Origin of the sequence: Paenibacillus sacheonensis (assembly GCF_009909195.1) — a bacterium.
GTDB classification, from domain to species: Bacteria; Bacillota; Bacilli; order Paenibacillales; family Paenibacillaceae; genus Paenibacillus_Z; species Paenibacillus_Z sacheonensis.
Window position 1 is genome coordinate 346,029 of record NZ_JAAAMU010000003.1, and the last position, 57,671, is coordinate 403,699.

Annotated in this window: 42 protein-coding genes (2 of these 42 cut by a window edge); 32 read left to right on the top strand and 10 right to left on the bottom strand. The window is 57.6% G+C overall.

Going from position 1 to position 57,671, the window contains the following annotated elements:
• The 14 genes from GT003_RS07045 to GT003_RS07110 all read left to right on the top strand — a co-directional run.
• Positions 1 to 1,028, top strand: partial view of an ABC transporter substrate-binding protein gene (locus GT003_RS07045; RefSeq protein WP_161695858.1) — the 3' portion only. It extends 322 nt beyond the left edge of the window; only the last 1,028 of its 1,350 coding nucleotides appear in the window; the start codon falls outside the window, past its left edge; the stop codon is at positions 1,026 to 1,028.
• A 98-nt stretch (positions 1,029 to 1,126) separates the two neighbouring features.
• Positions 1,127 to 2,011 (top strand): carbohydrate ABC transporter permease, encoded by an 885-nt coding sequence (locus GT003_RS07050; protein WP_161695860.1) that lies wholly within the window; start codon positions 1,127 to 1,129, stop codon positions 2,009 to 2,011.
• A 3-nt stretch (positions 2,012 to 2,014) separates the two neighbouring features.
• Positions 2,015 to 2,845, top strand: coding sequence for a carbohydrate ABC transporter permease (locus GT003_RS07055; protein ID WP_161695862.1), 831 nt, complete (start codon positions 2,015 to 2,017; stop codon positions 2,843 to 2,845).
• A 157-nt stretch (positions 2,846 to 3,002) separates the two neighbouring features.
• Positions 3,003 to 3,761 (top strand): response regulator transcription factor, encoded by a 759-nt coding sequence (locus GT003_RS07060; protein ID WP_161695864.1) that lies wholly within the window; start codon positions 3,003 to 3,005, stop codon positions 3,759 to 3,761.
• A gap of 396 nt (positions 3,762 to 4,157) precedes the next feature.
• Complete coding sequence (locus GT003_RS07065) at positions 4,158 to 5,228, top strand: Gfo/Idh/MocA family protein (RefSeq protein WP_161695866.1); 1,071 nt, start codon at positions 4,158 to 4,160, stop codon at positions 5,226 to 5,228.
• Between the two features lie 12 nt (positions 5,229 to 5,240).
• On the top strand, positions 5,241 to 6,386 hold the full coding sequence (locus tag GT003_RS07070) for an SGNH/GDSL hydrolase family protein (protein ID WP_161695868.1): 1,146 nt from the start codon (positions 5,241 to 5,243) through the stop codon (positions 6,384 to 6,386).
• Positions 6,383 to 8,845, top strand: coding sequence for a hypothetical protein (locus GT003_RS07075; RefSeq protein ID WP_161695870.1), 2,463 nt, complete (start codon positions 6,383 to 6,385; stop codon positions 8,843 to 8,845). The genes GT003_RS07070 and GT003_RS07075 overlap by 4 nt, the downstream gene beginning before the upstream one ends.
• A gap of 20 nt (positions 8,846 to 8,865) precedes the next feature.
• Positions 8,866 to 9,639 carry a sugar phosphate isomerase/epimerase family protein gene (locus GT003_RS07080; protein WP_161695872.1) on the top strand — a complete coding sequence of 258 codons (774 nt, stop codon included), beginning with the start codon at positions 8,866 to 8,868 and terminating at the stop codon, positions 9,637 to 9,639.
• A gap of 72 nt (positions 9,640 to 9,711) precedes the next feature.
• Entirely contained in the window at positions 9,712 to 12,048 is a 2,337-nt protein-coding gene (locus GT003_RS07085; protein WP_161695874.1) for a helix-turn-helix domain-containing protein, read from the top strand.
• 188 nt (positions 12,049 to 12,236) lie between these two features.
• The gene (locus tag GT003_RS07090) at positions 12,237 to 13,139 is read left to right on the top strand and encodes an ABC transporter permease (protein ID WP_161695876.1); all 903 of its coding nucleotides are present in this window, start codon (positions 12,237 to 12,239) and stop codon (positions 13,137 to 13,139) included.
• Positions 13,140 to 13,150: 11 nt separating this feature from the next.
• A complete protein-coding gene (locus GT003_RS07095) occupies positions 13,151 to 14,059 on the top strand; it encodes a carbohydrate ABC transporter permease (RefSeq protein WP_161695878.1) in 909 nt (302 codons plus the stop codon).
• Between the two features lie 76 nt (positions 14,060 to 14,135).
• Complete coding sequence (locus tag GT003_RS33005; RefSeq protein ID WP_161695880.1) at positions 14,136 to 15,755, top strand: DUF3502 domain-containing protein; 1,620 nt, start codon at positions 14,136 to 14,138, stop codon at positions 15,753 to 15,755.
• A gap of 96 nt (positions 15,756 to 15,851) precedes the next feature.
• Complete coding sequence (locus GT003_RS07105) at positions 15,852 to 21,959, top strand: Ig-like domain-containing protein (RefSeq protein WP_161695882.1); 6,108 nt, start codon at positions 15,852 to 15,854, stop codon at positions 21,957 to 21,959.
• A gap of 53 nt (positions 21,960 to 22,012) precedes the next feature.
• Positions 22,013 to 23,458 (top strand): L-fucose/L-arabinose isomerase family protein, encoded by a 1,446-nt coding sequence (locus GT003_RS07110; RefSeq protein ID WP_161695884.1) that lies wholly within the window; start codon positions 22,013 to 22,015, stop codon positions 23,456 to 23,458.
• A gap of 287 nt (positions 23,459 to 23,745) precedes the next feature.
• On the opposite strand, the gene GT003_RS07115 is transcribed toward GT003_RS07110, so the two are convergent.
• A complete protein-coding gene (locus tag GT003_RS07115; RefSeq protein ID WP_161695886.1) occupies positions 23,746 to 24,624 on the bottom strand; it encodes a helix-turn-helix domain-containing protein in 879 nt (292 codons plus the stop codon).
• A gap of 134 nt (positions 24,625 to 24,758) precedes the next feature.
• Between GT003_RS07115 and GT003_RS07120 the strand changes: the two genes are divergently transcribed.
• The 6 genes from GT003_RS07120 to lacZ all read left to right on the top strand — a co-directional run bounded on the left by GT003_RS07120 (position 24,759) and on the right by lacZ (position 34,011).
• Entirely contained in the window at positions 24,759 to 25,532 is a 774-nt protein-coding gene (locus tag GT003_RS07120; RefSeq protein WP_161695888.1) for a phytanoyl-CoA dioxygenase family protein, read from the top strand.
• Between the two features lie 973 nt (positions 25,533 to 26,505).
• A complete protein-coding gene (locus GT003_RS07125; RefSeq protein ID WP_161695890.1) occupies positions 26,506 to 27,309 on the top strand; it encodes a hypothetical protein in 804 nt (267 codons plus the stop codon).
• Positions 27,306 to 28,769: an efflux RND transporter periplasmic adaptor subunit gene (locus GT003_RS07130; RefSeq protein WP_161695892.1), complete on the top strand. Its 1,464-nt coding sequence runs from the start codon at positions 27,306 to 27,308 to the stop codon at positions 28,767 to 28,769. Before GT003_RS07125 ends, GT003_RS07130 begins: the two co-directional genes overlap by 4 nt.
• Complete coding sequence (locus GT003_RS07135; protein ID WP_161695894.1) at positions 28,769 to 29,500, top strand: ABC transporter ATP-binding protein; 732 nt, start codon at positions 28,769 to 28,771, stop codon at positions 29,498 to 29,500. Before GT003_RS07130 ends, GT003_RS07135 begins: the two co-directional genes overlap by 1 nt.
• Complete coding sequence (locus GT003_RS07140) at positions 29,466 to 30,638, top strand: ABC transporter permease (protein WP_161695896.1); 1,173 nt, start codon at positions 29,466 to 29,468, stop codon at positions 30,636 to 30,638. Before GT003_RS07135 ends, GT003_RS07140 begins: the two co-directional genes overlap by 35 nt.
• Positions 30,639 to 30,885: 247 nt before the next feature.
• Positions 30,886 to 34,011 carry a beta-galactosidase, LacZ type gene (gene lacZ, locus GT003_RS07145; protein WP_204798908.1) on the top strand — a complete coding sequence of 1,042 codons (3,126 nt, stop codon included), beginning with the start codon at positions 30,886 to 30,888 and terminating at the stop codon, positions 34,009 to 34,011.
• Positions 34,012 to 35,039: 1,028 nt separating this feature from the next.
• On the opposite strand, the gene GT003_RS07150 is transcribed toward lacZ, so the two are convergent.
• The 5 genes from GT003_RS07150 to GT003_RS07170 form a co-directional block, all read right to left on the bottom strand.
• Positions 35,040 to 36,086: an efflux RND transporter periplasmic adaptor subunit gene (locus tag GT003_RS07150; protein ID WP_161695898.1), complete on the bottom strand. Its 1,047-nt coding sequence runs from the start codon at positions 36,084 to 36,086 to the stop codon at positions 35,040 to 35,042.
• A gap of 234 nt (positions 36,087 to 36,320) precedes the next feature.
• The gene (locus GT003_RS07155; protein ID WP_161695900.1) at positions 36,321 to 37,859 is read right to left on the bottom strand and encodes an ABC transporter substrate-binding protein; all 1,539 of its coding nucleotides are present in this window, start codon (positions 37,857 to 37,859) and stop codon (positions 36,321 to 36,323) included.
• Positions 37,860 to 38,001: 142 nt separating this feature from the next.
• On the bottom strand, positions 38,002 to 38,889 hold the full coding sequence (locus tag GT003_RS07160; protein WP_161695902.1) for a carbohydrate ABC transporter permease: 888 nt from the start codon (positions 38,887 to 38,889) through the stop codon (positions 38,002 to 38,004).
• Between the two features lie 23 nt (positions 38,890 to 38,912).
• Positions 38,913 to 39,839 carry an ABC transporter permease gene (locus GT003_RS07165; protein ID WP_161695904.1) on the bottom strand — a complete coding sequence of 309 codons (927 nt, stop codon included), beginning with the start codon at positions 39,837 to 39,839 and terminating at the stop codon, positions 38,913 to 38,915.
• A 187-nt stretch (positions 39,840 to 40,026) separates the two neighbouring features.
• A complete protein-coding gene (locus GT003_RS07170; RefSeq protein WP_161695906.1) occupies positions 40,027 to 42,393 on the bottom strand; it encodes a helix-turn-helix domain-containing protein in 2,367 nt (788 codons plus the stop codon).
• Positions 42,394 to 42,649: 256 nt separating this feature from the next.
• Here GT003_RS07170 and GT003_RS07175 point away from each other — a divergent pair, with 256 nt between their 5' ends.
• The 5 genes from GT003_RS07175 (at position 42,650) to GT003_RS07195 (ending at position 48,064) form a co-directional block, all read left to right on the top strand.
• The gene (locus tag GT003_RS07175; RefSeq protein WP_161695908.1) at positions 42,650 to 43,870 is read left to right on the top strand and encodes an MFS transporter; all 1,221 of its coding nucleotides are present in this window, start codon (positions 42,650 to 42,652) and stop codon (positions 43,868 to 43,870) included.
• Between the two features lie 668 nt (positions 43,871 to 44,538).
• Positions 44,539 to 45,234, top strand: a complete 696-nt coding sequence (locus GT003_RS07180; protein ID WP_161695910.1) for a response regulator transcription factor — start codon at positions 44,539 to 44,541, stop codon at positions 45,232 to 45,234.
• Between the two features lie 80 nt (positions 45,235 to 45,314).
• A complete protein-coding gene (locus GT003_RS07185; RefSeq protein WP_161695912.1) occupies positions 45,315 to 46,238 on the top strand; it encodes an ATP-binding cassette domain-containing protein in 924 nt (307 codons plus the stop codon).
• Positions 46,231 to 47,001 carry a DUF2705 family protein gene (locus GT003_RS07190; protein WP_161695914.1) on the top strand — a complete coding sequence of 257 codons (771 nt, stop codon included), beginning with the start codon at positions 46,231 to 46,233 and terminating at the stop codon, positions 46,999 to 47,001. Before GT003_RS07185 ends, GT003_RS07190 begins: the two co-directional genes overlap by 8 nt.
• Before the next feature lie 136 nt (positions 47,002 to 47,137).
• Positions 47,138 to 48,064, top strand: coding sequence for a histidine kinase dimerization/phospho-acceptor domain-containing protein (locus GT003_RS07195; protein ID WP_161695916.1), 927 nt, complete (start codon positions 47,138 to 47,140; stop codon positions 48,062 to 48,064).
• Between the two features lie 6 nt (positions 48,065 to 48,070).
• Here GT003_RS07195 and GT003_RS07200 read toward each other — a convergent pair whose 3' ends face one another.
• From GT003_RS07200 to GT003_RS07210, 3 genes are all read right to left on the bottom strand, one after another.
• Positions 48,071 to 48,238 (bottom strand): hypothetical protein, encoded by a 168-nt coding sequence (locus tag GT003_RS07200; RefSeq protein WP_161695918.1) that lies wholly within the window; start codon positions 48,236 to 48,238, stop codon positions 48,071 to 48,073.
• A gap of 55 nt (positions 48,239 to 48,293) precedes the next feature.
• Positions 48,294 to 49,208 carry a helix-turn-helix transcriptional regulator gene (locus tag GT003_RS07205; protein WP_161696214.1) on the bottom strand — a complete coding sequence of 305 codons (915 nt, stop codon included), beginning with the start codon at positions 49,206 to 49,208 and terminating at the stop codon, positions 48,294 to 48,296.
• A 152-nt stretch (positions 49,209 to 49,360) separates the two neighbouring features.
• Positions 49,361 to 50,548 (bottom strand): extracellular solute-binding protein, encoded by a 1,188-nt coding sequence (locus tag GT003_RS07210; RefSeq protein WP_161695920.1) that lies wholly within the window; start codon positions 50,546 to 50,548, stop codon positions 49,361 to 49,363.
• A 232-nt stretch (positions 50,549 to 50,780) separates the two neighbouring features.
• On the opposite strand from GT003_RS07210, the gene GT003_RS07215 reads away from it, so the two are divergent.
• From GT003_RS07215 to GT003_RS07225, 3 genes are all read left to right on the top strand, one after another.
• Positions 50,781 to 51,560, top strand: coding sequence for a VOC family protein (locus tag GT003_RS07215; protein ID WP_239565853.1), 780 nt, complete (start codon positions 50,781 to 50,783; stop codon positions 51,558 to 51,560).
• A gap of 20 nt (positions 51,561 to 51,580) precedes the next feature.
• Positions 51,581 to 53,068, top strand: a complete 1,488-nt coding sequence (locus GT003_RS07220; RefSeq protein ID WP_161695924.1) for an effector binding domain-containing protein — start codon at positions 51,581 to 51,583, stop codon at positions 53,066 to 53,068.
• Between the two features lie 311 nt (positions 53,069 to 53,379).
• Complete coding sequence (locus tag GT003_RS07225; RefSeq protein ID WP_161695926.1) at positions 53,380 to 53,565, top strand: hypothetical protein; 186 nt, start codon at positions 53,380 to 53,382, stop codon at positions 53,563 to 53,565.
• Positions 53,566 to 53,669: 104 nt separating this feature from the next.
• Here the strand turns inward: GT003_RS07225 and GT003_RS07230 are convergent, their stop codons facing one another.
• Positions 53,670 to 54,197 (bottom strand): hypothetical protein, encoded by a 528-nt coding sequence (locus GT003_RS07230; RefSeq protein WP_161695927.1) that lies wholly within the window; start codon positions 54,195 to 54,197, stop codon positions 53,670 to 53,672.
• 196 nt (positions 54,198 to 54,393) lie between these two features.
• Between GT003_RS07230 and GT003_RS07235 the strand changes: the two genes are divergently transcribed.
• From GT003_RS07235 to GT003_RS07250, 4 genes are all read left to right on the top strand, one after another.
• Positions 54,394 to 54,903 (top strand): GIY-YIG nuclease family protein, encoded by a 510-nt coding sequence (locus tag GT003_RS07235; RefSeq protein WP_161695929.1) that lies wholly within the window; start codon positions 54,394 to 54,396, stop codon positions 54,901 to 54,903.
• A 234-nt stretch (positions 54,904 to 55,137) separates the two neighbouring features.
• Positions 55,138 to 55,938: an SDR family oxidoreductase gene (locus GT003_RS07240; protein ID WP_161695931.1), complete on the top strand. Its 801-nt coding sequence runs from the start codon at positions 55,138 to 55,140 to the stop codon at positions 55,936 to 55,938.
• A gap of 83 nt (positions 55,939 to 56,021) precedes the next feature.
• Complete coding sequence (locus tag GT003_RS07245) at positions 56,022 to 56,993, top strand: TauD/TfdA dioxygenase family protein (protein WP_161695933.1); 972 nt, start codon at positions 56,022 to 56,024, stop codon at positions 56,991 to 56,993.
• Positions 56,994 to 57,213: 220 nt separating this feature from the next.
• Positions 57,214 to 57,671, top strand: partial view of an RNA polymerase sigma factor gene (locus GT003_RS07250; protein ID WP_338045943.1) — the 5' portion only. 118 nt of this gene lie beyond the right edge of the window; only the first 458 of its 576 coding nucleotides appear in the window; it begins with the start codon at positions 57,214 to 57,216; its stop codon lies off the right edge, out of view.

A 57,671-nucleotide genomic window follows, 5' to 3' on the forward strand; every position in this document is an offset into this window, starting at 1 on the left:
ACTACGACAAGAACGAGAAGATCCGCATCGCATCCGGCAGCTTCCCGGACGTCGTCCTGCTCAGCACGCTCATTCCGAACGCCGAGTTCCCGAAATATTTCGAGCCGCTTGACGACATCACGTTCGAAGGCGACATCTACTTCAAGGATTTCAAGTCGTTCGAAGGCAAATCGTACGGCATCTCCTCCGGCAACAGCACCGTAGGCATCGTCTACAACAAGAAGGCGTTCGAGAAAGCCGGCATCACGGCCATTCCGAAGACGTATGACGAATTCCTGGCTGCCGCCCAGAAGCTGAAAGACGCCGGCATCGTGCCGCTGGCTTCCAACTTCAAGGACAAATGGCCGCTCGGCGCTTGGTACAACGACGTGCCGGCGATCATCAGCGGCAAAGCCGACACGGCAAACAACCGCAAAGACACCGATACGCCGTTCACGCTCGACAACACGTACGGCAAATCGTTCAGCATCATCAAAGAGCTGTACGCCAAGGGCTTCCTGGAGAAAGACGTCAACTCGACGAACTGGGAACAATCCAAGAAAGACGTCGCGCAAGGCAAGTTCGGCATGTACCTGCTCGGCAACTGGGTCATCAATCAAGTCGTGGACGCAGGCGCCAAAACCGAAGACGTAGGCTTCTTCCCGTTCCCGGCCGACAATTCCGGTCAAGCTAAAGCGCCTCTGAACCCGGACTGGTTCTACGGCGTGAACAAGGACGGCAACGTTCCGGCGGCCAAAGCCTTCATCAAATGGATGATCGAAGAATCCGGCTACGACGACTTCGCGGGCTTCATTCCGACGCTGAAGAGCAAAGAGCCGAAGCTGGCGCAATTGACGGAGTTCAACGGCTACAAACCGACCTTCGTCGAGGCATTGCCGACGGACGACACGGCGCTGAGCATCCAAAACAAAGCGCAAATCGACATGGACGGCCTCGTGCAAGAGTTCGTGCTTGCCAAGGATCCGCAAAAAGTGCTCGATAAAGTAAACGGCCAATGGGCGAAAGCGAGAAAAGAAATCGTTAAATAATCCAGCCACTCTCGTCCGATGACGGGTGACGAGCGCTCCTGCCGATCGCACGGCGGGGGCGCTCGCATCAATCAGGCGCCCGAAAGGAATGATGCACCATGCTCAACAATCTCTCGTTCAAGAAGCAGCGTCTTCTCATTATTCTCGGATTCACGATCGTTCCGCTGCTCCTGCTGCTCACGTTCTCGTATTACCCGACATTGGAATTGATTCACCTGAGCTTCACGAATTGGGACGGCCTTAGTCCGGATAAAAGCTGGATCGGCTGGGACAACTATAAAGAAGTGTTCTCGAACTCCGAGCTCTTCGGGGTATTCACGCACAACTTCGCTTATTTCGCGGTGGGGATCGTTCAGAACATCGCGGCCATTTACTTTGCCATCGTCTTGAACGGCAAGCTGCGGGGAAAGCTATTCTTCCGGTTGCTGCTCTTTTTACCATACATCCTTAACGGCGTCGCGGTTTCCTACTTGTTCGGCTACGTCTTCGACACGACGCAGGGCTCGCTTAACCTGCTGCTGCATGCGATCGGCTTGAACGGCGACACGAGCTGGCTCGGCAACGAGACCTTCGTCAACTATACCCTCGCTTCCATCGGCTTCTGGAAGTTCATGGGCTTTAACATGGTCATTTACTTAGCGGCGCTGCAATCGATTCCGGCCGACCTGTACGAGGCGGCCAGCATCGACGGCGCGACGGGCTGGAAGCAATTCCTGTACATCACGCTGCCGAACATCTACAAGATCATCGAGCTGAACTTCTTCCTGACGGTGACCGGGGCGCTCGAGGTATTCGACCTCCCGTTCGTCTTGACCAACGGCGGACCGGCGGGATCCAGCGAAACCTACGTCATGAAAATTCTCGAAACGGCGTTCCAGTTCAACAACTACGGTCTTGCATCGGCCATGAGCGTCGTGCTGCTCCTGTTCGTCGTTGTCGTGCTGTCCATTCAACGGCTTATCTTCAGCAGAAAGGGGGAATAAAGCATGGTCGCGCGAAATCCGGTATGGAATACGGTGAAATATCTATCGCTGCTGGTCGCTTCGTTCCTTGTCGTATTCCCGCCTTATATCATCATCGTCAACGCCTTCAAGACGAAGGACGAATTCGATACGAAGTCGACGATGTCTCTGCCCGATTCGTTCTTCCATCTCTCCAACTTCGGGCATGCGTTCGAGCAGGCCAACATGAGCCGCGCGTTCGGCAACACGCTGCTCATCGTGGGGATTACGCTGATTTTCAATATTTTGCTGGGCTCGGCGTTCTGTTATGCGGTCGGCCGGTTTCATTTCAAAGGCAAAGGCCTCCTGGTCGGCCTGTTCTTGATGGCGACGGTCATTCCATCCATCACGACGCAGGTCGTCAACTACAAGACGATCCAGCATCTGCACTTGACGAACACGCTCGGAGGTCCCATCCTCTTATACATCGGGGCGGATATTCTGCAAATCTACATCTATCTGCAATTCATTCGCAATATCCCCTACGATCTCGATGAATGCGCGATGATCGAGGGCGCGTCGCTGTTCCGCATCTACTGGCAGGTCATCTTCCCGCTGCTCGCTCCGGCGACGGCGACGATCGTCATCCTGAAGACGATCAGCATTTACAACGATATGTATACGCCGTTCCTGTACATGCCGAAGCCGGAATTGGTCGTCGTGTCCACGTCCTTGATGCGCTTCTTCGGCGTCAACAGCGGCGATTGGCAGAGCGTGTCGGCGGCCATCATCATGATTATGATACCCACGTCGATTATTTATTTGTTCCTGCAGAAATATATTTTCGCCGGCGTGACGAGCGGAGCGGTCAAATAGGGAATCACGGAGCGGTTAAATAGGGAATTACGTGGCGGTCAAATAGGGAATCACGGAACCGTCAAACAGGGAACCATTTGAACATCGAGCGAGGGCATCGATTGCCTACAATGAACAGTATCTCCTCTAGCGGGATGCGGCCGGGCGGTGAAGCAGCATGAAAATCATGATCGTCGACGACGAGCAGTTTATTCGGCTGGGTCTCGAGAAAATCATTACGAAGATGGATCCGTCGCTTCGCGTGCTCGGTTCGTTCGGCAACGGGCAGGAGGCGCTTGCTTTCCTGACCAAGCACGAGAGCCAGAAGCCGGACGTGCTCATCACGGATATCAAGATGCCGATGATGGACGGGCTGAAGCTGATCGAGATCGTGCAGGAGAAGCATAAGGACATCTCCATCGTCGTCCTCAGCGGCTTCAGCGATTTTGAATACGCGCGGATGGCAATGCGGGGCGGGGTCAGGGATTATCTGCTCAAGCCGGTCGACAAGAGCGCGCTCTTCGAGCTGTTGAACAAGCTCCGCCATGAGCGGGGACTGGAAGAGGCACAGGTCGCGGAGCCTTCGGAAGACGGGGAACCCGTGCCGGAGCACGAGCATTACATCATCGATGAGGTCAAAGATATTCTGGACCGGGAGTTCGACAAGAACTTCGAGCTGGAGCGGCTCGCCGAGACGGTCGGCATGAATGCCAGCTACCTCAGCCGGCTGTTCAAGAGCAAGACGTCGATGACGATTACCGATTATCTTATCCAGACGCGGATCGATAAAGCGAAGCAGTTTCTGACGGACCATCCGCATTTGAAAAACTATGAGATCTCGCATCTGGTCGGCTACAGCGATCCCGTCTATTTCAATAAGCTCTTCAAGAAAATCGTCGGCGTGACGCCGAAGGATTATAAGGAGAAGCGCGGGTAAGCTGCTGGGCGGCTGGTTGGCGAAAGGCGAAGAGAGAGGGGGCCGGCGGCTTCCTCTCTCTTTTCTTTAAGTCAATCGCTCGCCATTCGCATCGTATTCGCCGCCGCAACCCAATGAGCCGCTGCAGCTCGTGCGCTTTCCCCAGCGGAATCGAATACGAATGTAAATGATAAATCCAGCCAAGCCATTCCGCTCTTTTCAGGGCAGAGTGGTTTTTTGCATTTATTGGATGGATTGCGAATCTTAAAGCCGGTATTTGGAGAAATCGACGTAATTTGAAGTGTACACTGCCGGACGCAGAAGCTAGATTTAAGTTGCCGAGGGCGGAATCCGGTCGGTTCGCTATAGGGATCAACCCGCCGTACTCGAAGGAAACCGATTAAAGGGGATCGAGCAATGACGAAGTTGAAGGTCGGTATTATCGGCGTGGGAGAGGTCGCCCAGATCATTCATTTGCCTATTCTGGAATCGTTGCCGGAGCTATACGAGATGGTGGCGTTGTGCGATATTTCGCCGAAACTGCTCGCGAAGATGGGAGAGAAGTATTCGGTCGGGAACTTGTATTCGAACGCCGAGGAGATGCTCAATCACGCCGAGATGGACGCGGTATTCATCCTGAACAATATGGAATACCATACCGAATGCACCGTGGCCGCGCTGCGAAGGAACATTCACGTCTTCGTGGAGAAGCCGATGTGCGTGACCGAAGCGGAAGCCGAGGCGATTATCCGGGCGAGGAATGCTTCCACCGCTCAAGTCATGGTCGGCTACATGAGGCGCTTCGCTCCGGCTTACCTTCGGGCACTGGAAGAAGTCCGGACGCTGGGTCCGATCAATTTCGCTCGCGTCAGGGATATCATAGGACCGAACGCTTTCTTCACCGGCCAGTCGGGCACGCACGTCTACCGATTCGACGATATCCCGGCCGAAGCCGCGCAAGACCGCAAGGCGAGGAATGCCCGTCTGATGAGCGAAGCGATCGGCGAGCAATCACCCGAGACCTATGCGGCATACGGCCTATTGCTTGGATTGAACAGCCATGACATCTCCGCCATGCGGGAGCTGCTCGGCGTACCTCTAAGCGTGAGGGCGGTCACCTCGTCGCGCGGCGGCAGATTCAAAACCGCCATTCTGGCGTTCGAGGGTTATGATGCCGTGTTCGAGACCGGCGTAGACCAGCAAGGGCGTTTCGATGCCCACATCGAGGTTTTCGGAGAGAGCAAGTCGCTGCTTATTCAATACGATACGCCGTATTTAAGGCAGCTGCCGACGACACTGCGGATCCGAGAGACGATCGGCGACTCGCTGGAAGAGACGGTCATCCGGCCGACGTACAAGGATGCTTACACGTGCGAGCTCGAGTATTTTCATCAAGTTGCAGCCACGGGCATGCCTCCCAAGACGACGCCGGAGGACTACGTCCAGGATCTCCGTATATTCGCAATGATGATGGATGCCATCAAGTAAGGAAGTGACGGGATGAGCGGGGCAAATAACGGTAAAGCAGCCAAGTATGATCACGAGGATCGCCATTTAAGGATTGGCGGTCATGGTTCGACGGACTTGAAATGGCTGTCGGCGCTCGAAGCGCCGCTGCGCGTTACGGGGTTGCCATGGCTGGAGCGAGACGGCGTATTTCGCAGGTTGCCGGTGAACCCCAGCCATTCGATTCGGCCGGAAGTGGATCGCTTAGCGAATTGTACGACCGGCGTGCAGGTCCGTTTCCGGACGGATTCGCCGAAATTGTTCGTCAGGGTGAAGCTGGCTGCTCCGTATAGCATGTATCAGATGACGGCTACGGGTCAGTGCGGCGTGGATTGTTATATCGGAGCGATCGGGGATCAGCGGTATATCAACACATCGCGTTTCGACTTTACGCAAGCGGAATACGAATCCGTGCTATTCGATTCCCTCCCGAGGCAGATGCGCGATATCACGCTGAATCTCCCTTTATATCAAGGCGTAACGGACCTGCGCGTCGGCATCGAGCCTTCATCGGCTATCGCGGCGTTTCCGGGATTTCCCGTAGGCAAAAAGGTGCTTCTCTACGGAACGTCGATTACGCACGGCGCGTGCGCGACCCGGCCGGGCATGGCGTACCCCAATATTCTCAGCCGCTTGTTCCCGCTCGAATTCGTGAATCTAGGCTTCTCGGGCAATGCACAAGGGGAACCCGAGCTCGCGCATATTATCAGCCAGATCGAGGAGCCGGGTCTGCTCATACTGGATTACGAAGCCAATACGCCAAACACCGAGCGGCTCCGGGAGTCTCTGCCGGAATTTATCCGAATCTATCGCCGGCGCCACCCGGAGGTTCCGATTCTCGTGATCTCGCAAATTCGATTGGCAAGGGAAGCATTCGACGAAGAGCAAGCTTCGCGTAGGGAAGCGCGCAAGCGGATCCAGCGGGAAGAGGTCGGGCGGCAGCGCTCCGCGGGGGACCGCAACGTGCATTTCTTCGACGGGACGCTGCTGCTGGGCGATGATCCCCAGGATTGCACGACGGACGGGATACATCCCTCCGATCTGGGATACGATCGCATCGCCAAGGCGCTTCGGCCGGTCATCTCGAACCTGCTGCAAACCGTCATCGAACACGCAACGGGAAGGGACGAAGGGAAATGAGCCAAGTACGATCGAACGCGCGATTGCACCGAGTCACGTTGGAAATGAGCTTAAAGCCTTTTACGAGCATGGATCCTTTCGCCATCGAAGCGAAATGCGAAGAAGCGATTCGGCAGTGGCTGCCGTTGATCGGCATGGCGGATAGCTGTTCGATGCTCCTATGGGTTGCGGACGGCAGCGAGATTCTGACTTGGGACGGCAGCTGGGAGCGCGAGCTCGAGTGGGGGCGCTATATCGGCTTCGCGAACGAGGACAAATTCGGCCATGCGCCGAACGACCCCCGTACCGCCAAGCTTTACCGGCCCGATGCCTGCGCGATCACTTACGCCGATCTTCGGTTCATCGTAGGGGCATTCAAGCGAATCGCCGCCGAGAACTTCGGCATTCGGATGGAAGTCGGCGCCACGTTCGACGCCGGACCCGAATTCGCCTATTCGGAGTTCAAATATAACCTTCATCCGGAGATCAATCATGCCGAGCTCGGGGGCAAAGAGATCGCGCTGAAGGCGGATTACAACGTGATCTGCACGTGGTCGAAGCTGCGCGAGGATCGGAACGCCTATGCCGCTTATCCGGAAGGCATACCCGAAGGAACGCCGTTCGGCGAATATCTCGGAAGGCAATGCGCAAGCTTTCTTCCGGAGCTCGGCTTCGATTATATCTGGTTCTCGAACGGCTTCGGCTTTTCTTTCTTCCCGTGGACGTACCTGGGAGCGAATTACGACGGGACGGTGCTGCCGCTGGCGGATTACGATGAACTGACGGGCAGAACGCTGTCGTTCTGGGAGCACTTCAAGCGGGAATGCCCGGATATCCGCACGGAGGTGCGCGGCACCAACTTCGGGACGGGGATGGATCTGGCGAAAGACTTCATACCGCTGGCCGAGCTGTACAGGAGAAAATATATCGCGTACCCGCCGCCCAATTCGCCGTGGGGAGCGCTTAATTTCGACTTCGGTCTGGAGATCGCGTCGCACATGTCCAGAATCGCGGTTCTGCCGGGCGAGACGTATCCATACCGTTTCTACCCGAACGATCCTTGGTTTTGGCAAAATCCCTGGCAGGATCTCTACGACCGGGAGCCGCACGACATCTATTGTCCATTGACGGTCGCCCGCATGAATAGCGAAGGCGACCTGCAGAATCCGGGCATTATCGAGCTTCTAACGATCGATACGGAGAAGGGGGAATTGAACGCGGATTGTCCTGCGGAAGTCATTCCGCATCTTCGGCGGGCGATCCAAGACTTCCCCGATCGGGCCGGCATTCTGACCTGGCTCTATCCGTTCGCGGAATACCATGCGGCGGTGGAGGAATCGGCTAACGAATCCAAGACGGTCTTCTTCGAAGAGTGGTTCGTGCGCAATGCGGTCAATCAGGGATTGCCTCTCAATACCGTGCTCAGCACGGATGAATTCGCGGCGATGACGGCCGGAGCGACGACCAAGCTGCGGGATACGATCGTCTTCGCTCCGGCTTCCGGGTTAACGGGCGAGAACGGCCGACTGCTGGCCGCGTTCGTCCGGGAAGGGGGCAAGGCGCTCGTCTACGGGGCGGTAACCGACCCGCGATGGCTGGAGCTGCTCAACATCCGGCAGGATCGCGGCCTCGAAGGCGAGCTTACGATGAATCATACGATGCAGCCCGACACGTTACTGGACGAAGAAGCTTCGACATCGAAACGATTCAAGCACGATCCCCTGATCGGGGGAGGCGCGCTTAACGAGGTTCTGAACGACGGGGACGATCGGGCCACGAAAGTATGCGCGACGGCGACATCCGCCCTGGAAGACGAGGTCCGAATCCTCGCCTTGACCCGGGAGCTGCCGGAGTGGAACGGCGGCAAAGTCGGTTGGGTACGGGGTTCCCTGCCGTTCGTGGGAGGAACCGTTACGCAGCTTCCCGTCCGGCAAGCCGAAGCTTACGCGGACCTTTCGATTCTCGCCCGGCAGATCCTCGCGGAATTCGGATACGATCTACGGCAGACGAAGCCGGAAGAGGCGAGCAAGCCCGCGCTCTTGTTCGTCTCGCGCCGCGACAACGGGTTCATCTTCACGGGCTGCCGGCAGGATACTTCGGTATCGCTCCGCATGCGCTTCCCGGACGGAGTTCCGGTCGTTACGGGCCAGACGATCCGGGCCGGACAAGGCGACGCCGCTTATTCGTTCGATCGTACGTTCCACGACGAGTGCCGCATCTTCGTCGATCAGCAAGAGACGACGACCGTCTTCTGCCGGGAATACATGCCGATTCCTACGCCGAGGAAGAATTCGGTTCGCTTCATCCACGTCACGGGCTTGCGAGAGGCTGCGGTGACGATATACCCGCCGCTAGCACGTCTGGCCGCGGGAAGCGTCGAGGTGAAGGCCGATAACGTCTACTTGGAACTTCAGGGCTGCGTATTCGGCAATAAATTGGTGATCCCGAATGTAAGCGGGGAGATGGAAGTGACTTGGTGATCCGAGGAGGAGGAAACGAATTGAGGCGCAAATTCGCCGTTCAATTATACACGCTGCGCAAGGAGTGCGAGCAGGACTTCCCCGCTACGCTGAGAACATTAGGCGAGATGGGCTGGGCCGGAGTGGAGACCGCCGGGCTTCACGGGCATTCGGCCGAGGAGATCGCGGGGGTGCTGGAGGAATCCGGGCTGAAGACGGCCGGCATGCACGTCTCCGTGGAACAATTGCGATCGAACGCGCGGCATGTGATGGCGGAGGCGAGAATTCTGGGCACGAATCGCTTGATCTGCCCGTCCGTGCCTCACGAATGGCGGAACGAAGAAGGGTACGTGAGGCTAAGGGAAGAGCTTAACGCGGCGGCAGCAGAGGCGGATGTCGAAGGCTTCACGGTCAGCTTCCACAATCATGCCTTCGAGTTCGATACGAACGTCGATGGCCTGGACGCGCTGAGTTACCTAATCGAGCCGTCGGCTAATAATGCCGTGTTGGCGGAAATTGATGTATACTGGTTGACGAAAGCCGGCTATGAACCGGCTGCGTTCATCGAGCGTTATGGCGGCCGAATGCCGACGATGCACCTGAAGGATATGACGGGCGACGAGCGCCGAACCTATGCCGAGATCGGTAACGGGATCATCGACTTCGAGCCTCTGCTGCTGTGGGGGGAGCTAAACGGCGTGGAATGGTACGTCGTCGAACAGGATCTATGCGAGGGCAAAGCGCTGGACAGCGTTAGAATAAGCCTCGGCAACCTGCACGCGCTCTCCGATCGGCTGCAGGCAAGACATCCATAGAATAAGATTGCGAGAGGGACTGGCGGAGGCCAGTCTCTTCGGCATTGTTCATGTTAAGGGGAGGACGATCGCATGAAGCGATTCGGGGTCAAGATGTATTACTTCAAAATGTTACTTTGGATCAGCATCGCCATCCTGCTCGTTGTCGTCTTGCTGTCGGCGGTCGTCGGCATCAACACCCGGAAGCTGCTCGTGAAGAACGAGTACGTCTCCAACCAGAAGATCCTGTACCAGGTGAAATACAATATGGCGTTCATGGACGACGCGATCGCCAGCCTATGCAAGTCCCTGTATCTAAACAGCGACGTGGACGCGGTGATGTACGCGAAGCAAGAGGATATGGTCGACGTGGCCAATCGCCTGAATAAAGTGACCAGCTCCATCACGTCGACCAACGCGTACATTCATTCCCTGACGATCTACAATCGCCACTTAAACCAGACGTACAACGCGGGTAGTCCTTTGTTCTTCGAAGACCAGATGATAGACGCGCTCAACCGTTCGGAGCAGCTGCCTCCGAAGATGGAACCGATCTTCCGCGACATCCGGAAGCTGGTGAACGGCGAGTCCCGTCCCGAGCGCGTCTTCTCGTACTTCATGTACGAGACCTCCCCGGAAGATCTGAAGCCGGAGGGCGTTATCGTCATCAACGTCAGAGCGGAGTGGCTCTTGGACAACATCCGGCAGATCAACATGATCGACAAGCGGAAGGGCGACACGATCTTCCTGTTGGACCAATCCGGAGAGTATCTAGCCGAAGGATCCGGCGATAACGGAATCATGCAGGCGTTGAAGACCGACTTCGTCGATTATCAAGCCGACCATCCGAACGGCGATCCGGACGGCTTCTTCCAGAGCAAACACGGCGGAACCGAGTACCTGGTAACGTACTCGACCATCGAGAGCGCGGGAATGACCCTGCTGAAGGCGCAACCGGTCGAAGAAGTCTATCGGTCGATCGCGAGCCTGCGCGCAAGCCTTATTCTCATCACGCTCCTTACGCTGCTGCTCGCTCTCGTTCTCTCGATCGTGATCTCCCGCCGAATCTACCGGCCGCTCGGCAACCTCGTGAACGCGGTCAAGCGAGATCGGCTGCGCGGGACGGGAGAGGACGAAGCCGTCGACGAAATCTCGTATCTGAACGCCGTCTACCGGCAGTCGATGGAAGAGCTGGATTTGTTCTACAAGGAGAAACACGATAACAAGGATTTAATGAAACATTACTGGCTGCGGCGATTGCTCGACGAACGCCTCGCGATTTCGCGTGAGGAACTCGCGTCCTTATTCAAGGAGATGAGGATTTCCTTGTCGCCGGCAGGCACGCATGCCGTCTGTTTGTTAAAGATCGATAACTACAAGGAGTTCCAACAGGCCTTCAATGCCAGGGACAAAGAGATGTTCCGGTTCGCCATACTCAATATCGCATCCGAGACGGTGGCGCAATCGTTCCCTAACGAAGGAATCGATATGAAGGAAGACCACGTGCTGCTGCTCGTGAGCGTTCCGGATCGGGACGGGGCTTATGCCGCCGAACTGGCCAGGCTGCTCGCCGAAGCGCAGGATCATTTCTCCCGGTTTTTCAAGGTCACCTTCACGGCATCGATCAGCGGCCATACCGACGAGATAAGCGGCTTGCATGCGCTGTACAACCAGACGTTGGATCTGTCCATGTACCGGCTGCACCTCGGTCACGGATCCCTCATTACGCATTCGCGCGTTCGCAGGAACGTCGAGAACAAGAAGGCCGGCTACCCCAAGGAATTGGAAGAATGGTTCGCGGAGACGATCAAGTCGGGCAATGTGGCCGGGATGAAGGAGGTGCTGGCGAACCTGTTCGGAGAGATGGAGACGCTTAACTACCACAATGCCTTGGTCTCGATCATCAGACTGTTCGATACGGCGGTCGAGGCGTTGGACGAAGCGAGTATAAGCCCGGCTCCTTCGCTGCAGATCGCCTCGTTCGGCAGGCATGTCATGGAGAAGGAGACGATGGCCGAGATCCATCGGATCCTCCAGGGAGGCTTGTTGGATTCCATCAATAAGGAGACGGCCGAGAATACGGATACGCTGAACGATTTCGTCGTGGACGCGGTCACGGAATATATTCATAACCATTATCGCGACTTGTCCCTGAGCCTGCCCTCGATCGCGGCCATGATGAAGATCTCCTCCCGCACCTTGAGCAGGATCTACAAGCAGGCGACGAATCTGTCCATCGCGGACATGATTAACGACGTGAGGCTAAGCCGGGCGGCGGAGCTTCTGCTGCAAGAAGATTTAAGCGTGAACGAGGTCGTGCAGAGAGTGGGCTTAACGAACGAAACGTACTTCTTTAGCCTGTTCAAGAAGAAGTACAAGGTGACGCCGAAGGAATACGCGCTGCAAAGGAACTTGAACAAAATCAATTAGCCGCCAACGGAGCACGAGCGAGAAATCGCCGTGCTCCGTTTTGGCGTTTTTGCTCCGAACGGAGCCCGTTGCGGCCCCTTGCAGCGCGTTTTTGAAGGAAAATGCCGGATTTATAATATACAGCGGCGCCGGCCGCGCCTAAAGTTGGGGTAGGACGACAAGCAACGAGAAAAGGAGGTGCGGGACGCATGATCAGGATGGTCAGGAAATCCGCCGGATTGTCGCTGCTGGCTCTGCCGGGATTTCTGCTTATTATTATTTTCAACTACGTGCCGCTTTACGGGCTGCTGCTGCCCTTCAAGACGTACCGCTACAACCTCGGGATATGGAACAGTCCTTGGGTGGGGCTGGACAACTTCGGCTATCTGTTCAACGGGGACGCGCTGTACCGGGTACTGAGGAATACGATTCTCTACAATATGACGTTCATCGTGCTCGGCACGACGCTCTCGGTCATCATCGCCCTGCTTCTATACGAGTTGAGCCGCCGATTCGTGAAGACGTACCAGACGATTCTCTTCATCCCTTACTTCATCTCCTGGGTGGTGGCCGGATTCGCGTTCCGCTCGTTATTCGACATGGAATACGGTGTCGTTAACCGACTCCTGGTCTCCCTGGGCGAAGAACCGATCATGTGGTACAGCGATCCGAAGTATTGGCCTTATATCATCGTGATCGCGGCGGTGTGGAAGGGGCTGGGGTACAGCTCGGTCATCTATTACGCCGCGCTGATGGGCATCGATTCGGAATATTACGATGCCGCCAAGATCGACGGGGCGAGCAAGATCCGCCGGGCGATCTCGATCTCGGTGCCGATGATCAAGCCGATCATCATCATGCTCGTCATTCTGCAGATCGGCAGCATCTGCTACAGCGACTTCGGCCTGTTCTATAACGTGACGCTGAACTCTTCCCTGCTTTACGAGACGACGGACGTCATCGATACGTTCGTTTATCGGTCGCTGATCGACCTGGGCGATATCGGAATGGCTTCGGCGGCGGGGTTTTTCCAATCGATCGTAGGCTTCTGCCTGGTCCTCGTCACGAACGCCATCGTCAAAAAAATCAATCCGGAAAACTCTCTCTTCTAAGGGGCGAAACCATGAAAGCGTACGTGAAGACGCTTGCAAGACGACCGCTGCCTGCCGGCAAGGCGATCATCCATCTGATCTTCCTCTTGCTCTGCGCAGCCTGCCTATTCCCGTTCCTGGTCATTATAGGGACCTCCGTGCAAAGCGAGAACGATATCGTCAAATTCGGCTATGCCATCCTTCCGAAGCACTTTACCTGGGACGCCTATCGCGTCATTCTGCACGATCCCAAGGCGCTATTCCAATCGTACTTCGTGACGATCGCGACGACGGTCATCGGTTCGGTCGTCGGCATGTGGGTGACGACCTCCTACGCGTACGCCATCTCGCGCAAGGATTATCGCTTCCGTTCCTTCCTCGCCTTCTTCGTGTTCTTCACGATGCTGTTCCACGGCGGGATGGTTCCTTCCTATATTCTGATGGTCAAGTGGCTGGGCTTGAAGAACACGATGCTGGCGCTTATTCTGCCTTACTTGATCAGCGGCTGGTTCGTCATGCTGATGAAAGGGTTCTTGCAGACGATTCCGGAAGCGATCATCGAGTCGGCCAAAATCGACGGAGCGGGCGAGCTGAGAATATTCGCGCAAATCGTTCTTCCGATTTCCAAGCCGGCGCTGGCGACCTTGAGTTTATTCTTTGCCCTGCAATACTGGAACGATTGGTGGCTGACCTTGCTCTACGTCGATCACGACAACCTGATGAAGCTGCAATACTTGCTTATCCGCGTGTTGAAGAACATGGAGTACTTGAATTCGGCGGAAGCGATCGAATACGGTTTGGTCAAGCCGGGTATGCTCGTGCCTTCCTTAAGCGCGCGGATGGCGATGTGCATTCTGGCCGCGGGACCCATGCTGCTCGTATTCCCGCTCTTCCAGAAATATTTCGTGCAAGGCTTGACCGTGGGGTCCGTTAAAGGTTGATAATTATCGCTATGAGACTTCGAGCTTATAGTCGCTGATTATAGAAGACATGCAAATGACAGGGGAGGCAATCCAAGTGAGTCGTGTAACAAGCGAAGCATCAAAGAAACGGATATTGTCGGGAACGGTCTTCATGCTTGCCGCAATGGTTATCGTAAGCGGTTGTAATTCGAATTCGAGCTCGAATTCGAATGGGAAATCGATTGAAAACGCGTCTGCCGGCCCTAACGGCAGCCAAGAAGCCTCGGGGTCCGCATCCCAAGACTCGGAGGCCGCTTCTCCCGAAGATACCGGCGGCGAGACGAAGGACTTCGTCAAGCTCAGCTGGTACATGCCGAAGCCGATCGACAACATGAAGGATCAGGAAGCCGTCGAGGCGGAAGCGAACAAGATCATCAAGGAGCGATTGAACGCCGAGCTGCACCTTAACCTCATCGACAATGCCGGCTGGGAAGACAAGATGAAGCTGATCTCGGCGGCGGGCGAGCCTTACGATATCGTCTTCTCGACCTACTCGTCCAATCGGATCAGCGATAACGTGCAGAAGGGCGCGCTCCTGCCGCTCGACGATCTGCTTCAGAAGTACGGGAAGAACATCTTGGCCAAGGTCGACCCCCGCGCTTGGAAAGCGGTGACCTACAACGGAAAGATCATGGCGATTCCGGCGCAAACGCCATACGCTCCGGCCGGCGCCCACGTCTTCAAGAAGGACTTGGTCGAGAAGTATAACTTCGATTACAAGAGCGTCAAGAGCATTCAGGAGTTGGAGCCGTTCCTGGCGGAGATCAAGAAGAACGAGCCCGACATGATTCCGCTTCTGGCCACGGCCAACGGAACGGCTTCGGGGGTTACCTTGTACGACTACACGACGATCAGCCCGGGGATCTCGTATAGCGAGAAGGACGGCACGATCGTCAAGATTCTGGACGTTCCGCAGAACAAGGCCAACTACCAAACGATCAACGACTTCTACAAGAAGGGGTACATCGCGAAGGATGCCGCCATCAAGACGGATTACCTGGCCGAAGCCAAATCGGGCAAATACGCCGTCATGCGCGATTCCGGCGGCTATACCGAAGATGGCTCGAAGTCGACGGCGACCTATGGCTTCCCGACGGTGGAGACGCTGTCCGGCTACCCGACCATCTCGACGAACTCGATGACCTCGGCCGCGACGGCCATCAGCGCCACGTCCAAAAACCCGGAAAGAGCGATGATGCTGCTGAACCTAATCTGGGGCGACAAGTACTTGTTGAACACGCTGGCGTATGGCGTCGAAGGCAAGAATTATACGGTGAAGTCCGGGACGGTCAAGGACGACGCGCCGACGATCGAAGCGACGAGCGGCTCCGAGCAAACGTGGGCGATCTGGCACAACTGGCTCGGACCACTGTGGGATCAATGGGATTCGAACTGGAATTCCACGGCCGCGCTGGAAGCGATGAAGAAGAGCAACGACAACGGCAAAGCTTCCGGCATTCTCGGCTTTATCTTCAATCCGGAGCCGGTGAAGAACGAGATCGCGCAAGTGAGCGCCATTCAGAAGGAATCGAATCCGATCCTGACGACGGGCTCCATGCCGGACTTCGAGAAGTATTACACGGATCTTCAGAAGCGGTTGGACGAAGCGGGCATGGACAAAATTCTGGCCGAAGCCCAGAAGCAGTTCGACGCCTGGAAAGCTTCCAACAGCTGATTGGACGGAAGAGGGGTCGGCGACTCTGCTACGCGGTAGTAGGGTCGCCGATTTTGCTTCATGCTTCTATTAACGATGCAAAGGGGAATCCATTTTATGATGTTTAAACCCAGGTTTGGATGGACCGCTTTAAGCATTGCCATGGCCTTATGTTCGCTGCTGATCGTCGGGTACTCCCGAACGGCCGTCGCCGAGGGCGCCGAAGCGCCGACAGGTGCGACGTATCTCGTCGACGAGAACTTCACGTTCCTATCCAATCTCGTGCCCGGAGAGAGCCAGCCTTCCGGTTGGGACGTTCGGGCGGCGGGCGGCGGGCTCGTCAGCCTATACGCCGACACGCTGAAGGTCAGCGATACGAGCGACGTTCTTCCCGTATCGATGAGCCGGAAGTTCCCCGAGCAGAGCGGAGGGGTCGTCACGATGGAATTCCGCTTCAAGCCGCTGGCGATCATAGACGGCCTGAAGTGGCAGCTGCTGGACGGAGATACCGCGGGCGTCAGCATCGTAACGAGCGGGAACAATCTCGTTCTGCAGACGTCCGGCGGGGGAGCGGCGACCTTGCAGGCCTACGAGGCCAATAAAGAATACGGCGTGAAGGTGATCGCGGATTTATCCGCCGGCCAGACGGACGCGTATATTAACGGCGTTAAGCGAGCGACGGCGAAATCCTTCGCGAATCCGGTCGATTCGTTCAATCGGTTCCTGTTGACGACAGGAACGGTCTCGAAAGGCGACTTTAACTTTACCCCTCTCAAAATCTATAAAGGGTATGCCGTTAACGAGCGACTGTTATCGGTGATCGGCGGCTCCGTTCCGGGGGATTGGGCATCCGCCGCCTCGGGAGGCACGATCAACGTGGGGCAGATGTCCGGCCTCGTGGGCGGAACTTCGCGCAATTACGTCATGTCCCCGAAGCCGGATATCTACAGCTTCAAGATGGATGCCGCGAACGCTGCGGGCGCCATGTCTCTCTCGAAGAGCTTCGCATCGCTCGATGGCGACGTGACGGCGGGATATAAGGTCTTTATTCCCGCCAAGACGAACGGCCTTGCCGCGGAGCTCACGGACGGGACGAATACCGTACTTAAGCTGGTCACCTCGAACGGGAGGCTGGCTTATATCGATACGTCCGGCAACCCGGTCAAGCTGTGCGAGGACGACCCCGACAACCCCGAGGATCAGGGCGAAGTGTGCAACTACAAGGCCAATCTGTGGTACGACCTCAAAGTGAAGCTGAGGCTGGATTCCTCCGAGGCGGACATCTACGTTAACGGCAAGCTCAAGGCGGAGCATGTCGCGCTGGCCTCGGGCGTCTCGTCCGTGAACGGCATTCGGTTCTCGACTTCCGCCGCCGATAAAGGCACGATGTGGCTGGACGACATCGTCGTGAACGCGGATACTCCGCTGCCGTCCGACTACGTTCCGGCTCCGGTCGCCGCAAGCACGGGAGACCAAGTCGTCGGCGTGCAGAGCTGTCCGATGTGGAGGGAAGGCACCCACTTGGGCTGGGATATGATCGACCCGTATCCCGATCGTACGCCGCTGCTCGGATTCTACGACGAGGGCAATCCGGAGACGGCGGATTGGGAGACCAAGTGGCAGGCCGAACACGGAATCGGCTTCCAGATGTCATGCTGGTTCCGCCCGATCGGCGGCGAGAACTCGCCGGTGAAGGATCCCTTCCTCGGCTCCGCCCTGCATGACGGGTACTTCAACTCGGCGTACAGCGACCAGGTAGACTTCGCGATCATGTGGGAGAACTTGAACTCCAAAGCGGCCGACAGCAGCGACTTCCGCAGCAACCTGGTGCCTTACTGGATCGAATACTACTTCAAGGACCCTCGCTATTTGAAGATCGACGATAAGCCGGTATTCACGATCTACAACTACGATCAGTTCGTGAATTTGTCCACCAAGACCTCCTTGTCCGACAGGATCGCAGAGGCGAAGGCCAATATCGCCTATCTTCGGAACGAGGTGAAGGCGGCAGGCTTCGACGACTTGATCCTATTGAACGTGTATAACGGGATGAATGCGCAAGACTTGATCAATCGCAGAGAAGTAGGCTTCGATGCGGTATACGCTTATTCTTGGGGCTCCTTCGGCGGCCATCCGGATTATCAGAAGCTGAAGCTTACGGCGGAGAACGCATTCGGAGAGCTTGACGTTATCGCCGGATTGAGCATGGGCCGGGACGATACCGCTTGGGGGCTGAGCGCCGGTTATTACGCGACGCCGACGGAATTCCGGTCGCTCGCGCAGTGGACGAAGGACACGTACATTCCATCGCTGTCCTCGGATAATCTCGGCAAGAAGCTCGTCATGCTGGACAACTGGAACGAATTCGGGGAAGGCCACTTCATCATGCCGGCCGGATTGGCCGGATTCGGATACGTGGACGCGATTCGCGACGTTTTCGCGGGCACCTCCGCCCACGAGGATATCGTTCCGACTCAGGCGCAGAAGGATCGGATCGGCGTGCTGTATCCGGCTGACCGAGTCGTCCTTAACCGGACGCTGACGCCTCCGGCCTACTCCGGCAATTCCATCGCCTCTTGGGAATTCAATACCGCCGGCGACAAGGAAGGATGGACCGCGCTAAGGACGGTAGATTCCGTCAGCGTCTCGGGAGGCAGCTTGACGGCGGTGTTCAACAACACGGATCCGGGCATCGTCTCCGGCGACCACCTCGGAATCAAAGCGGAGGATGCTCCGTATCTCAAGATTCGCATGAAGAACAATGCCAACGATATCGAAGGCAGGGTGTTCTTCACGACGGAGCTCGACGGGGATTGGAACGAGACCAAAGCGATGGGCTTCTACGTCAATCCGCAGGACGACGGATACACCGACTATTACGTGGAGATGTGGCGCAACAAGAGCTGGGTCGGCAACATCCGGCAGATTCGGATCGACCCGGTATCGGCCTTGGGGACGGTCGACATCGATTACGTCCGGGCGGTCGCGAACGACTCCGCGGACATCAAGCTGTACGTGGACGGCAAACGCAAGACGTTCAGCCAGCCGCCCCTCGTTCAAGACGGCGTCGCCATGGTTCCCGTCAAGGATATCTGGCTTCAGTTGGGAGTCAAATCCGAATGGGACGCCGCGAACCAACGATTTATCGGGGTAAAGAACGGCGGCGTCCACGAAGTGACGGTCGGCGCTTCGTCGGCCGGCAAGAACGGCCAGCCGATCGCGCTGGAGCACGCGCCGACGCTGCTGGCGAACGGAACCGTTCTCGTTCCGCTCTCTTATCTGCATGACGCATGGGGAGCGACGGTTAGCTGGGACGAGACGGCGGGGAGCATCCGGATCTATCCCTCGGGGGCGGTCTGGGACTTCGAATTCGCGGACGGTTGGACGGCAAACGGCCAGGTCGCGGGAGGCGAAGCGCTGGGCGGCTTGTTCAGCGGAACCTCCTTGGGAACGTCGGGAGGGCTGGAGCCGGCGATCGAATCGCCCGAGCAACTGAACGCGGACGCTTCGTCCGTCAAGCGAATCCGCGTGAAGCTTCGCAACGGGACCGGTGGCAACGAGGCCCGGGTGTACTATCAGGCCAACGGCGACACCGCTTGGAACCCGATGCGGCAGCTCTCTTCTTACATTCTTCCTAACGAGCCCTTATTCCGCGAGTATGTATTCGACGCGACGAACGCGACCGGCTGGACGGGGACGATCGATCGGATCAAAGTCGTTCCGACGCTCGAGGCAGGTCCGTTCGCCGTCGATTCCGTTCAATTGGATACGGCTGAATCCTTGCCGATTCTCGGCGATAATCTCGTTCAAGACCCGGGGATGGAGGAGAGCAAGATTCCGAGCGCGACGGTAACGACCAACTCCGTGCTCAGATACGTCGATTCGCAAGCCCATAGCGGCCACCAGGCCCTGAGGGTCGCCAAGACCGACAGATACAGTGCGGCGATGTTTAAGCTTGCCGACCTGGAGTCGGGCAAAACGTATCATTATTCGGCTTGGGCGAGGCTGGCCAAGGCTCCTACGCTAAGCGAACCGATGCGGCTGTGCCTGCAATATACCATTGGCACGACGCTCTATCAGAAAATCATGCTCACCAGCCCGGGGTTAAGCAATCAGAGCTGGACGCAGGTGCAGGGGGACTTCACGATTCCGGAGACGGGTGCGGCCACCAAAGTTTATTTGTACGTCTATACCGAGGTCGCCGCCAATAACAATGATTTCTATGTCGACGACCTCGAGGCCAGACCAATCGATTATTCGACGAGTCCGGCATGGACCCGCGCCGCGGGCTTAAGCTTGCCAAGCACGGCTGCCGTACACTTCGGTGAAGCATCGGCTTTGACGGCGACGTTCCAACCTAGCGGCGTCATTAACAAGGAGCTCCGTTGGACGTCGGATAATCCGAGCGTGGCGGTCGTCGACGATAACGGCTACGTATTCGGAAGGGACACGGGCACGGCGCATGTTACCGCCCTATCTATGGATGGCGGCTATACGGCGACGACCACCGTCACCGTTGATGCAGGGGCGGCTTATCCTGCCAATTCGATGCTCGGCAGCAACCTTATCGTCGATCCCGGAATGGAAGGCAGCGCGTTGCAGCCGGCCTATTACGGCACCAGCTCGGCGGTGTCGCTCGCGACCGCCGAGCACAGAAGCGGCGCCCAATCGTTACGGGTGGTCAAGAACGGCAGCATGTTCGCTAATATCTACATGCCGACGGCGATCGAGCAAGGCAAACCGTACTACTACTCGGTATGGGGCAAGCTGAATTCCGCTCCGGTTCATGCCGCTAGTCTTCGAATCTGTCTTCAATATAAGGTGACGGGCAAAACGGATCCGGTGACGAAGATTTTGTTTAGAGGCGATTCTCTCAGCGCCCAGGAATGGACCCAGGTGCAGGGGTTCTTCACGATTGACGAAGCCGGGGCCGTATCGGATACGAAGGTGTTCTTCTATACGGACCAAGCGGGAGACCTGCAAGATTTCTACATTGACGACGTTCAGGTGCGTCCCTTGGAATACGCCGCAACGAGCGTTAGCTTGAATAAGAGCGACCTTACCCTTGCGGTCGGGCAGAGCGAGACGCTGGTCGCGACGGTATTGCCGGCCAACGCGACGAACAAGATCGTTTCCTGGACGTCCGGCAACCCGGCGGCGGCGACGGTGGATGCCGGCGGCAAGGTCACCGCCGTCGGCGAAGGCACGGCCGTTATAACCGCGACGAATCCGGGCGGGGCCACGCAATCGGCGACCGTCTACGTGGACGGCGCCGCTCCCGTTACCTCCGCCGTCTTCGGTCCGTCGTCTCCGGACGGCCCGGACGGCACTTATATCGGCCCGCTTACGCTATCGTTTACGGCTGCCGATAGCGGAACGGGCGTCGTGCAGACAACGTACAGCTTGGATAACGGCTTCACGTGGAAGCCGTACACGACGGAATTGGTGTTCGACAAGCAAGGGACGTACGCCGTGTTATACAAGTCGATCGATCAAGCGGGCAACGAAGAAGCGGCGCGAACGGCGAGCTTCGTCCTCTCGGCGACCGCAACCTCCGTGGAACTGCGGGATAGCGCGGGGCAGCCGCTGAGCGGGGGCGTCGTGAAGTATTACGATGGCGTCTGGAAGGAGCTGGGCACTACGGATGCTTCGGGCAAGGCGGTCAAGTCACTGCGGGAGAAGAGCTACCTCTTCTCCGTGACCTACCAAGGAACGACGAAGCAGCTGACTCAGAATACGGCCGTTACTCCGAATGTCGTCTTCCAAACGGTCAAGGCGACCATCCTGCTGAAGGACAGTCAAGGCAATGAACTCCCGGGCGGCATCGCGAAGTTGTATGCGGCCGGCTCCTGGCAGACGGCCGGCACGACCGGCAGCGGCGAGTTGAGCAAGGAAATGCTCGCGGGCTCCTACACGTTCGGCCTCACCTACGAGGGAGCTTATAACCAAAAGGCCCAGAATATCGGCGAGGATCCGGTCGTCGTCTTCCAAACGGCAAGCGTTCTGATCAAGCTGCAGGATGCGCTGGGAGCGCCCGTCGACGGCGGCGCCGCCAAAGTGTATTCGGGGGGCATCTGGAGGACGATCGGCGATACGGTCAACGGAGAAATTCGCAAAGAGCTGCTCCCGGCCGGCTATACGTTCGGCATGACTTACGGGACGGCGCTCGCGAGTATCCAGAAGGATACTTCGACGGATCAGACGATCGTTTTTCAACTGCCGTAACCGTCTATCAAGCCATTCATTAACTTATAATTCGTATAAAGGTGGAACCTGAAATGAGTATAGCGGCGTTCGCAAGAGCCAAAGCCCGCATCGGCGTCATCACGGTGGGACACGAGCCTTATTGGGGACAATTTCCGGGGCTGCGGGAGGAACTGGAGGGTTACGGTCGCGAGTTCGAGCGAATGCTGACCGGCTGCGACGTAGAGGTCGTGTCGGCGGGCTTCGTCGATAATCTGGACCGGTCGTTCGCGGCGGCTGCCATGCTGAGGGCGCAGGACGTCGATTTCTTATTCGTCAATCTCAGCACGTACGTCACCTCGTCATCCGCGGCGACGGCCATATTGAATCTCGGAGTTCCCGCCGTGTTGGTCGCTTTGCAGCCGCTCAAACGGTTGGACTACCGGAACACGACGACCTATATGCAGTTGGCTAACGATAACATTTGCTCGCTGCCGGAGATCAGCGGAGTGCTCGTTCGCGCCGGCAAGCCCGCGGCGGGAATTGTCGTGGGAACGCTCCGCGACGATCCCCGGATCGCGGGCGAGTTGAAGCGTTGGTGCCAGGTCGCGAACGCGAGGCGGGCGTTCAAGTACGCCCGGATCGGATATTTGGGTCATACGTACGAAGGCATGTACGATATGAACTCCGACCCGACCGCGTTCACGGCGGCGTTCGGCTCCCATGTTCAGATGCTGGAGATGTGCGACCTCGCCAAGCTGGTGAACGGCGCGAATCCGAGCGAGATCGCGGACAAGATCGAAGAGATCAAGAGCGTATTCACGATCGCCGATCCGTTCCTCGATCCGATTACGAGACCGATCAAGCAGGAGGACTTGGAATGGTCGGCCAAGGTGGCCGTCGGACTCGACAAGCTGGTCGCCGAGAACGGATTGACCGGACTTGCTTATTACTATCGCGGATTGGACAACAACGAATACGAGAGAATCGGCTCGAACATGGTCCTCGGCAATTCGCTGCTCACCGGCAAGGGAATTCCGCTCGCGGGAGAAGCGGATCTCAAGACTTGCGCGGCGATGCTGGTCCTGGATCGGTTGGATGCCGGCGGTTCCTTCGCCGAGCTTCATCCGTGCGACTTCGTGGACGAGATCGTGCTCGTCGGGCACGACGGTCCGCATAACATCAAGATCAGCGACAGCCGACCGGTCATCAGGGGGTTGGATCTGTTCCACGGCAAGAGCGGCTCCGGCATCGGCGTGGAATTCAGCATTCAAGCCGGTCCGGTTACCTTGCTCGGAATTTCCCAGACGGCGGACGGCCGATACAAGATGATCGCCGCCGAAGGCGAATCGATCAAGGGCGAGATTCCGCAGACCGGCAACACGAATACGCGCTGCAGCTTCGATTGCGGCGTCGCCGACTTCATCGAGAGATGGTGCGCTGCCGGTCCGACTCATCATTTTGCGCTCGGCGTCGGCCACGTAGGCACTCAAATCAAGCGATTGTCCAAGGTGCTCGGCATGGAGCTGGAGATGGTCTGATACTAGTTGTCCCTGCGCAAGATAAGGCGATGCAGACTACCTGCATCGCCTTATCCGTATTTGAAAGCAAGACCGCATTGTTTAGGGGAGGTGCGGGCCTTTGCCGGATCGTTGCATTTATTTTCGATTTGAGGTCATATTGGAGACGAATTCGTTTGCAGATTTGCACGTATTTCTCCGGTAAAAGCGTTCGGTCTCGCCTTAGCCCCCAACGCGCGGATAACTCCCTTTCGCCCCAAGCCCATGCTGCATAGTAGCACTAACCTGCACCGCATGCGAACTAATCCTCAGTCGTGCACCCGCGCATCCTCGCGGAACCGGGCCGGCGGCACTTTCATCAGACCGCTGAACGTGCGGGTGAAATAATGAACGGAGCCGAAGCCGGTCTCCTGCGCGATGTCTTTGATGGAGCGGTCGGTGTACCGGAGCAGCTCGGCGGCCCGGCGAATGCGCTGCTTGCGGACGTAGTCGGTGTACGATTCGTAGACGCCGGAGGCGAACAGCCTCGATAAATGGCGGGGCGAGATGCTGATCTGCGCCGCCACTTTCTCGAGGGACAAGTCATCGTCGCCGAGATTGTCGGTAATGAACAGCTTCGCCTGCTTCAATAGACCGGAAGCGCTGCGCCGCGGCGCCGTCCACGACGGCTGCTGCGGCTTGAGGAATACCGTCGGCAGCGACAGCAGCAAGGAAGCGGCCAGCTGCGTCAGCACCGGCTCCGGCAGGGACGCATGCTCGCCCGAGCGGTGAAGCATCGCGCGCCACAGCTGGGCGGCGGGCAATTCGTCGCCGTCGTGCACGATGAACGTCTCGGTCTCGGCCAGCGCTTGAAACAGGGCGCGCACGGATTCCGAGCAATCGCCTTCTTCCAATTCGAAGGCGACGAAGACGAGGGCCAGCTCCGGATCGCTTTCGATATAGTGGGTAATGCCGGGGCGCGAGCAGAATAACGTTCCTTTGGACAGCGGGTACAGCTTGCCGTCGTCGAGGTACGTTCCTTTGCCGCCGAGCACGTAACAGATTTCGAAGAAGGAATGCTTATGCAGGAAGTTGGACAGCAGATGCTCGTTCACGCCCCAGTAATGGACGGTGAATATCGCTTCCTGCGATTTGAGGCGAAGCGCGTATTGGTTCAGCCAAGTGTCGGTTTCGTTCCAGAGGTACATAGGCGGTTCCTACCTTCGAATGTGTTTATGTCCTGATAAGACAAAAAGCTGGCATGTGCGGCTAAAGATCGAAATCCCCGTAAACCCTATAATAAAGCTATGGAAAGCGATTACGAAAACTGGAGGCTATTACGATGATTAAACCACAAGACGTAGAATTTTACAATGAACAGGGCTATCTGCTCGTCAAAGGCGTATTCAATAAGCAAGAGATCGAAGAGATGCGCCAAGGAGTAGAAAACATCGTCGACCGCGCGGCGAAAGCCAACCGCGACCATAACGCGCAATGGCAGGGCGATTTCCTTCCGCCGGAAGAACTGAAGAAGCTGGTGCTGAAAGGCTTTCATGACGTGCAGTACCATGACGCATCGTTCCTTCGCGCCTTGATGCACCCGAACATGACGGCCGTGCTCTCGCAGCTGATCGGACCGAACGTACAGCTACACCATTCCAAGATGCTCGTGAAGCCGCCGGAAAACGGCGCGGCGTTCCCGATGCACCAGGATCAGCCGTATTTCCCGCACGAGAAGCACACGATGCTGGCGGCAAGCGTGCATTTGGACGACGCCGACATCGAGAACGGCTGCCTGCACGTGATGCCGGGCTCCCATAAGGCCGGACCGCTGCAGCACGTGGGCCGTCATTACCTGAACGCGAAGGAATATCCGGTATCCGATGGCGTGCCTTGCATCGCGGAAGCGGGCGACGTGCTCTTCTTCAACTACTTGACGATTCACGGCTCGCCGGCGAACCGCAGCGAACGCACGCGCCGCAACGTACTGTTCCAGTACCGCAGCGCGACGGACTTCCCGACGAACAAAGAACATTTGAACTGGGGCATGGGCCTGATGGTGTGCGGCGAGAATCCGAACTTCGATAAAGTCCATCCGGAATTCACGATCGTTTAATCGATGGCGTGACGGCGGAGGCCGGCAGAAGCGGCCGGCAGAAGCGTTTTATGCTTCTGCCGGCTTTTTGGCATGCAGGAAACCAGAGATACGGTGGTATGTTGAGTGAGTTCGGTGAGCTGCGGAAGCGGCCGAACGTTCATTGGGCTGGCGTCTGATTCCTCACATATAACGTCTAAGGTCAAACGTCAAACGTCAAACCGTCTACACCTAACGTCTAGCGCCTAACGTCTACCGCCAACCGCCAAGCGCCAACCGCCACCACCAACCGCCAACCGCCAAGCTCCAAGCGCCAACTGCCAATCGCCAACCGCCATGCGCCAACCACCAACCACCAACCGCCAACCGCCAACCGCCAACCACCAACCGCCAACCACCAACCACCAACCGCCAAGCGCCAACCGCCAACCGCCAACCGACAACCGCCAACCACCAACCGCCAAGCGCCAAGCGCCAACCGCCAACCGCCAACCGCCAAGCGCCAAGCGCCAAGCGCCAACCACCAACTGCCAAGCGCCAACCGCCATGCGCCAACCACCAACCACCAACCGCCTAACGCTTGTCAGCGTCGCTATTTCTCCAAAAACACCGCTAAATAAACTCTAACGGCTATGAGCGACGTTATTAGGCGTAAATTGGCGGATTTGCAGGGGGGAATACAGGAATAAGCCTCCTGACAATCATTAGCGATAGGAAACGGCCAATTAGAGCCGAATAGCGCTTCGTGCAACCGTTAGAAGCGTGCACGATCCGTGGAATGAGATAGCATGGAACCAAAACGGGCGCCTTCGGGCGTCCGTTTTGGTTATTGCCGCATAAGGAGCGCCTTCCTCCGTTTCGTTTCCGGCTGACCCGTCGAGCGCGTTCCTCCTTTTCGTTTCCGGCTGACCCGGCGAACGTCTTCATATGGATTTCATTTATGTTTGTTAATGTGAGGGCTATAGACGAAACGGAAAGGTGGATATTCAATCCTATGGAACGCTCGAGTATAAAATTAATGGCGGCCGCCATGATTATCTCGGTCATGCTTGCCGGCTGCGGAGCGAAGAACGATGCGGCGACTGCCGATAACGGACAAGCCGCGGCGGACAGCGGGCAGCCGGCCCAAACCGGCGGCGGGAATGCTTCGGGTCCCCAGCAGCCTGACCGGACGGCCGATTATTTTGCCAAAGTGGTGAAGGTCGACGGCGACTCCATCGTCGTGCAGAAATCCACGACGTCACCGGCGGATATGCCTTCGTTCGGCGGAGGCGGCCGGCAGGGCGGACAGCGTCCGCAGGGCGGAGAAGGCGGTAATTCCAGCCAAGGAGATGGCCAAAACGCAGCCGGATACGGCGGTCAACGCGGCCAACGAGGCGGCGGAGTGGATGGTCAAGCTCCAGGCGGCTCGGGCGGTCAAGGAGCAGGAGATGGCCAAGCCGCAGGCGGTACGGAAGGTCAAACGGGAGGCAAGCAAGGCCGTGGACGTTTCGGCGGCGGCGGTGGCGGTTTCATGAATCAAATGGAATTTGCCGCCGATCAGATCGCGGTTCCCGTCAACGCGGATACCCAAATCGTCAAGCTCGGCCGCGGCGAGAACGGCATGACGAACGACGCCATGAAGGCTTCCGACCTGAAGGCGGGCGACATTCTTATGGTGTGGCTCGGTCCGGACAATGCGACCGCGCAGTACATCCGGCTTCAATTTAATCCGGCGAATATGAGCAATGCCGGCAATCGGGGCAATGCAGGCACGGGCAACGCGAGCGATACGGGAAAGGCGGGTAACGGACAATGAAGAAATGGTGGCTGCTTGGACTCGGCGTGCTAATCGTAGCGGCAGGCGTCTATTATTATATGAAGCAGGACAAGAAAGTAACGCCTACGGGTCCGGCGGTGCAAACGGCGCGAGTGACGAAAGGGACGATCGAGGTCAGCGTCAGCGGGACGGGAAGTCTGGCGCCGATCAATAAAGCGACGGTCAAAGCAACGTCGCAGGGGACCGTCGCGAAAGTGAACGTGACGGAAGGAGCCGTCGTGAAGAAAGGCCAAGTCCTGCTGTCGATCGAGGGCGAGGATAACAGCGATAAGATCAAATCCTCGCAGTTGAACCTGCAGAGCCAGCTGCTGGATTTGCAGGACACGCAGAACAAGATGAAGAGCGCTCCCGACGAGAGCAGCATCGACAGCATCAAGCTGAGCTTGAAGAAGCTGCAGCTGCAGATCGATCAGACGCGCGCCGATATCGCGGATCTTGAGGCAGCGGAAACGGGCGAGACCATTACGGCGCCGATCGGCGGCACGATCACGACGCTGAACGTGGCGGAGGGCGATTCGCTGAATCCGTCCGCGGAACTGATGGACATCGCCGATTACGCCAATCTTCAGATGGTGGTCGGCATCGACGAGCTGGACATTTCGAAGGTCAAGAAGGGTCAAACGTCGACGATCTCCGTCGAGGCGCTCGCGGATAAGTCTTATACCGGCAAGGTGACCAAGATCGCGGACGAAGGAACGGCCAGCAACGGCGTCGCGTCGTTCGACGTGACGATCGCGCTGGATAAAGCCGACGGCTTGAAAAGCGGCATGTCCGCGGAAGCAAGCATCGAGGTAGAGAAGAAAGAAAACACGCTGATGCTGCCGATCGACGCGGTGCAGTCGCTGGGTAACCGGTATATGGTCCTCGTTCCGGCGGCTGCGGGCGGCACGGGAGCGGCAGGCGCTCAAGGCGCGGCAGGCGGACAAGGCGAAACCGGTTCGCAGGGCGCATCGGGGGACAAAGGAACGGTAGGCGATAAAGGAACGACCGGCGCGCAAGGCGCGGCAGGCGGCCAAGGCGCAGGACGCGGCCAGGGCAGAGCGGGCGGATTCACCGGCAGCGGCCAGAGCGGCCAAGGTGGGTTTGCCGGCAGGACCGGCACGCGCGGAGGTGCAGGCGGCGCGAACAGCCGCTTCGGCAACGGTACGCCGAAGATTATTACGGTCGGCATTCATAACGAGGATTACATCGAAGTCTTGACCGGACTAGCAGAAGGCGACCAAGTCGTTCTTCCGACCGTTATATCGTCTGCTTCTTCGAATCAACAGCAGAAAGGCTTCGCGGCAGGCGGCTTTGGCGGCCTGGGCGGAGGCGCGACCTTCGTCGGCGGCGGAGGCGGAGGAGGCTTCGGCGGTGGTGGCGGAGGCTTCACCCGGAGCGAAACGCGAGGAGCCGGAGGCGGAGGCGGCACTGGCGGCTCAGGCGGGGGAGCAAGATAATGGAGTCCCTACAAGAACCGCTGATCCGTATCGAAACCTTGTCGAAGCTGTACAAAATGGGCGGAGAGACCGTCCATGCGCTGAACGATATCTCGCTTTGCGTCGACCACGGCGATTTCATCGCCATCATCGGGCCCTCGGGCTCCGGCAAATCGACGCTCATGAACGTGATCGGATGCCTCGACGCGCCGTCCTCGGGCAAGTATTGGCTGGACGGCGAGGAAGTGAGCCGGCTCCGCGAGAGCCGGCTGGCGGAGATCCGCAACCGCAAGATCGGGTTTATATTCCAAGGCTTCAACCTGCTCAACAAGCTGTCGGCGCTCGAGAACGTGGAGCTGCCGCTCATCTATCGCGGCGTCCCGGCCAAGCAGCGCAAGGAGCAGGCGATCGAGGCGCTCGCGAAGGTCGGCCTCGAGGAGCGCTTGCGCCACAAGCCGAGCGAGCTCTCCGGCGGGCAGCAGCAGCGCGTGGCGATCGCGCGGGCGCTAGCCGGCAATCCGCCTATATTGTTGGCGGACGAACCGACCGGCGCGCTCGATACGCGCACCGGCGCGGAGGTCATGCAGCTGATGAAAGATTTGAACGGGCAGGGGCATACCATCGTACTGATCACGCATGATATCGCCATTTCCCAGCAGGCCAGAAGGGTCGTCCGCATTCAGGACGGCCAAATCAGCGAAGAAGGCGGTGAGAGACGTGAACGTCAGTCAAGCCTTCAAAATGGCGGCTAAGAGCATACTCGCGAACAAAATGCGTTCCCTGCTCACGATGCTCGGCATCATCATCGGCGTCGCGGCGGTCATCGCGCTGGTCGGCGTCGGGCAGGGCACGACGAAGCAGGTCACGGACCAGGTCGAGAGTCTCGGCACGAACCTGTTGACCGTGAGCATCACGGGACGCGGCTCGAAGACGACGCTCGATTACAAGGAAGCGGAAGACATTACGAGCACGGAGGACATCGAGTTCGCCGCGCCGTACAATCAACAGAACGCGACCGTCAAGAACGGCAGCGAGAGCACGAGCGTCAGCGTCGTCGGCTCGACGGCCGATTATCTGGACGTCAAAGACTACAGCGTGGCCGAAGGGCGGTTCGTCGCGCAGATCGATCTCGATTACTACCAGAAGATCGCCGTGCTGGGCTCCACGACGGCGACGGATCTGTTCGGCACCGAGGATGCCGTCGGCAAGACGTTCCTGATCAACGGCGTCCGGTACAAAGTCGTCGGCGTGCTGGCAACGAAGGGCAGCTCGCTGACGGGCTCCAATGACGAGATCGTCATCATACCGATTACGACCTCCGAGCGGCTCTTTAAGTCCAAAGGCGTAAAGTCGATCAACGTCCAGGTAGCGGATGCCGACAAGATGGACACGGTCATGACGGAGCTCGAGACCGCGCTCAGCAAGAAATTCCGCGGCGATACGAACAGCTACCGCGTCTTCAACCAGCAGGATCTGCTGGATTCCTTCAGCAGCATCTCGGATACGCTGTCGCTGGCGCTCGGCGGCGTCGCCGCCATCTCGCTGCTCGTCGGCGGGATCGGCATCATGAACATCATGCTCGTATCCGTCACGGAACGGACGAGGGAGATCGGCATTCGCAAAGCGATCGGAGCGAAGAAGAAGGACATTCTTACCCAGTTCCTGATCGAAGCGATTGCCCTCAGCGGCTTGGGCGGCGTCCTCGGCGTCGGAATCGGACTCGGGACGGCGCAGCTGCTGCAGAAGTTTGCCGACATGACCGTCGTGGTGTCCATTCCGATCATGGGTCTCGCTTTCGGCTTCTCGGTCTTCATCGGCGTCGTGTTCGGCCTCTTCCCGGCGAACAAGGCTTCCAGCCTGCGGCCGATCGAGGCGCTTCGATTCGAGTAAAGCGCATTGCAGGCAGGCTTCCGAATCGCTGCCTTCCATCCGACGGATAACCAAACAGATCACTAGCAGCCGGAGAGGAGCCGAACTCCATCCGGCTGTTCGGCATGCCGAGCGGCCAGCCGAATGACGAGCCGAGAGGTACCGCCAATATTAGCTACCTTTTCACCCTTTTTTTATATTTACGCCTTGACGGGCCTCGTATACGCTAATGAAATGAAGACATACATCCTATGAAGAGGTGCTTCCCTTGAGATCGAAATTTACGTATTCGCCGCCGGCTAACGGTTACCCGGAGTGGAACAACAACCCGGAGATATTCGAGCTGAACCGCATGAAAGCACATGCCACATCAATGCCGTTCGACTCCGTCGAGGAGGCGCTTCGCGGCGACCGCTCGGCATCGCGCAGCTTCGAATCCTTGAACGGCATGTGGAAATTCGCATGGGCCGAGAATCCGTCGAAACGGATTGTCGACTTCTATGAAGACAGCTTCGACCATGCGGGCTGGGACGAGATCAAGGTTCCCACGCACTGGCAGCTGCAAGGATACGATTACCCGCAATACACGAACATCCGCTACCCGTGGGAAGCGTCGGAGGATCTCGTTCAGCCGTTCGCGCCGACCAAGTACAATCCCGTCGGCTCGTACGTTCGCAGCTTCCAGGTTCCGGAGGGCTGGGAGGGGCAGCCGGTATTCATCAGCTTCCAAGGCGTCGAATCCGCCTTCTACGTCTGGCTGAACGGAGAGCTTGTCGGTTACAGCGAGGATACGTTCACGCCGGCGGAGTTCGATCTGACCCCTTATCTGCGCGCGGGAGACAATAAGCTGGCCGTCGAAGTGTACCGCTGGTGCGACGCAAGCTGGCTGGAGGATCAGGATTTCTGGCGCATGAGCGGCATCTTCCGCGATGTCTACCTGTACACGGCGCCGAAAGCGCATGTGTACGATTTCTTCGCGACGACGGAGCTCGACGCCGATTACAAGAACGCGGAGCTGAAGCTGCGCGCTACACTCATGAATTATTTCGAACGGCAGCTCGGCACCGTAACCGTGGAGGCGCAGTTGTACGACGCGAACGGCAGCGCCGTTCTATCGCAGCCGATTGCCGTGCATGCCATGATGGGCAGCGATACCGCGGAGCTGGAGATCGAAGCTTCGGCGCACGTGGCTAACCCGCTGAAATGGAGCGCCGAGCAGCCGAATCTGTACACGCTCGTCATCTCGCTGAAGGACGAAGAAGGCATTCTGCTGGAAGCGGTCAGCTCGCGCGTAGGGTTCCGCTCGTTCGAGATCAAGGATAAGCTGATGCTGATTAACGGCAAGCGCATCGTCTTCAAGGGCGTCAACCGCCACGAGTTTTCCTGCCATACGGGCCGCGCGCTCGGATACGAGGACATGCTGACGGACGTCAAGCTGATGAAGGCTTACAACATCAATGCGGTGCGGACCTCCCATTATCCGAACAATCCGCTGTGGTACGAGCTATGCGACGAGTACGGCCTGTACGTCATCGACGAGACGAATCTCGAGACGCACGGAAGCTGGGATTACCATTCGCCGGTGATCGCGCCGAAGACCGTTCCGGGCAGCGATCCCGCTTGGACGGCCAACGTGCTGGACCGCGCCAATTCCATGCTGCAGCGCGACAAGAACCATCCGTCCATCGTCATGTGGTCGCTCGGCAACGAATCGTTCGGCGGCGACAACTTCATCCGCATGCACGATTTCCTGCGCGAGGCGGATCCGAGCCGGGTCGTCCACTACGAGGGAACGACGATGTGGCGCGCTTCCGAAGCGGCGACGGACGTCGAGAGCCATATGTATACGCGTCCGGCCCAGGTGCAGGAATTCGGGTTGAACCCGAATTCGCCGAAGCCGTTCATCCTGTGCGAGTACAGCCATGCCATGGGCAACTCCGTCGGCGGCCTTCACCTCTACACGGAGCTCTTCGATACGGTGCCGCTCGTGCAGGGCGGCTTCATCTGGGACTGGGTCGACCAGGCGATCTGGACGAAGAACGCGGACGGCTTGGAATATATGGCGTACGGCGGCGATTTCGGCGAGCAGCCGCATGACGGCAACTTCTGCGGCAACGGGCTGATTTTCGCGGATCGTTCGGTATCGCCGAAGCTGCTGGAAGTGAAGCAGTGCTACCAGAATGCATCGGTGACGGCCGTCGATCTGCGCAAAGGAGTCGTTAGCCTGCTCAACAAGTATCTCTTCACGGATCTGGACGCCTTCACGCTGCAATGGTCCGTCGCGCTTGACGGTCGCGAGGCTGCGCGGGGCACTCTCGACGCATCGGCAGCGCCTGGCGAGTCGACAGAGATTACGATCCCGCTTCCGGAACGCCGCGCAGAAGACGGCGAAGCCGTACTCACTGTCAGTCTGCTCACGAAGACGGCAGCGCAGTGGGCGGATGCCGGCCATGAAGTGGCGTTCCAGCAGTTCGTGCTTCCGAGCGCTGCGCAAGAAGCGGCTCCGGTCGGCGGCGCGGCGGCTCTTGCCGGCAAGCTCGAAATCGCGGAAGAGGGAGACAAGCTGATCGTACGGGGCGAAGGCTTCTCCGCCGCCGTCAATCGGAATAACGGCGCGCTCGCATCGTACGTCACGGGCGGCAGCGAGCTGCTGAAGGGCGAACTTGCGCCGAACTTCTGGCGTGCTTATACGGACAACGACCGCGGCAGCAAGCATCACGAGCGCTGCGCAACCTGGCGTTCCGCCGGTGAAGAACGCACGCTCCGCTCCTTGAGCTGGAAGCTCGAGGCGGACCGTGTCGTCATCCGCGCCGGATTCACGCTTCCGACGACGACCGAATCCAGCTGCACCGTCACTTACGACGTGCTGAGCACGGGAGCGATCGAGGTCGGTCTGCAGCTGAACCCGGGCGAAGGCCTTCCCGAGATTCCGGAGATCGGCATGATGCTGACGATGGACGGCTCCTTCGACCAGCTGGAATGGTACGGCAAAGGGCCGCAAGATTCCTACTGGGATCGCCAGCACGGCGCGAAGATCGGCCGCTATGCCGGTACGGTCGCCGAGCAGTTCGTGCCGTACCTGCGTCCGCAGGAGTGCGGCAACAAGGTGGCTGTCCGCTCGGCATCGGTTAGCAACGGGCAAGGCGCCTCGCTGCGATTCGCCGGCGAGCCGCTGATCGAGCTAAACGCGCTGCCGTATACGCCGTTTGAGCTTGAAGCTTATGATCACGTCTATAAGCTGCCCGCCAGCGACAAGACAGTCGTGCGCGTCAACCATAAGCAAATGGGCGTCGGCGGCGACAACAGCTGGGGCGCGACGGCGCATCCGCAATACTTGCTGCATGCGAACCAAATCTATTCGTTCCGCTTCACGCTGAACGGTATGTCCCGATAAATAAGCAAAGAAGCGCCTCTGTGCGGTCGGTATACGCTAGTCGTATGCCGGCCCGCGGGGGCGCTTCTTTGTCTTTTCGATGAATAGGAGCACGCTATATGGCAGGAAATCCGGCTCGAGCGCCGAGAGAGGTGAGCTTGGTGCACGCCTCTGGGAGAAGTATTAAGCTGCCGAGCGTGCGACGTAAATGCCGACGGAATTCTAACGATTGCCAGCGAGGCTATTCCAGGAAAAATGCCGCTTCTGAAACGCTAACGATTGTGACAGGCGTTATTAGGCGAAGAAGGGCTCATTTGCACGGGGAAATCTTACAATAAGCCTTCTGGCAATCGTTAGCCGACTAAAAGGGGCATTTTGAGCCGAATAGCCTTTCTCACAACCGTTAGCTATTTGGTGTTGTAGTTGAGCGACAGCTGCTGGTGGCTGGGATGGCTAGTTGCAGCCCGCATGCGGACGTAGTGCCGGCGTCTATTGATCGGCGACGAGTTGGGGGTTGAGGTACGAAGGATGGTTAGTTAGTGACCGCATGCGGACGTAGTGCCAGCGTCTATTGATCGGCGACGAGTTGGGGGTTGAGGTACGAAGGATGGTTAGTTAGTGACCGCATGCGAACGTAGTGCCAGCGTCTATTGATCGGCGACGAGTTGGGGGTTGAGGTACGGAGAGATGGTTAGCCGCAAACCCTGCTGCGAGCGACCTGCCAGGCTGCTTATGCGTTGATGCCTTGGAGAGAGCGGGCTGAGGTACGGAGAGATGGTTAGCCGCAAACCCTGCTGCGAGCGACCTGCCAGGCTGCTTATGCGTTGATGCCTTGGAGAGAGCGGGCTGAGGTACTGAGGTACAATGGCTGATAAAAGAAGGGACAAGGCAGAAGCAGCTGCTTCTCCTCGTCCCGTTATCTGTTCTGTCCCTCTATCTACATCTTACCTATGCGAGCACCATTCTTTGGGCTGATTTTCCCGTTCGAGCTCTATTCAAGCTCAGTGCCCTCCGGCAGAAGCGCTTGCCGCACCTCGCACATGCCAGCCCTAGTCGATAACGACCTTCTGGCCTTCTTCCAAGCCTTTCACGATCTCGACTTTATCGCTCGTCTTGAGACCGGTCACGACGTCCACTTCCTTCACGCGGTCGTTCTCCATGACTTCGACGTAATTGCGGCCGAACATCGTCTTCAGCGCCCCGCGCGGAATGAGGATGACATTATCCCGTTTGTCGATGAACAGCTTGATGTCGGCGTAGGTGCCGATCGGCACGGCCGGGCTTGGCGGGTTCAAGGCGATGATGAGCGCTTTGGCGTTGCGGCGGTTCACCTCGTCCTTATCGCTCTTCGGCGCGGTGGACGGCGTCTGAATGACGGAGCCTTCATAGGATTTGTCATCGTCGAGCGTGATCGCGACCTCGGTCCCGTCCTTCACGGTCTTGATCTTCGTCGCATCCGTCGCATCGTAGACGAAATTGACCTTCGAGGGGTCGGACACGATCGCGATCGCTTGATTCGCTTCGACCGGTTCGCCCGGCTTCAGATCGTTCAAATACGTGACCAGGCCGCTGGAAGGGGCGAACAGCAAGGCTTTATTGTAGGCTTCTTGAAGCGAGTCGAGCTGCAGCTGCTGCGCCTCCAGGTCGATTTTGGCCAAACGCACGCCGTCTTCGCCGGCATTCTGCTGAATGGCATCCTGATACCGCAGCTTCGATTGCTCGACGGTAAGCTTCTGCAGCTTGACCCGTATCGGCAGGTCGCCGGTTTCCAGCTCCGCGATCGGCGCGCCGGCTTTGATCGTATCGCCTTCGGCGACGTAAAATTTCTTCAGAATCCCGCCCGACTCCGGAAAGGAAACCGAGTTATTGACATCGGATACGGCCGAGGCCGTCGAGGTCAAGTACAGCTCCATGTTCCCTCGCGTAACGGGAGAGGTCTCATGCTCCTCGGTTTTGCTGGTCAGCTTCGGAGGATCCAGCGGCTCTTCTTCGTTCGGCAGGACCGAGCAGCCGGTCAGTACCGACAAGGCTAAGCACAAGGCGGCCGCGCGGCGCGGCAGGAAACGGCGTACGACGGATTGGGTAGGTTGAACCATGAGGAGGAGTAAAACTCCCTTCGCTATAAAATGGATGAGTGCTTGTACATACAGGTCGAATAGGAAATTATATACAAAGCATAACTTTGGCTATTTATGATGTCAACGTTTTCATGACTCATTATTCGTTCCTAAAATTGGAAAAAGCGAGAAAGTTTCGCGCATGCGCGCTATGCTTTCCCGCTTCTAACGATAAGGCTGTTCGGATCGATGACTAGGGTATCGGAATCGCCCTTATTTGGACGCTTTCCAAGCATCGATTTGTTTCTGTTCTTCCGCGATCACGCGGTCTACGCCGGCCGTTTTTAGCTTGGCGACGAATTCGGGGAGCATCTTGTCCGGATCGACCGCGCCGGTATCCAGAAGCGGCACGTATTGCGACGTGACGGTGCTCAGCTGCGCGATCTCCGTCTTCACCGGCGTCGGGTCGAAGCTGAAGCCGAGGAGCGGCGACGCTTTTGCCGTTTCGTTGATTTTGATCGTCTCGTCCCAGATGCCGGGCTCTTGGCCTTTACGGTAGAAGCCGTTGAATTGGTTGCCGAATTCCCAGTCGGTATTCGGATCGTAGCCGCCCTCTTTGATGACGTCTACCGTGTTTTCGTCGACTTTGGTATAGTGCTTGCCTTCGATGCCGTGCGCCAGGATGTTGAAGAGCTCCTTGTCGCTGAACAGCAGGTCGAGGAACATGACGGCACGCTCGGGGTTCTTGGAAGTTTTGCTGACGCCGGTCATCGTCGAAATGATGGAGCTTGTCAGCAGGTAAGGCTCGGACAGCTTCACGTCGACGACCTGCTTGCCGCCGAGCGCGCCGGTCATCTCGACTTCGCCGCCCGGTTTGACGTTGCCTTCGGTCACGACGACGGGCTTGCCCGCCTTGCGGTCGCCGGACGTATCCGAGAGCGTCGCCGCATCCTTGCGGACGTAGCCTTTCTGGAACCAGTCGCGCATCGTCGCCAGATACTCTTTGTACGCCGTCGTCTCGAATTGATTCAATACTTTCAAAGAGGTATCCTGCAAGCCGACGATGCCCGGAATGCTGCCCGCGATGCTGTCGAACCCGTAGGCAACGTTGAAGCTGCCGAAACGGCCGCCCTTGTCGTTCTCGAACGGCACGAGGCCGGGCTCATTGGCTTTGACGCTGGCGAGCAGCGGCTCGATGTCGGTGAACTTCTTGACGGATGCGATGTCGAAGCCGTACTTCGCGGCAACGTCCTTCTGGATGGCGATGCCGTTCGTGCTGGCCCAGATCTGATAGTTCGGTACCGCGTAAATGCTGCCTTTCACCTTAACGGCGTTCCAGCCGAGATCCGGGATCGTCTTCATGATGTTCGGCGCGTATTTCGGCAGCAGGTCGTCCAGCGCGATGAACGCGCCTTTGTTGACGTTGGTATAGTAGTTATTCGCCCAGCTGGACGTGAAGGCCAGGTCGTATCGCTCGCCGGAGGCATTCACGAGCTGCATTTTCTGATCGTAATTTCCCCAGTCGATCGCTTTGAGGTGAATCGTGGCGTTGATTTTCTCTTTCAGGATCTTGTTCATGGCTTCTTCGACCGAAGCAATGTCGGCTTGCGGCGTGCCGTCGAAATACCACGTCAATTCGACCGGATCCAGCTTGCCTTCGCCTGCGGCAGCCGTTCCGTTCGCATTGGATGGAGAAGCATTGCCGCCGTTGTTGTCGTTCTCGTTCTTGGAACCGCATCCTGCCAAGACGCTCGTCATCAACAATCCGACCGCTAGCGCGGCGGTAGTCGTTTTCAACGTTTTTTTCTGCATGAAGATGTAAACCCTCCCTGATGAATTAGTTCTATTGTAACGGCTTTTGCCTGAAACAATCCTATCTGGCGCACATTAACTGTCCGATACGATCCTATCTGTCTGAAACAAACGAACCTACCGACTTGCAAGCCTGCCCGGATCAGCCTTTTACCGCGCCGACCGTCAAGCCTTTGACGAAGTACTTCTGGAAGAACGGGAAGACGAACAGGATCGGTCCGGCCGCCATGACCGCAATGGCCATGCGGGCGGTTTCGTTCGGCATCGCCGTAATGTCGATGCTGATATTGGACGACTGCATCGACGTCGATAGGAACTGAATGTTATTCATGATCCTGTACAGCATATACTGCAGCGGGATCAGATTCTGATTATCGATGAACAGCATCGCCAGCCACCAGTCGTTCCAATAGATGAAAGCGATGAAGAGCGCGACCGTCGCAAGCGCCGGCTTGGCCAGCGGCAGGATGATTTGATAGAAAATGCGCCATTCGCCCGCTCCGTCGATCTTGGCCGATTCGATGAGCGCCGGCGGAATGTCGGAGAGGAAGCCTTTCATCAGCAGCACATGCCACGGCATGATGATATAAGGAAGAATGAGCACGAGCAGCGAATCGTCGATCTGCAGGTAGCGCTTGATCAAGATGTACCACGGTACGAGACCGCCGCTGAACAGCATCGTGAAGAAGACGATGAACGACAAGGAATTGGCGCCGCCGAAATCCTTGCGGGACAGCGCGTAAGCGAGCTTCGTCGTGATCAGCAGGCTGGCGACCGTTCCGATGACCGTGACGGTAATGGAGACCCCATATCCGCTCAGCAGCTGCTTCGGACTTTGCAGCAGAAAATCGTACGCGTGCGTCGTGATATGCTTCGGAATCAGCTTATAGCCGTAATTGGCGATATCCGATTCGTTCGACAGCGAGATGGACACAATGTAGAGAAACGGAATGATGCAGAAGATCGAGAAGACGGTGAACCAGGCGAGCGTAAGCCATTTTCCCCATGGCAATTTCGATGCGGCATTCATTGATGCTGCCCTCCTTCTTCGGATTAGAAAATCGCGTTGTCTTTGTTGAATTTGCGCACGAGGGCATTGACGCCCACGACGAGCAGGAAGCCGACCAGCGCTTGATATAAGCCGACCGCGGAGGCCATGCCGATATCGCCGGATACGCGAAGGGCGCGGAACACGTACGTATCGATGACGTCCGTCGTCTGATAAAGCGCGCCGGAATCGGCGGTCAGGAAGTAGAACATCCCGAAGTCGGAGTAGAAAATCTTGCCCACCTGCAGCAGCGTGATCAGCGTGATCAGCGAAGTGAGCAGCGGCAGCGAAATCTTCGTCATCTGCTGCCATTTGTTCGCGCCGTCGATCGAAGCCGCTTCGTAGTAGCTCTTGTCGATGCCGAGCAGGCCGGTATAGAAGATGAGCGTGGAATAACCGATGTTCTTCCACAGGAAAGCCAAGCTAAGAATGTACGGCCAGAACTTGGACTCCAGGTACCAGTTCACCTGGTCGAAACCGAAGTTCTCGAGCAGATGGTTAAGCACGCCGAGCTGCGGGTTGAGCAGGGCGTAGGTGACGTAGCTGACCACGACCCAAGATAAGAAATACGGGAAGAACAAGGTCGTCTGGAAGACCTTCACGGCTCTGCGGCTCAGTCCGACGAGCAAGAGCGCGAAGACGAGCGATAAGACGTTGGTAATGATAATAAAGCTGAGATTGAGCAGGATCGTGTTTCGCGTGACTTGGAAGGCTGCATCCGATTGGAAAAAAAATTTGAAGTTTTGCAGACCGACCCATTTGCTGCCGAATAACCCGTCCGAGAAGTTGAAGTCCTTGAAGGCGACAACGACGCCGAGCATGGGCAGATAATAAAATACGATGACGAACAGCAGTCCGGGGATCGCCAAACCGATCAAGCCCTTGCTGCGTATCGCGCCTCTCCAGAAATTGTTCCACTTTGCGAAACCCATCGTTCGGTCTCCTTTGCCTGTTAGTGTTTGTCCGCTGCTATGCCTTTATGTTAGGCGCCCCGGCCAGCGGGTTCTAGTGCAATTACGGCCGCGCACTTCCGATTCCACTGTAAAAAAGGGCGCCCGCTGTACTTTGCTAGAAAGTACAGCGGGCGCCCCGGTCCGAGAAAGCTGGGAAAACCGCTATTTACGGCCGCGTATGGCCTTGGATTTGTTTGACACTCTTGCTCTGGACATACTCTTTCGGCGTCGCTCCGAATTTCTTCTTGAACAGCTTGTAGAAGTAGCTTTCGTTCTCGATGCCGATCTTGAGGAGAATTTCCTTGATGCTGAGCGACGTGCTCTCCAGCCATTCGACGGCCTTGTTCAGGCGCAGTTCGTTCAAGTAGTCCGCGACCGACATATTCATTCGGGTGCTGAACAGCTTGCTGACGGACTTCGAGGACAGGTTCAGCTTGTCGGCAATCAAGGCGAGGCACAGCGCCGGATTCGCGTAATCCACCTCGATCAGCTCTTTGACGGCGTCGACGAGAATCGCCTGCTTCTCGTTCTCGATGTTTTCCGTCTTGGAGAATATGTCGCGGATGAGCAATGTCATGTCGTCCTTCAGCTCCTGCAGCGTCTCCGCCTCGAAGAGCCGGCTCGTCAACAAGTTGAAATTCACGCGCACGGGCTCCAACTTGCTGCGGCTCAGTCCGTCGACGGTCGACTTGAGCGTATTGATCAAGCTCATGACCGACAGCAGCGCATTATTGTAGCTTAACGCTTGAATCTCGCCGAAGAGCCGCTCCAGCGCTTCCTCCGCCGCCGTCGGGCTCCCGCTTCGGAGGGCCTCGACGAGCTTCTTCTCGAGCGCGGCGGAATAACCCATATGGACGTTCTCCTCGTGGCTTCGGATCGCCTCTCCCGTCAGAATGGAAGACTTGCCGTACAGCAATCGGTAAGCCATCTGGTTTAGCGCTTCGAAATGACGCTCGGACAATTCGGCATATTCGGCAGTCGGACCGCTGATCGAGACCGAGATGGAGATATGGTAATAGGCCTGAATGTAATGCTGCGCTTGCTTCCAGCCTTCGATCAGCTCCGAGGAATCGTTCGCGTTCATGATGAAGGACAAATAGTCGTTCTTCATCTCGACCGTCTCGCATGGATAGCCGATGCATTCGGAGGCGATGTTCGTGATGCCGAAGCTGCACAAGGCTTGATCGAATAGGCTGAACTTCTGCTGGAACAGCGCGTAATCGTCGATCTTGACGACGCAGACGATCAACGGCTCGCTCGGATTCAGCCGCACGGCATAGCTTTCGAGCGCCTGGTCGAATTCATTGCCGCTGACCGACGGGCTGTCGACGAGGAGCCTGCGGAGGAAGAAGGCTTTGAGCGCCTCGTTCTCCGAGCTGCGCTTGAGCCGGTATTCTTGGATCCGTTCAAAGGAATGCTGGAACGTCTGATTCAGATACGAGAATTCGTCCTCCCCTTGGCCGGAGTACGGCTGGTCGGCTTGGGAGACCTGATTCACGAGCTTGCGGATCGGACGGTAAATGGTGCGCGACAGCAGAACGGTGATCAGGAACGCGATCAGCAGGAAAGCTGCGGTGAGCAGGACGAACGTCGTCTTCAATCGCTCGACCTTCTGGAATACTTCGTCGTACAGCTGCGCTTTCACGAGCGTCCAGTTCATTTTCTCGACGTTCGTGAACGTGACGAGGTACTTCTTGCCGTCCACCTTCGCGATGTAGTAGCCGGTGTCCTTCGCCGCTCCTTCCGGCTGCTTGGCATTGTAATCCTCGTAGGCGGTTCGCAGCTTGGCGAGAAACGGATCCGGGTTATCGAGATCCTCGCCGAGGATGCCGCGTTTCTCGTCGAGGATCATGACCTTGTCCTGCTTCTCTTTGTCGATGGCATTGATGTTCGCGATGTTCTCCAGCAGCCACGTCGTATTGGCATTGAAGATCAGCGCCCCGGCCGGCGTGTCGCCCTGGTCCTTGAATTCGTACATGAAGTAGCTGACGACGTTCTCCGTGTGCTTCTTGTCGCCGGACATATAATCGATTCGCCGCGGCACGGGCTTTAGGATCGGCAGTTCACCGCCGGACTGGAAGAGCGTCTCCAGGCTGGCGTCCTTGAACATCAGCTCGTCGAGCGTCGTGTAGTAGCTCTTGGACGCGCTGTTGTAAATATAGACGGAACGAATGAACGGATTCGTATTGACGATGCTGGACCGAAGGGTGTTAATCGATTTATAGATATCGGCGAACTCCACGTCCTTGTTGTACATGATGGCCCGCACGTCGGGGTTATTATAGATGGAGAACACGGAATTCAATATCATGTCGTCCATGGAATCGATATTGTATTTGACCTGCATCAGTATTTTCTTGTTCGCCTGATATTCGTTGCCGAGCACGGCCTGTCCGGAATTGTAGTAGGCAATAATGCCGAATAACGTCAACGGAAGCAGCATGGCAAGCGAGATCCATTTATACATGTCGCGCAAAAATTTGCGCTGCTTGCTGGGCCGCGGCGCGGGCTGTATGCGTTGCAATAACTTCATGCTGATCATCACCTTCTGAAAATTTGGATTTGTCTATTATATGACATAATGCGGGGATTCAACTATTCATTATGTAGAAAAATGTCGAACAAACGAGCGGTTCGCGAGTCGGGGCGAAGATGCGAACGCTGCCGGACGGCCACTTTCAGGCGTAAATTCATAATTGTCACCTCCGTTACCCTGTGCTATGGTTGCTAGGACGCAATAAATCGGAACGTCAAACCAGCACAAGGCTTCGCGAAAGGTGGTTGGAAGGTTGGCAACGGCTACGGCACGTACGGCCGTATTGCGGACAGGAACGGTGTACGCCATCTTGTTCGCGATCAGCTCCGTACATCTATTGAACGACACGATGCAGGCGGTCGTTACGGCTTTGTTTCCCGTGTTCAAGGATTCGCTTCATCTCAGCTACGGACAGATGGGGTGGATCGCTTTCACCCTCAACATGACGTCCTCCGTCATGCAGCCGGTCGTCGGTTACTTTTCCGACAAGCGTCCGATGCCGTGGATGCTGCCCATCGGCATGGGGCTCAGCCTGCTCGGCATGGCGGGGCTCGCGTTTGCGCCCAGCTTCATGTTCGTCCTGCTGTCCGTCGTGTTCGTCGGTCTTGGCTCCGCGATCTTCCATCCGGAAGGCTCGCGTGTCGTTTTCTTCGCGGCCGGCGGCCGCCGCGGACTCGCGCAGTCCATCTATCAGGTCGGCGGCAATACGGGCAGCTCGCTGGCGCCGCTGATGACGATCTTTATTTTCCTCCCGCTCGGTCAGCCGGGCGCGATCTGGGGAACGTTATTGGCCGCGGCCGCGATCGCGGTGCTGCTGCGCGTGGTCCCGTGGTATCGGACGCAGCTGAACGAGCACGGCAAGCCGCTCAAGAAGGGCAAAGCTTCCGGCGCTAGCGCTGGCGTGCCCCTCACGCGGAGAACTATCGCATTCGCGATGACGCTGCTCGTCCTGATCGTCTTCGCGAGATCGTGGTACATGAGCGGAATCTCGAATTTCTACAACTTCTTCGCGGAGGAGAAGTACGGGTTGTCCGTACGGGCGGCGCAGGTGCCGATCTTCCTGTTCATGGCGGCCGGCGTCGTGGGGACGTTCCTCGGCGGCGTGCTCGCGGACCGTTTCGGACGAAAGCGGATGATCGTGTTCTCCATCGGCGGCGCGGCGCCGTTCGCGCTGCTGCTGCCGCATGTATCGCTCGGCTGGGTATATCCCGTCAGCTTCGTGCTCGGCCTCATTATCATGTCGGGCTTCTCCGTCAGCGTCGTCTACGCGCAGGAGCTGATTCCGAACAAGGTGGGCATGGCATCGGGACTCATCACGGGCTTCGCCTTCGGGATGGGCGCGCTCGGCGCCATCGTGCTCGGCCATCTGGCCGAAGCGTGGGGACTGACGAAAGTGATGAACTACTCCAGCTTTCTGTCGCTGCTCGGGCTGCTGGCCATTCTGCTTCCGCCGGATCGGCGGGAGACGGCATAGGCTTACCGTGCGGGCAGGTGCCTGGTTTATGTGATTGGATGAATGAATGGATGGATGAATGAGGAGACCTTGAATTCCGCCGGCGGCGGGATCGAGGTCTTTTTTGCGGGTTTGACGATATGGTAAGATTTAGCTAACGCCCGGCGTTCAATGTGGGGAGGCTTGTCGTTAAGGGTGTCGGCGTTGCGGAGGTGACGATTTCTGATTTATATAAAAATAGTTGGAGAAGAAAGTGAGGATTTAATGGAGGAAGTAGAATAAAAGGAGGCAGCAACGCTGAAAAAACTAGTCTTCGTCATGTTCATAGGCATCCTGCTCTTTCTAAGCGGAACGCTGCTAGGCGCGCGTTATTACTTTGTTCAAATCGCGGATCATGATCAATTTTATAGCGACCCCAGCCCTGTGCCGCTGTTCATCTACACCTTCATCTCAGGAGTAGGTCTTATGGCAGCTGCAGCTTCATTCCTTGTCTACATCATGCGATTGAGGAAATAATCATCTAACGCTGGCCGTCTACGTTAACCGACGACATCATTCAATGCACCTTGGAGCAGCTGCCGCGGCTTGCTCCTGTTTGTCATGAGGCAGGCAGCCTTGGAGGTCAGTCGTAAAATCCGCATCATGTTATAATGGCACTAACGAAACAAACAGGACAGGGGATGCGCGAGATGACGGAGCGTTACCATATACTCGTCGTCGAAGATGACGACGATATCAACCGCCTGCTGTGCAGCGTGCTGCGCACGGCCGGCTATGCGCCCCAGCCGGCGTATTCGGGCACGGAGGCGCAGCTCTATCTGGCCCAACGGGAATGGGCGATGGTGCTCCTCGACTTGATGCTGCCGGGCAAGCGCGGCGAGGAGCTGCTCGAGGAAATCAGCGGACGGTACGGATTCCCCGTCATCGTCATCACCGCGCAAGGCGAGCGCGAACCTAAGATCGCGGCGCTCAAGACGGGCGCGGACGACTATATCACCAAGCCGTTCGACCTCGAAGAGGTGTCCGCACGCATTGATTCCGTGCTCAGGCGCTATCGCAGGCTGCCGCAGGCGCAGAGTCCCAAGCTGCTGCTTCACAAGGATCTCGCGCTCGATCCCGAGGCGAAGACCGCGGTCGCCGGGGATGCCGAGCTTGCGCTGACGGCGCGCGAGTACGAGATTCTGGCCTTGCTGATGGCTTCGCCGAAGAAGCTGTTCACGAAGGCGAACCTGTTCGAGAGCGTGTGGGGCGAGGAGTTTCCCGGCGGCGGGGAGAACGTCGTCAACGTGCACATGAGCAATTTGAGGAACAAGCTGGCGAAGGCCAACCCGCAGGAAGAATACATCGAGACGATCTGGGGCATGGGGTACCGGATCAAAACTTAAGCCTTTCTTATGAATTGTCTTTACGGAGTCTTATGAGTCAGCCTCTACACTGAATATAGGAACAGGAGGCTGAACCGCCAATGAACGAATACGTGCTGCGCACGCAACAATTGACCAAACGGTACAAAACCCAATCGGCGCTCGATCGCGTGGACATGACGGTCCGCAAGGGAACGATCTACGGCTTTATCGGGCAAAACGGGGCAGGCAAGTCGACGCTGATGAAGCTGGTGACGGGGCTCGCGTTCCCGACGTCCGGCTCGATCGAGCTGTTCGGGGCCACCGGAGGCGCGGAGCTTAATCTGGCGCGCAAGCGGATGGGCGTGGCGATCGAGAATCCGGCGCTCTATCCGCAGCTCACCGCCGCGGAAAATCTCGAGGCGCATCGGCTTCAGCAGGGCATACCCGGCAAGGAAAGCTTGAAACGAACCTTGGACCTGATCGGCCTCTCGGGGACGGGCAGGAAGAAAACGAAGAATTTCTCCCTCGGCATGAAGCAGCGCCTGGCACTCGGCGTCGCGCTGCTCGGGGAGCCGGAATTTCTCATCCTCGACGAACCGACGAACGGACTCGACCCGATGGGGGTCGTCGAGATGCGCGAGCTGCTGACGAGGCTCAACCGGGAGATGGGTATTACCATCCTCATCTCCAGTCATATTCTAAGCGAGCTCCATCTGCTCGCCACGCACTACGGCATCATTCACAAAGGAAAGCTGCTGGAGGAGCTGACGAGCCGGGAGCTGCAGGAACGATGCAGGCAGTTTATCCACATCAAGGTGAACGTGCCCGAACGGGCCGCCGCCGTGCTCGAGCGGGAGCTGGCGACGACGGAGTTCGAAGTAACGGCGGACGGCGTCATACGGCTCTACGCGCATCTGGACCGTCCGGCTGACGTGTCCTCGGCGCTGGTCGCCGGCGGGCTGGCGCTGGAGCAGTTCATGCCGATGGGCGAGGATCTGGAGAGCTACTTCGCCTCCCGGATCGGGGGTGGCGAGCATGCTTAATTTGCTGCGCTCCGAGTGGTACAAATTATGCCGCAACCGTTCGTTCTGGCTGCTGCTGTCGCTGCTGTTCGCGTCCGCCGTCATTTACGTGCTGCTGAATTACTACGACGATCCGAATGACGGCGGGGCGTTAACCGGCATGTCAGGGCTGGACTTGTTCGCCTCTTCGATGGGCGCCAATAACTATATCATCAAGATCGGGCTGAGCGTCCTGGCCGGATTCTTCCTATCGAGCGAATACAGCACGGGCACGATCAAGCGCGCGGTCGCATCCGGCTACAGCCGCAGCAAGTTCATCACGGCCAAACTGCTTGTTTTTATTGTCGGCGCCATGCTGACGGCACTCGTGTTCCCGCTCGTGAATATCCTGCTGGGTTCCGTGCTGTTCGGCAGGGGCGACCTCTCGGGAGGCATATCCGAGACGGGTTTTATCGTGAGATCCTTCGTCTTAACGCTCTCGCTTGCCGCAGCCTTCGCCGCGGTGACCGGCGCGATTGCGACGTTCTTGACGGACAGCGGCAAGACGATCGGAACCGTGTTCGTGCTCTACTTTTTTGCGGACGGCCTGTATGCCATGACCGGCAAGTTCCTGCCGTTCGTCAACACGCTTTACGACTATTCCATCTTTAACCTGATCACTCATTATGCCGATCCGGATATGAGCGGCTCCGACTTCGCGCAATCCGTGTCGATCTCGCTGCTCGTCGCCATCGCGTTCGTAGGGATCGGGATCGCCGTTTTCAGGCGCAAGGAGATCAAATAGGAAATCACATAGGAGATCAAATAGGAGATCAAATAGGAGATCAAATAGGAGATCAAATAGGAAATCAAATAGGAAATCAACTAAGGGACCATATAAGAAATCAAATTACGAATCAAATAAGAAGGAGGGACAGCACGTGCCGATCGGGATCGCAGCCGTGTCCGTCGCGGTGGCAGCGTTCTGTCTGCTCAGACTGGTCCTGGTCCAAAGAGAAGTTCGCAGCCTCGCGCGGCAGCTGCGCCGCTACAACGACGGCGAGTCCTCCGGCAAGGTCGCGATCGGCATGCCGGACCGCCGTCTGGAGACGTTGGCCGCGGAGATCAACCGCCATACGGATCTGATCATCAAGGCGAACGCGGAACAAAAGCGCACCGAGAACGAGCTTCGCCAAGCCGTCGCTAACATCTCTCACGATCTTCGCACGCCGCTGACGTCCATCTTGGGCTATATTCAACTGCTCGACTCGAAGGGGCTGCCGGAGGACGTACGCCGGGAAGCCATCGGCGTGATTCGCAAGCGAACGACTCGCCTTCATGCGCTGTTGAACGATTTCTACGAGCTGGCGATGATCGATTCGACCGACTACGCGCTGAAGCCGGGGCGGCTGCGGCTGGACAAGCTGATTCCCGAGATTATGATGGGTTTCTACGATCAGATGAAGGAGCGGGGGCTCGAGCCGGCTTTCGAGCTCACGGACAACCCCGCGGAGGTATGGGCGGACGAATCCGCCGTGCGTAGAATCGTCGAGAATCTCGTCGTCAACGCGATCCGGCATGCTTCGGGAACGCTGAATATTAGCCTCGCCGTGCGGGAGGGAACGGTTGTCTTCGCAATGGCGAATGCGGCCCCGAATCTTCGCGGGTCGGACCTCGAGCTGCTGTTTAACCGGTTCTACATGGCCGACGCCTCTCGCTCCGGGCTCAGTTCCGGACTCGGCCTGTCCATCGCCCGCGGATTAATGGCGAAGATGGGCGGAAGCTTGAATGCGACGATGCAGGGAGACGTGCTCTGCCTGCAATGCGTGTGGAAATTGAATAGGCCGGAGCAGGACATACGGCTTTGAACACGACTACCTCGCCACCTTGACCAAGTCGAACAGGAAGGCCAAAACATTCATCTGCGGCTTCCGCTTCGCGTGATTCCACTTCCAGGCTTCCTTATCGACTTTAAGAAGCTCCCAATTTTGCAGCCTCGCCTGTTCTTCGTAGAAATAAGGATGATCCAGCATTTGCTTCACTTTCCTTTCCTTATGCTTTCCTCTAGTGTAAAAAAAGAAGTATGACAGCTGAGTGTCATACTTCTTCGTATCCGGCTAACATTTTTTCGATTTTCGATTTCATGCGGCGCCTCAGCGAAAGCGGTTCGAGCACTACTGCCTCTTCGCCGAAGCCGAGCAGCTTCTCGACCAGCCAGTCGACATCGATCGCCTTGACGATGGTCAGCGTAAGCGTGCCGTCGTCATGGAACTGTTTCTCGTCCGCATAGAATTCGTCCAGCACCCTGGCGAGCGGGCCTGCCTTGAAATGAATGACGGCATGCTCGATTTGATCCTGCGTATTGCCGCCGGAGAATAGGTCATCGGCTTGAATATCGTGATGCCGTTCAAACGATACCGGCAGTGCTGTAAGCTCCGTCATCCTCGTCAGCTTGAACACCCGGTAATCGCTGCGCGAACGACAGTATCCGTATAAGTACCACGTGTCGTATTTGAGCACCAGGCTGACGGGCTCGACGATCCTGTTCAGCCGTTCGTCCTTGGCGTTCATATAGTGAAATGAAACAAGCCGACAGGAGTTAATGGCCGTGCGGAGCTCTCGGAGAATTTCGTTATAGGTTCTCCAGCTGCCGAGATCGACCGTCAGGCTGGGGGTTGTGCCCGGACGGCTCTGAACGGACTTCAGCCGGTGAATCGTCTGCTGCGCGCGCTCGTCCTGGAATACGGTCGCCGTGCTGTCGAGCAAGGTAATCAGGGAGGCGATATCGTCGGGCCCGAGCAGGCTTTTGTCCATCTTGTATTCTTTCATGATTCCGTATCCGCCGTTCACGCCCTGATAGGATACGACCGGAATCCCTGCCGCGCCGATCGCCTCGATGTCCCTGTAGATGGTCCGCTGAGAAACTCCGAATGTATCCGCCAGCTCCGAGGCCGAGACTACCTCGTTATTCAACAGTCGATATGTAATGGATAGCAGCCTCTCCAGCTTCAAGAATGGATCACCGCCTCTGATCGGTATATAGGGATGATTATACCATTTCATTAAACCAGCAGCCTTCGCGGACACTATTTTCTCGTCCGCGTTGGCTGCTGGTTTTCGTTAAGGTGCTTTTATGATCCGTCTGTTGTTGGCTCATCCGAGCGTTAGCCGAGGATAGGTGCCGATGCGTTTGCCTGCAGTTTAACGTCCAGCGCGACCGCCAATTCGTCCAAGGTTTCCTTCACGTCGGCGCCTTCGAATAGAATGCGGCCCAAGGCTGCATCCACAGCTTCGTCCAGCAGCCGAAACAAGCCGTTCGCCGGCGAGATGGGGAGCGGCGCGCTGTTCGCGAGCTCCGCCAGGACGGCATTGCACAATGGATCTTGGTCATGGCCAACCTCCTCGTACGCAGCGCGAAGCGCGGCGATCGATCCGTCCGTTACGAGCAGGGTCAAGGCATTGGCGGAACAGGTCATTTCCCGGAGGAGGGAAAAGGCCAGCTCGGGATGAGCCGTCGCGGAAGAAATGCCGAATCCGCATACCCAAGGCTCGTTCGCCGCTTGACCCGTACCGAATTGCGGCAGTCCGGCGATACCCAGATCATCCTGCAGCAGGGGCTGAATTTCATGCAGCATAACGTAATAATCCAAGATCATGCCGGCTTCGCGGCGCAGGATATCGCCATTGAAGAAAGTGTCCTGGGTTGCCGAAGCAGCACGGTGCTTTCGGACAAGATCGGCTGCCCGCTGCACGGCTTGTATGGCCGGCGGACTGTCGGCATATCCGGAAGCGCGGCTTCGATCCGGGGAGAGCCAGTCCGTGCCGGCCGATAGCAGCAGCAAGCCGATATATTCGCGCTGAAACGGGATTCGTGCCGCAAAACGCTTCGCGTCCTTGGCCGCGTTTGCTTCCTGAAGCCGAATGGCGATCTTTTCAAAATCATCCCACGTCCAACCCGCAGCGGGGTAAGGAATACCGGCTTTATCGAACCAGCGCTTATTATAGAAGATTCCTTTCATCGTCGCGCTCAGCGGAAGCACAGCGATGCTTCCCTCCTGCTCGGCCAAGCGGAAGATCGAAGGATGAAACAGATCGATCAAATCCGGGTTCTGCCCCAGCCATGCCCGCAAATCCAGCAAATGTCCCTGCCTGGCGCAATCGGCGATGTCGCCGTTAAACAGCTGAACCAGATCGGCATCGGATTGGCCTGCGATAAGGGCCGAGCGGATCTCTCCGTTGGGAAGCACCTTCACGAGGACGCTCACGCCAGGGTTCGACGCTTCGAACCGGCGCGCGATTTCTTCCACCGCCTCCTGCTGCCACGGTTCGTCGATATGTACGACTACTTGCATGCGTTCAACTCCAATCGGTCTATTTGCGGGACTCTTGCTGACTGAGAGCGCCTCCCATGGGAGGATGCGGATTTACAATTTAAGTCAACTATACCATCCATATCTGTACACTTGAACACACTGCATGCCGTGTCAAATAAAAAATATGTACAAAAGCTAGAAGGAATTTCCAACAAAAAGGCGAATGTATATTCGCATATTCGCGTATTCGTCTTGGAGGAGGCAATTGAAGATGGGCAAACAAATCGGCAGCTCGTTGAGCGTGCTAACGGTGTCCGACCTTGCGCGCTCGCGGCAGTATTACCGGGAAGTGCTGGGCTTCGACGTGACAGACTGGTGGGCGGAACGGGACGGATTGAACGGCATGGCGCTGAAGCTGCATCAGGCACCGGAGGGATTTACGCCGGTTCCGAATCCGCCGGAGGCCGGCGCGGACACGGGCGTTGACGTGCAGGGCTACACAGATACGTGGGCGGGACTCGACAGCCTGTACGAGGAATTCAAAAGCAAGGGAGCCGCGTTCGCAAGGGAGCCTGTCGTCTATCCGGATTTCGGGCCGTGGAAAGAGTTCGTCGTCGAGGATCCGGACGGTTACCATCTGGCTTTCGGCGGCATCGACGGTGCCCGGGCCCATGCCAGCATCGAGCCTCGCATCGACGCCGGCATCGTTTGGGTGCGGGATTTGGAGCGGGCCGTCGAGCGTTACGGCAAGCTGATCGGTATGCAGGCAAGAGAAGAGGACCGCTATGGGCATCTGCATCTGTTCCGACTGGATAACGGCACGAGTCTGATGCTGGATTCGAACGGCATGGAGTCCGTGCCGGTGCGCGAGAACGGGGCGCCGCAGCTGAAACTGAGCACGCATGATATCGAGCGGGCGAAGAGCGAAGCGCTGCAGCATGGTTTCGAGATCGCGCTCGACATTCAACGGCTGCCATCCGTATCGTACTTCAACATTCGCGACGAAGACGGCAATGTACTGACGATTACGCAGGACATCCATTCATCCTGACGACGGAGGCGGAGTTTGCTATGAGAGTACGAATCGTAGAAATGCCGGAAGTGAAAGCGGCGGTCATCCGTTCGGAGCTGGGCGGCGAGTTCACGCGTGCTGCCTGGCGGCGGATACGGGAGCTGCTGGGCGGTCACGGGGCCGTGAAGAACGAGGATTACGGGTTCGTCTTTATTCCCGAATGGCAATGGGCGAACGGCGTGCGCGAACTGTGGACCGGCGTCGAGGTAAGCGGCTTCGAGGGGCTGCCGGATGGGTTGGAGACGATCACGATTCCGGCGAGAACCTACGCGAAGCTGACGGTCCGCGGAGATATGCAAGTCTTGGACGAAGCCTATGGCTTCTTGTCCCAATGGTTCGAGCGGGAAGGAATCGAGCGGGACGTAACCGAGGGCTCGCTCGGCTTCGAGGCGAACCGGCTGAATCCGGTCAATCCGTTCGACATTCCAAGGCCGGAGTTGACTTTCGTCGACTACGACATCTATGCGCCGATCAAGAGCGGGCAGGCGATCGAGACGGACCGGTTTCCGAACATCGAGTCGGTCGAAGTAAAAGCGATCCCGCAGCGCCGGGTCGCCGGCGTCGAGCGGTTCGTGCGGCAGGCGGAAGGAGAAGATCCGGCTGTCGCGATTCCGGCGATATGGGCGGAATTCCATCGCTTGAATGACGGCTGGAAGGATATTCGCGCCTGCGGGGAATCCTTCGGCCTGTTTACTTACGCGCCGCCTTTCGGACCGGGCCAGGATTTTCTGTATCTGGCCTGCGTCGAGCTGGCGCCGGGCGACGATACCCCGGTGCCGGAAGGCATGACGGAGCGCGTCATCCCGGCCCACGAGTTCGCGGTCATTACGCATCGCGGGCCGCTATCGCACATTCACCAGGCATGGGGGTTCTTCCACGGCAGCTGGCGGTTATGGCACTCGAACGGGTACGCGGCCGTCGACGAGTTCGAATACGAGCGGTACGACGAACGTTACCTGGGTCCGGAGCAATCGGAATCCGTTATCGAGCTGCATTTCCCGATCGCGCCGGCGTCGCAGCCCGTTCCGTTGACCGATAAACGCATCTTCGACGAGAAAGGCGGCTTCGAGCTGCAGGATCTGCGGAACGCGCAGGTGCATATGGCTTGCCTCAAAGGCGCCGAGCTCCATGGCGTCGATCTGCGGAACGCATCGCTGGAGCATGTCAATTTCGTCCATTCGACGTGGCAGCATATTTATTTCTCGAACGTGCACGTCAAGCATATTCAGCTTGGCGGGACCGTGTTCGAGGGGATTGCCCGACCGAAGGCCGAAGTCAGCAGCTTGGAGGGGGAGGCCGGTACGGACGGCTGGGTCAACGTGGAGCCGGTCGTCTTTCGCGACAGCGATCTCAGCCAAGCCGTCTTCGACAATTGCCGGCTGAACGGCGTGCAGCTTCGCGGCTGCGAAGTCGAGGGCATGACGATCGACGGAATTCCGGTGGCGGAGCTGCTGGCCGGGTATGCGGCGGCGAAGAGCGGAAGCTGAGACGTGGGTAAGCGACCTCTCTTAGGGAGCCGAAGCTCCGGCAAATTCGAACGGGAACGACTTTGGTGCGGAGCACCACGGGAGCGATCGTCGAAGTTGACGGGCGGAAGCGGCGGCACGAACCGGTGCATCCTGGTCTTAAGCAAAGCCGAATAGCCGGAAGCAGACTGCTGCTTCCGGCTGCTCGGGCCGCTCGGATTAATAGATTAAAGGGCCTTCGGCGCGAAAGCCTTGAACGAACCGCGGTTCATCGCGTACACTAGCAGAAGAGCCGCGTCCAAGCGGCGTCTACCGAAGGAGCGTGCATAAACATGGCAAAGAGCGCGGCACGAAAGCGCATCGAGCAGCGATTGCGGCAGGGCGGAATGGATCCGCGGCAGCAGCGGGGGAATTGGAACGGCGTGAAGCCGGTCACGCGAGTGAAACCGGACAAAAGGAAATACGCGTATCCGAAGAATGACGATGATCGAGGCTTTAAGCCGGCAAGAGCGGTTTAAAGGTTGGATCATCGTCATTCTTTTATGTTGAGAAGGGCGCGGAGGCGGCCAAGGCCGAATAGGCCGGTGCATGCAACGGGGCATAAGCAGCAGCTGTTATCGCCTTAAATAACCTGAATGGCGTAGATGACAGACGTATCGCCGTCGGCATATTTGCCGTCCGCCGACTTCCAGTAGGCCGATATTCCATAATAATAGAGACCGGGCTTCTGCGGCGCGAGGTAATGACCGTTGGTCAGCTGAATCGAGGCCGATTCGCGGTCGTTCCTATATTGCGTGACTTCCACTTGAGCGGGAGCGGGCTTGTAGGCAAACGACACATCGATGACCGCGCCTGCTTTCACGATTGTGGAAGGAGCGTATTTCCGGGCCGTGCCGTAACCGCCGATGTAATCGGCGCATCCGAGATTGCCCCAGCAATACGTGCTTTGCAGGGTAGCTAATCGCTTGCCGTTCGCAACGACGAGCGGCTGCGGGATTTCGTCCTTGGGGGGATCCATGACGGAATGGACCTGCTTGGAGGCGAACGCTTTCAATTGCGATGCTTCCGAGCATCCGGCGAGCGTGAATGAAGCGATCGCCAGAATCGCGATGCCCCTCGTAATGCCCGTCCGATAACCGATGTTTCTCATCTCGTTCAGACCTCCCTTCGTTTCTACTAGACGGCGCGAATCGGAGAAAGGTTACATAGGCAGCACCAGGCGCCGACGGTTGCTTCCGAACGTTCGGATCGGCTATGATCGAGTCATTCAACCTATGCAGAGGGCAATCATCATTGCCGGTGCTCTTCATCCGTGTACCGACCGGAGGGCCGAAAGGAGAGTTACGATGAATCGACGCAAAGATTTGCAAAACGAGTTCGGGGTGAAGGGTCGTTCGATGGGCATCTTCCAAATCGTCAACATCCGAAACGGGAAGCAGTACGTGGCAGCCTCGCCGACGCTGGATTCGGCATGGCAGCGGGAGAAGTTCATGCTCGACACGGGAAGCCATCTCAACTCCGCGCTCCAGCACGATTACAAGAACCAGGCGGGAGCGGATTTTCATTTCGAAATATTGGCGAAGCTGGAACTTGGCGTGGACAAGCTCGACGGCAGCAAGAACAGCGCGGAAGCGAAGTCTGACGCAGGCACGGAGATGCCTGGTGCCGGAAACAGAAAGTCCGAAGGGGAACCTGCAAAGTCAGGTGAAGACCCAGCTCGTACGGAATTGTCCATCTTGAACCGCAGCGCCGTGCAATCCTACCGGGACGCCCTGAAGAAGCTGGAGCAGCAGTGGCTGGACGAGCTAAAGCCATACGGGCCGGCAGGCTATAATCGTCCGCCGCAAGAAGGCTAAGGGACGGTGGGCGGCGTTAGTATAAAAAATTCTGACTATTTCGCCTAATATCTGTTGACATGCGTTTCATAAGAAGGTAATATGTGGATTAAATCATAGTAAGTTGATGGGAAAAGAATATATTAATCGACCGGATTACCGGAGAGACCAATCATCGGAGGATGAGTGCGTCTCTTTTTTTATCGCTGCTTGCTGTGATTTCAATCGTGTACCAGGGCGGAGGAGGAATGGAGCATGAGCTTTCAGTTGGCTGGCAAGACGGCAATCGTAACCGGCGGAAGCGGGGGGATCGGATTGGCGATTGCCAAATCGTTATACCGGGAGGGCAGCAATATCGTCATTGCCGCGCGCGACCGGGGACGGCTCGAGGAGGCTCGGGAGGCCATACGGTCGCAGTCCGGAATTGCGGGCGAACCGGAGGTCTTGATCGCGGGCGGGGATTTGCGCGATGCGGATGCTGTGCACCGGGTCGTCGATACGGCAGCGGAACGGTTCGGAGGCGTGGATATTCTCGTGAACAACGCGGGTTCGGCGCAAGCCGGTTCATTTCTGGATCTGACGGACGGCGCTTTCACGGACACCTGGAATTTAAAGCTGCTGGGGTATATTCGGACCGTGAGGGCGGTGCTGCCGCATTTTCTCAAGCAGGGCGCGGGCAGCATCATCAATATCGTCGGCACAGCGGGCCGGACCCCGTCGCCGTTGTTCCTCCCGGGCTGTACGACGAACGCCGCGCTGCTCAACTTCGCCAAAGGAATCTCGAAGGAACTGGCAAAGAGCGGCATTCGCATCAACTCCGTCTCGCCGGGATTGACGGCAACGGATCGTGCGGAGATACTCGCGCAGCAGCAGGCCGATGCCAAAGGCATCCCGGTTGCGCAGTACAAGGCGGAGAGCGCGGGCGCCATTCCGCTCGGCCGTTACGTGGAGCCGCAGGAAATCGCGGACATCGTGCTGTTCCTCGCATCGGACAAGGCCGGGTCCATCACCGGCGCGGAGATCGTCGTGGATGGCGGGCAGCAGCCGGGCGTGTAAAGCGGGAAGGAAAATAAGAAAAAGCGATAAAGCAAAAAAGCGATAAAGCGAAATCATATTCCACTCTTATAGGAGGTTTTTCCATGAGCAACGTTCAAAATGAAGCGGTTATCAGCCAATCAATCGAGGTCCGTCCGGTGTCGGGCCGAATCGGCGCCGAAATCAGAGGCGTCACGCTCTCCTCGCAGTTGGACGCGGAGACGATCGGCTACATCCGGCAAGCGCTGCTGAAGCATAAGGTCGTCTTCTTCCGCGGTCAGTCGCAGCTGGACGATGCGGGACAGGAAGCGTTCGCGAAGCTGCTCGGCAGTCCCGTCGCCCATCCGACCGTGCCGATCAAGCAGGGCACCGACTACGTGCTGGAGCTGGATTCGCGGCATAGCCGCGCGGATTCCTGGCATACGGACGTGACCTTCGTCGACGCTTATCCGCAAGCCTCCATCCTGCGTGCTGTTATCGTGCCGGAAGCCGGCGGAGACACGGTCTGGGCGAATGCGGCGGCGGCCTACGATCATTTGCCGGAAGAGCTCCGCGGGCTCGTCGACCGTCTGTGGGCGCTGCACTCCAACGAATACGATTACGCGGCTTACCGCAGCAGGGTTACCGAGGATAAGGAAGGGGAGCGCAGATACCGCGAAGTCTTCGCTTCCACGGTGTACGAGACGGAGCATCCGCTCGTGCGCGTGCATCCGGAGACGGGAGAGCGTTCGCTCCTGCTCGGCCATTTCGTCAAGCGGATCCTCGGTCTCTCTTCCGCGGATTCGGCGCAGCTGTTCGCCCTGCTGCAGCGCCATATTACAAGCCTCGAGAATACGGTCCGCTGGCGCTGGGAAGCTGGCGATGTCGCGGTCTGGGATAACCGTGCCACGCAGCATTACGCCGTGAACGACTACGGAGACCAGCAGCGTATCGTACGCCGGGTGACGATCGACGGCGACGTGCCCGTGAGCATCGACGGCAAGCGCAGCGTGACGCGCAAGAAAGCACCGAATGCGGCACCGGCGCAGCAAGCCGGGCAAGCGGCAGAATCGGCAAGCGGGCAGGAATCGGCTTAAGCAGTAAGGAATAAGCATAAAACGTCTCCCTATAGAGCCTTGAAGCCAGTGCGAGCAACCGCTGCGTCTTCGAGGCTCTTCAATTTTTTCTGCACATGCCTAAACTCCCGTCAAGACGTATTCGCGTCTATGAACGATGGTTCCTTAATAGGACAGCGCTATGTATACTTATGGAACCAACTATGGAACCATTTTCCCTCTCTATCGTCTACTTTCCGAGGTGAACATTTTGCAATTCGATTATTTGAAGCATGTAACGGACGGCTTGGACCGGGACGCGGTGCTGAATGAGCTTATGACCGCCTACGGCAAGGATGTCTGGCATTTCGCTTTCTTCATGACGCATTCGCGAGAGATGGCGGACGATATTTCCCAAGACGTGTTCGTGAAGGTGTATCGGCAGCTGTACGAGTTCCGCGGGCAGTCGTCGATTAAGACCTGGCTGCTGGCCATCACCCGCAACACGGCGCGCGATGCCCTGCGATCGGCTTGGATGAGACGCGTCGTGCTGTTCGGCGCCGTTAATCCGAGCTCGGGCGCATCTCCATCGGCGGAACGGGAGAGCATGGACAAGCTGCTGACGGAGGAACTGTGGGCGGTCGTCTTGAACCTGCCGCGGAAGCTTCGGGAAGTGCTCCTGATGAACAGCCATTACGGTCTCTCCATGCAGGAGATGGC

Excerpts from the sequence above, each read along its gene's own strand:
- GT003_RS07210 (WP_161695920.1), bottom strand. The coding sequence starts at position 50,548 with ATGCAAGTAGTCGTACATATCGACGAACCGTGGCAGCAGGAGGCGGTG.
- GT003_RS07180 (WP_161695910.1), top strand. The coding sequence starts at position 44,539 with ATGACGGAGCGTTACCATATACTCGTCGTCGAAGATGACGACGATATC.
- GT003_RS07230 (WP_161695927.1), bottom strand. The coding sequence starts at position 54,197 with ATGAGAAACATCGGTTATCGGACGGGCATTACGAGGGGCATCGCGATT.
- GT003_RS07240 (WP_161695931.1), top strand. The coding sequence starts at position 55,138 with ATGAGCTTTCAGTTGGCTGGCAAGACGGCAATCGTAACCGGCGGAAGC.
- GT003_RS07155 (WP_161695900.1), bottom strand. The coding sequence starts at position 37,859 with ATGCAGAAAAAAACGTTGAAAACGACTACCGCCGCGCTAGCGGTCGGA.
- GT003_RS07090 (WP_161695876.1), top strand. The coding sequence starts at position 12,237 with ATGATCAGGATGGTCAGGAAATCCGCCGGATTGTCGCTGCTGGCTCTG.
- GT003_RS07085 (WP_161695874.1), top strand. The coding sequence starts at position 9,712 with ATGAAGCGATTCGGGGTCAAGATGTATTACTTCAAAATGTTACTTTGG.
- GT003_RS07225 (WP_161695926.1), top strand. The coding sequence starts at position 53,380 with ATGGCAAAGAGCGCGGCACGAAAGCGCATCGAGCAGCGATTGCGGCAG.
- GT003_RS07150 (WP_161695898.1), bottom strand. The coding sequence starts at position 36,086 with ATGGTTCAACCTACCCAATCCGTCGTACGCCGTTTCCTGCCGCGCCGC.
- GT003_RS07120 (WP_161695888.1), top strand. The coding sequence starts at position 24,759 with ATGATTAAACCACAAGACGTAGAATTTTACAATGAACAGGGCTATCTG.
- GT003_RS07125 (WP_161695890.1), top strand. The coding sequence starts at position 26,506 with ATGGAACGCTCGAGTATAAAATTAATGGCGGCCGCCATGATTATCTCG.
- GT003_RS07065 (WP_161695866.1), top strand. The coding sequence starts at position 4,158 with ATGACGAAGTTGAAGGTCGGTATTATCGGCGTGGGAGAGGTCGCCCAG.
- GT003_RS07105 (WP_161695882.1), top strand. The coding sequence starts at position 15,852 with ATGATGTTTAAACCCAGGTTTGGATGGACCGCTTTAAGCATTGCCATG.
- GT003_RS07060 (WP_161695864.1), top strand. The coding sequence starts at position 3,003 with ATGAAAATCATGATCGTCGACGACGAGCAGTTTATTCGGCTGGGTCTC.
- GT003_RS07235 (WP_161695929.1), top strand. The coding sequence starts at position 54,394 with ATGAATCGACGCAAAGATTTGCAAAACGAGTTCGGGGTGAAGGGTCGT.
- GT003_RS07215 (WP_239565853.1), top strand. The coding sequence starts at position 50,781 with ATGGGCAAACAAATCGGCAGCTCGTTGAGCGTGCTAACGGTGTCCGAC.
- GT003_RS07165 (WP_161695904.1), bottom strand. The coding sequence starts at position 39,839 with ATGGGTTTCGCAAAGTGGAACAATTTCTGGAGAGGCGCGATACGCAGC.
- GT003_RS07055 (WP_161695862.1), top strand. The coding sequence starts at position 2,015 with ATGGTCGCGCGAAATCCGGTATGGAATACGGTGAAATATCTATCGCTG.
- GT003_RS07075 (WP_161695870.1), top strand. The coding sequence starts at position 6,383 with ATGAGCCAAGTACGATCGAACGCGCGATTGCACCGAGTCACGTTGGAA.
- GT003_RS07190 (WP_161695914.1), top strand. The coding sequence starts at position 46,231 with ATGCTTAATTTGCTGCGCTCCGAGTGGTACAAATTATGCCGCAACCGT.
- GT003_RS07170 (WP_161695906.1), bottom strand. The coding sequence starts at position 42,393 with ATGAAGTTATTGCAACGCATACAGCCCGCGCCGCGGCCCAGCAAGCAG.
- GT003_RS07070 (WP_161695868.1), top strand. The coding sequence starts at position 5,241 with ATGAGCGGGGCAAATAACGGTAAAGCAGCCAAGTATGATCACGAGGAT.
- GT003_RS07245 (WP_161695933.1), top strand. The coding sequence starts at position 56,022 with ATGAGCAACGTTCAAAATGAAGCGGTTATCAGCCAATCAATCGAGGTC.
- GT003_RS07130 (WP_161695892.1), top strand. The coding sequence starts at position 27,306 with ATGAAGAAATGGTGGCTGCTTGGACTCGGCGTGCTAATCGTAGCGGCA.
- GT003_RS07135 (WP_161695894.1), top strand. The coding sequence starts at position 28,769 with ATGGAGTCCCTACAAGAACCGCTGATCCGTATCGAAACCTTGTCGAAG.
- GT003_RS07185 (WP_161695912.1), top strand. The coding sequence starts at position 45,315 with ATGAACGAATACGTGCTGCGCACGCAACAATTGACCAAACGGTACAAA.
- GT003_RS07050 (WP_161695860.1), top strand. The coding sequence starts at position 1,127 with ATGCTCAACAATCTCTCGTTCAAGAAGCAGCGTCTTCTCATTATTCTC.
- GT003_RS07160 (WP_161695902.1), bottom strand. The coding sequence starts at position 38,889 with ATGAATGCCGCATCGAAATTGCCATGGGGAAAATGGCTTACGCTCGCC.
- GT003_RS07110 (WP_161695884.1), top strand. The coding sequence starts at position 22,013 with ATGAGTATAGCGGCGTTCGCAAGAGCCAAAGCCCGCATCGGCGTCATC.
- GT003_RS07220 (WP_161695924.1), top strand. The coding sequence starts at position 51,581 with ATGAGAGTACGAATCGTAGAAATGCCGGAAGTGAAAGCGGCGGTCATC.
- GT003_RS07115 (WP_161695886.1), bottom strand. The coding sequence starts at position 24,624 with ATGTACCTCTGGAACGAAACCGACACTTGGCTGAACCAATACGCGCTT.
- GT003_RS07095 (WP_161695878.1), top strand. The coding sequence starts at position 13,151 with ATGAAAGCGTACGTGAAGACGCTTGCAAGACGACCGCTGCCTGCCGGC.